This window comes from Tepidicaulis sp. (assembly GCF_965222285.1).
Lineage (GTDB): Bacteria > Pseudomonadota > Alphaproteobacteria > Parvibaculales > Parvibaculaceae > Tepidicaulis.
Window position 1 is genome coordinate 1,515,839 of sequence record NZ_OZ244942.1, and the last position, 55,632, is coordinate 1,571,470.

At 60.5% G+C, this 55,632-nt stretch carries 54 protein-coding genes and 1 tRNA gene (1 of these 55 running past the window's edge); 26 read left to right on the plus strand and 29 right to left on the minus strand.

The features are described 5' to 3' along the window. Positions 1 to 90: 90 nt before the first annotated feature. From dusB to hflX, 10 genes are all read left to right on the plus strand, one after another. Entirely contained in the window at positions 91 to 1,092 is a 1,002-nt protein-coding gene (gene dusB / locus ACOQOT_RS07110; protein ID WP_420561639.1) for a tRNA dihydrouridine synthase DusB, read from the plus strand. Further along, positions 1,089 to 2,261, plus strand: coding sequence for a two-component system sensor histidine kinase NtrB (locus ACOQOT_RS07115; protein WP_420561640.1), 1,173 nt, complete (start codon positions 1,089 to 1,091; stop codon positions 2,259 to 2,261). The genes dusB and ACOQOT_RS07115 overlap by 4 nt, the downstream gene beginning before the upstream one ends. 9 nt (positions 2,262 to 2,270) lie before the next feature. After that, entirely contained in the window at positions 2,271 to 3,713 is a 1,443-nt protein-coding gene (ntrC, locus tag ACOQOT_RS07120) for a nitrogen regulation protein NR(I) (protein WP_420561641.1), read from the plus strand. A gap of 206 nt (positions 3,714 to 3,919) precedes the next feature. Beyond that, positions 3,920 to 6,265, plus strand: coding sequence for an ATP-binding protein (locus ACOQOT_RS07125; protein ID WP_420561642.1), 2,346 nt, complete (start codon positions 3,920 to 3,922; stop codon positions 6,263 to 6,265). After that, positions 6,255 to 7,649 carry a sigma-54-dependent transcriptional regulator gene (locus ACOQOT_RS07130; RefSeq protein ID WP_420561643.1) on the plus strand — a complete coding sequence of 465 codons (1,395 nt, stop codon included), beginning with the start codon at positions 6,255 to 6,257 and terminating at the stop codon, positions 7,647 to 7,649. The genes ACOQOT_RS07125 and ACOQOT_RS07130 overlap by 11 nt, the downstream gene beginning before the upstream one ends. A 30-nt stretch (positions 7,650 to 7,679) precedes the next feature. Further along, the gene (gene trkA / locus ACOQOT_RS07135; RefSeq protein ID WP_420561644.1) at positions 7,680 to 9,056 is read left to right on the plus strand and encodes a Trk system potassium transporter TrkA; all 1,377 of its coding nucleotides are present in this window, start codon (positions 7,680 to 7,682) and stop codon (positions 9,054 to 9,056) included. A gap of 6 nt (positions 9,057 to 9,062) precedes the next feature. Next, positions 9,063 to 10,517, plus strand: a complete 1,455-nt coding sequence (locus ACOQOT_RS07140; RefSeq protein WP_420561645.1) for a TrkH family potassium uptake protein — start codon at positions 9,063 to 9,065, stop codon at positions 10,515 to 10,517. Positions 10,518 to 10,532: 15 nt separating this feature from the next. Next, a complete protein-coding gene (locus tag ACOQOT_RS07145; RefSeq protein ID WP_420561646.1) occupies positions 10,533 to 11,387 on the plus strand; it encodes a D-amino-acid transaminase in 855 nt (284 codons plus the stop codon). Between the two features lie 177 nt (positions 11,388 to 11,564). Further along, complete coding sequence (gene hfq / locus ACOQOT_RS07150; protein ID WP_420561647.1) at positions 11,565 to 11,804, plus strand: RNA chaperone Hfq; 240 nt, start codon at positions 11,565 to 11,567, stop codon at positions 11,802 to 11,804. Positions 11,805 to 11,830: 26 nt separating this feature from the next. After that, the gene (hflX, locus tag ACOQOT_RS07155; protein WP_420561648.1) at positions 11,831 to 13,255 is read left to right on the plus strand and encodes a GTPase HflX; all 1,425 of its coding nucleotides are present in this window, start codon (positions 11,831 to 11,833) and stop codon (positions 13,253 to 13,255) included. A 13-nt stretch (positions 13,256 to 13,268) separates the two neighbouring features. Here hflX and ACOQOT_RS07160 read toward each other — a convergent pair whose 3' ends face one another. From ACOQOT_RS07160 to ACOQOT_RS07195, 8 genes are all read right to left on the minus strand, one after another. After that, positions 13,269 to 13,571 (minus strand): ArsR/SmtB family transcription factor, encoded by a 303-nt coding sequence (locus ACOQOT_RS07160; RefSeq protein WP_420561649.1) that lies wholly within the window; start codon positions 13,569 to 13,571, stop codon positions 13,269 to 13,271. Between the two features lie 9 nt (positions 13,572 to 13,580). Beyond that, positions 13,581 to 14,357, minus strand: coding sequence for a phosphate ABC transporter ATP-binding protein (locus ACOQOT_RS07165; protein WP_420561650.1), 777 nt, complete (start codon positions 14,355 to 14,357; stop codon positions 13,581 to 13,583). Next, complete coding sequence (gene pstA, locus ACOQOT_RS07170) at positions 14,357 to 15,202, minus strand: phosphate ABC transporter permease PstA (protein WP_420561651.1); 846 nt, start codon at positions 15,200 to 15,202, stop codon at positions 14,357 to 14,359. Before pstA ends, ACOQOT_RS07165 begins: the two co-directional genes overlap by 1 nt. Continuing rightward, on the minus strand, positions 15,199 to 16,056 hold the full coding sequence (gene pstC / locus ACOQOT_RS07175) for a phosphate ABC transporter permease subunit PstC (RefSeq protein ID WP_420561652.1): 858 nt from the start codon (positions 16,054 to 16,056) through the stop codon (positions 15,199 to 15,201). Before pstC ends, pstA begins: the two co-directional genes overlap by 4 nt. Next, complete coding sequence (locus tag ACOQOT_RS07180) at positions 16,037 to 16,873, minus strand: phosphate ABC transporter substrate-binding protein (RefSeq protein WP_420561653.1); 837 nt, start codon at positions 16,871 to 16,873, stop codon at positions 16,037 to 16,039. Before ACOQOT_RS07180 ends, pstC begins: the two co-directional genes overlap by 20 nt. A 118-nt stretch (positions 16,874 to 16,991) precedes the next feature. After that, positions 16,992 to 17,819 (minus strand): nucleoside triphosphate pyrophosphohydrolase, encoded by an 828-nt coding sequence (gene mazG / locus ACOQOT_RS07185; protein WP_420561654.1) that lies wholly within the window; start codon positions 17,817 to 17,819, stop codon positions 16,992 to 16,994. 5 nt (positions 17,820 to 17,824) lie between these two features. Next, complete coding sequence (locus ACOQOT_RS07190; protein ID WP_420561655.1) at positions 17,825 to 19,288, minus strand: MFS transporter; 1,464 nt, start codon at positions 19,286 to 19,288, stop codon at positions 17,825 to 17,827. 131 nt (positions 19,289 to 19,419) lie between these two features. After that, positions 19,420 to 20,076: an MBL fold metallo-hydrolase gene (locus ACOQOT_RS07195; RefSeq protein ID WP_420561656.1), complete on the minus strand. Its 657-nt coding sequence runs from the start codon at positions 20,074 to 20,076 to the stop codon at positions 19,420 to 19,422. A 317-nt stretch (positions 20,077 to 20,393) separates the two neighbouring features. On the opposite strand from ACOQOT_RS07195, the gene ACOQOT_RS07200 reads away from it, so the two are divergent. Next, entirely contained in the window at positions 20,394 to 21,734 is a 1,341-nt protein-coding gene (locus ACOQOT_RS07200; protein WP_420561657.1) for a DEAD/DEAH box helicase, read from the plus strand. Between the two features lie 63 nt (positions 21,735 to 21,797). Here the strand turns inward: ACOQOT_RS07200 and ACOQOT_RS07205 are convergent, their stop codons facing one another. Both ACOQOT_RS07205 and ACOQOT_RS07210 read right to left on the minus strand, forming a co-directional pair. After that, positions 21,798 to 23,294 carry a methyl-accepting chemotaxis protein gene (locus ACOQOT_RS07205; protein ID WP_420561658.1) on the minus strand — a complete coding sequence of 499 codons (1,497 nt, stop codon included), beginning with the start codon at positions 23,292 to 23,294 and terminating at the stop codon, positions 21,798 to 21,800. Between the two features lie 95 nt (positions 23,295 to 23,389). Then, positions 23,390 to 23,602 carry a hypothetical protein gene (locus ACOQOT_RS07210; RefSeq protein WP_420561659.1) on the minus strand — a complete coding sequence of 71 codons (213 nt, stop codon included), beginning with the start codon at positions 23,600 to 23,602 and terminating at the stop codon, positions 23,390 to 23,392. 188 nt (positions 23,603 to 23,790) lie between these two features. Here ACOQOT_RS07210 and ACOQOT_RS07215 point away from each other — a divergent pair, with 188 nt between their 5' ends. The 4 genes from ACOQOT_RS07215 to ACOQOT_RS07230 all read left to right on the plus strand — a co-directional run bounded on the left by ACOQOT_RS07215 (position 23,791) and on the right by ACOQOT_RS07230 (position 31,884). Then, a complete protein-coding gene (locus ACOQOT_RS07215; RefSeq protein ID WP_420561660.1) occupies positions 23,791 to 25,122 on the plus strand; it encodes an OmpP1/FadL family transporter in 1,332 nt (443 codons plus the stop codon). Between the two features lie 66 nt (positions 25,123 to 25,188). Beyond that, positions 25,189 to 27,468, plus strand: a complete 2,280-nt coding sequence (locus ACOQOT_RS07220) for an acyl-CoA dehydrogenase (RefSeq protein WP_420561661.1) — start codon at positions 25,189 to 25,191, stop codon at positions 27,466 to 27,468. Positions 27,469 to 27,525: 57 nt separating this feature from the next. Next, entirely contained in the window at positions 27,526 to 29,388 is a 1,863-nt protein-coding gene (locus tag ACOQOT_RS07225; protein WP_420561662.1) for an acetyl-CoA hydrolase/transferase C-terminal domain-containing protein, read from the plus strand. A gap of 21 nt (positions 29,389 to 29,409) precedes the next feature. Then, on the plus strand, positions 29,410 to 31,884 hold the full coding sequence (locus ACOQOT_RS07230; RefSeq protein ID WP_420561663.1) for a vitamin K epoxide reductase family protein: 2,475 nt from the start codon (positions 29,410 to 29,412) through the stop codon (positions 31,882 to 31,884). A gap of 72 nt (positions 31,885 to 31,956) precedes the next feature. Here the strand turns inward: ACOQOT_RS07230 and ACOQOT_RS07235 are convergent, their stop codons facing one another. Together ACOQOT_RS07235 and ACOQOT_RS07240 are read right to left on the minus strand one after the other, a co-directional pair. After that, on the minus strand, positions 31,957 to 32,373 hold the full coding sequence (locus tag ACOQOT_RS07235) for a CBS domain-containing protein (RefSeq protein ID WP_420561664.1): 417 nt from the start codon (positions 32,371 to 32,373) through the stop codon (positions 31,957 to 31,959). Between the two features lie 68 nt (positions 32,374 to 32,441). Next, a complete protein-coding gene (locus ACOQOT_RS07240; RefSeq protein WP_420561665.1) occupies positions 32,442 to 32,942 on the minus strand; it encodes a CBS domain-containing protein in 501 nt (166 codons plus the stop codon). Between the two features lie 187 nt (positions 32,943 to 33,129). On the opposite strand from ACOQOT_RS07240, the gene ACOQOT_RS07245 reads away from it, so the two are divergent. From ACOQOT_RS07245 to msrB, 5 genes are all read left to right on the plus strand, one after another. Next, positions 33,130 to 34,266, plus strand: coding sequence for a hypothetical protein (locus ACOQOT_RS07245; protein WP_420561666.1), 1,137 nt, complete (start codon positions 33,130 to 33,132; stop codon positions 34,264 to 34,266). A gap of 278 nt (positions 34,267 to 34,544) precedes the next feature. Beyond that, positions 34,545 to 35,555 (plus strand): ectoine hydroxylase, encoded by a 1,011-nt coding sequence (thpD, locus tag ACOQOT_RS07250; RefSeq protein ID WP_420561667.1) that lies wholly within the window; start codon positions 34,545 to 34,547, stop codon positions 35,553 to 35,555. A 107-nt stretch (positions 35,556 to 35,662) separates the two neighbouring features. After that, a complete protein-coding gene (locus ACOQOT_RS07255) occupies positions 35,663 to 36,184 on the plus strand; it encodes a hypothetical protein (RefSeq protein ID WP_420561668.1) in 522 nt (173 codons plus the stop codon). Positions 36,185 to 36,256: 72 nt separating this feature from the next. Then, the gene (locus ACOQOT_RS07260; protein ID WP_420561669.1) at positions 36,257 to 36,907 is read left to right on the plus strand and encodes a hypothetical protein; all 651 of its coding nucleotides are present in this window, start codon (positions 36,257 to 36,259) and stop codon (positions 36,905 to 36,907) included. 138 nt (positions 36,908 to 37,045) lie between these two features. After that, positions 37,046 to 37,495 (plus strand): peptide-methionine (R)-S-oxide reductase MsrB, encoded by a 450-nt coding sequence (gene msrB / locus ACOQOT_RS07265; RefSeq protein ID WP_420561670.1) that lies wholly within the window; start codon positions 37,046 to 37,048, stop codon positions 37,493 to 37,495. A 139-nt stretch (positions 37,496 to 37,634) separates the two neighbouring features. Here msrB and ACOQOT_RS07270 read toward each other — a convergent pair whose 3' ends face one another. From ACOQOT_RS07270 to ACOQOT_RS07285, 4 genes are all read right to left on the minus strand, one after another. Beyond that, positions 37,635 to 38,456, minus strand: a complete 822-nt coding sequence (locus ACOQOT_RS07270; protein WP_420561671.1) for an SDR family NAD(P)-dependent oxidoreductase — start codon at positions 38,454 to 38,456, stop codon at positions 37,635 to 37,637. Then, a complete protein-coding gene (locus ACOQOT_RS07275; protein WP_420561672.1) occupies positions 38,444 to 38,989 on the minus strand; it encodes a carboxymuconolactone decarboxylase family protein in 546 nt (181 codons plus the stop codon). The genes ACOQOT_RS07270 and ACOQOT_RS07275 overlap by 13 nt, the downstream gene beginning before the upstream one ends. A 141-nt stretch (positions 38,990 to 39,130) precedes the next feature. Further along, positions 39,131 to 39,442 (minus strand): hypothetical protein, encoded by a 312-nt coding sequence (locus ACOQOT_RS07280; protein WP_420561673.1) that lies wholly within the window; start codon positions 39,440 to 39,442, stop codon positions 39,131 to 39,133. A 53-nt stretch (positions 39,443 to 39,495) separates the two neighbouring features. Beyond that, complete coding sequence (locus ACOQOT_RS07285; protein ID WP_420561674.1) at positions 39,496 to 39,936, minus strand: response regulator; 441 nt, start codon at positions 39,934 to 39,936, stop codon at positions 39,496 to 39,498. Between the two features lie 237 nt (positions 39,937 to 40,173). On the opposite strand from ACOQOT_RS07285, the gene ACOQOT_RS07290 reads away from it, so the two are divergent. Then, positions 40,174 to 40,413 (plus strand): CDGSH iron-sulfur domain-containing protein, encoded by a 240-nt coding sequence (locus tag ACOQOT_RS07290; RefSeq protein WP_420561675.1) that lies wholly within the window; start codon positions 40,174 to 40,176, stop codon positions 40,411 to 40,413. A 16-nt stretch (positions 40,414 to 40,429) separates the two neighbouring features. On the opposite strand, the gene ACOQOT_RS07295 is transcribed toward ACOQOT_RS07290, so the two are convergent. The 8 genes from ACOQOT_RS07295 to ACOQOT_RS07330 all read right to left on the minus strand — a co-directional run bounded on the left by ACOQOT_RS07295 (position 40,430) and on the right by ACOQOT_RS07330 (position 48,032). Next, positions 40,430 to 40,873, minus strand: a complete 444-nt coding sequence (locus ACOQOT_RS07295) for a GNAT family N-acetyltransferase (RefSeq protein ID WP_420561676.1) — start codon at positions 40,871 to 40,873, stop codon at positions 40,430 to 40,432. 3 nt (positions 40,874 to 40,876) lie between these two features. Next, on the minus strand, positions 40,877 to 41,689 hold the full coding sequence (locus ACOQOT_RS07300; protein ID WP_420561677.1) for an MBL fold metallo-hydrolase: 813 nt from the start codon (positions 41,687 to 41,689) through the stop codon (positions 40,877 to 40,879). Beyond that, positions 41,686 to 42,483 (minus strand): TatD family hydrolase, encoded by a 798-nt coding sequence (locus ACOQOT_RS07305; protein ID WP_420561678.1) that lies wholly within the window; start codon positions 42,481 to 42,483, stop codon positions 41,686 to 41,688. The genes ACOQOT_RS07300 and ACOQOT_RS07305 overlap by 4 nt, the downstream gene beginning before the upstream one ends. Continuing rightward, positions 42,480 to 44,033 (minus strand): methionine--tRNA ligase, encoded by a 1,554-nt coding sequence (metG, locus tag ACOQOT_RS07310; RefSeq protein WP_420561679.1) that lies wholly within the window; start codon positions 44,031 to 44,033, stop codon positions 42,480 to 42,482. Before metG ends, ACOQOT_RS07305 begins: the two co-directional genes overlap by 4 nt. 28 nt (positions 44,034 to 44,061) lie before the next feature. After that, positions 44,062 to 45,174: a DNA polymerase III subunit delta' gene (locus ACOQOT_RS07315; RefSeq protein WP_420561680.1), complete on the minus strand. Its 1,113-nt coding sequence runs from the start codon at positions 45,172 to 45,174 to the stop codon at positions 44,062 to 44,064. Then, positions 45,171 to 45,818: a dTMP kinase gene (gene tmk / locus ACOQOT_RS07320; RefSeq protein WP_420561681.1), complete on the minus strand. Its 648-nt coding sequence runs from the start codon at positions 45,816 to 45,818 to the stop codon at positions 45,171 to 45,173. The genes ACOQOT_RS07315 and tmk overlap by 4 nt, the downstream gene beginning before the upstream one ends. Before the next feature lie 22 nt (positions 45,819 to 45,840). Beyond that, the gene (locus tag ACOQOT_RS07325) at positions 45,841 to 47,013 is read right to left on the minus strand and encodes a D-alanyl-D-alanine carboxypeptidase family protein (RefSeq protein WP_420561682.1); all 1,173 of its coding nucleotides are present in this window, start codon (positions 47,011 to 47,013) and stop codon (positions 45,841 to 45,843) included. A gap of 71 nt (positions 47,014 to 47,084) precedes the next feature. After that, the gene (locus tag ACOQOT_RS07330) at positions 47,085 to 48,032 is read right to left on the minus strand and encodes a septal ring lytic transglycosylase RlpA family protein (protein WP_420561683.1); all 948 of its coding nucleotides are present in this window, start codon (positions 48,030 to 48,032) and stop codon (positions 47,085 to 47,087) included. A gap of 317 nt (positions 48,033 to 48,349) precedes the next feature. Here ACOQOT_RS07330 and ACOQOT_RS07335 point away from each other — a divergent pair, with 317 nt between their 5' ends. After that, positions 48,350 to 49,705 carry an MmgE/PrpD family protein gene (locus tag ACOQOT_RS07335; RefSeq protein WP_420561684.1) on the plus strand — a complete coding sequence of 452 codons (1,356 nt, stop codon included), beginning with the start codon at positions 48,350 to 48,352 and terminating at the stop codon, positions 49,703 to 49,705. Positions 49,706 to 49,726: 21 nt separating this feature from the next. Here ACOQOT_RS07335 and ACOQOT_RS07340 read toward each other — a convergent pair whose 3' ends face one another. Beyond that, positions 49,727 to 50,050 carry a hypothetical protein gene (locus ACOQOT_RS07340; protein WP_420561685.1) on the minus strand — a complete coding sequence of 108 codons (324 nt, stop codon included), beginning with the start codon at positions 50,048 to 50,050 and terminating at the stop codon, positions 49,727 to 49,729. A gap of 247 nt (positions 50,051 to 50,297) precedes the next feature. On the opposite strand from ACOQOT_RS07340, the gene ACOQOT_RS07345 reads away from it, so the two are divergent. Beyond that, positions 50,298 to 50,387, plus strand: a tRNA-Ser gene (locus tag ACOQOT_RS07345). A gap of 88 nt (positions 50,388 to 50,475) precedes the next feature. After that, a complete protein-coding gene (locus ACOQOT_RS07350) occupies positions 50,476 to 50,925 on the plus strand; it encodes a hypothetical protein (protein ID WP_420561686.1) in 450 nt (149 codons plus the stop codon). Positions 50,926 to 51,050: 125 nt separating this feature from the next. On the opposite strand, the gene ACOQOT_RS07355 is transcribed toward ACOQOT_RS07350, so the two are convergent. Continuing rightward, a complete protein-coding gene (locus ACOQOT_RS07355; RefSeq protein ID WP_420561687.1) occupies positions 51,051 to 51,470 on the minus strand; it encodes a VOC family protein in 420 nt (139 codons plus the stop codon). A gap of 325 nt (positions 51,471 to 51,795) precedes the next feature. On the opposite strand from ACOQOT_RS07355, the gene ACOQOT_RS07360 reads away from it, so the two are divergent. Next, positions 51,796 to 52,209 (plus strand): VOC family protein, encoded by a 414-nt coding sequence (locus ACOQOT_RS07360; RefSeq protein WP_420561688.1) that lies wholly within the window; start codon positions 51,796 to 51,798, stop codon positions 52,207 to 52,209. Positions 52,210 to 52,229: 20 nt separating this feature from the next. On the opposite strand, the gene ACOQOT_RS07365 is transcribed toward ACOQOT_RS07360, so the two are convergent. Further along, entirely contained in the window at positions 52,230 to 52,919 is a 690-nt protein-coding gene (locus ACOQOT_RS07365) for a class I SAM-dependent methyltransferase (RefSeq protein WP_420561689.1), read from the minus strand. After that, positions 52,909 to 53,373: an Rrf2 family transcriptional regulator gene (locus tag ACOQOT_RS07370; protein WP_420561690.1), complete on the minus strand. Its 465-nt coding sequence runs from the start codon at positions 53,371 to 53,373 to the stop codon at positions 52,909 to 52,911. Before ACOQOT_RS07370 ends, ACOQOT_RS07365 begins: the two co-directional genes overlap by 11 nt. A 122-nt stretch (positions 53,374 to 53,495) precedes the next feature. Here ACOQOT_RS07370 and ACOQOT_RS07375 point away from each other — a divergent pair, with 122 nt between their 5' ends. Beyond that, positions 53,496 to 55,217 (plus strand): N-acyl-D-amino-acid deacylase family protein, encoded by a 1,722-nt coding sequence (locus ACOQOT_RS07375; protein ID WP_420561691.1) that lies wholly within the window; start codon positions 53,496 to 53,498, stop codon positions 55,215 to 55,217. A 72-nt stretch (positions 55,218 to 55,289) separates the two neighbouring features. On the opposite strand, the gene ACOQOT_RS07380 is transcribed toward ACOQOT_RS07375, so the two are convergent. Then, positions 55,290 to 55,632, minus strand: partial view of a crotonase/enoyl-CoA hydratase family protein gene (locus ACOQOT_RS07380; protein WP_420561692.1) — the 3' end only. 488 nt of this gene lie beyond the right edge of the window; only the last 343 of its 831 coding nucleotides appear in the window; its start codon lies beyond the right edge, outside the window — the gene reads right to left on this strand; it ends in the stop codon at positions 55,290 to 55,292.

Here is a 55,632-nt window from a genome sequence, read left to right on the forward strand (position 1 = left end):
CGCAGAAACCCTTGCCAGCTGGGGAAAAGCCCCGTACATTGCATAATAGATAGGCAGTTGATTGATATGCCCAAAAAAGCGGCCCCATCCATGCGTATTCAGATCGGCCCCGTTGAGGCCCGCAATTCAGTCTTCCTCGCGCCCATGTCCGGCGTCACCGATTTGCCTTACCGGCGGCTCGCCGAGCGGCTGGGGGCCGGGCTCGTCGTCTCCGAAATGGTGGCAAGCGAGGAGCTGGTGCGGGCGCGGCCCGATGTGGTGCGCCGCGCGGCGGGCGAGGGGCTGGAGGGCCCGCTCGTCATTCAGCTTGCCGGGCGGGAAGCGGAATGGATGGCCAAGGGCGCGGCGCTTGCCGAAGCGGCCGGTGCCGACATTATCGACATCAATATGGGCTGCCCCTCCAAACAGGTGACAACGGGCCTTTCCGGTTCCGCTCTGATGCGCGATCTCGATCATGCCCAGCAGCTTATCGAAGCTGTGGTGGGCGCGGTCCGCGTGCCGGTGACGCTGAAAATGCGTCTTGGCTGGGATGAAAACTCGCTGAATGCGCCCGAGCTTGCCCGGCGCGCGGAAGCGGCAGGCGTGCAGCTTGTGACCGTGCATGGGCGCACCCGCTGCCAGTTTTATAAAGGCAATGCTGATTGGGCGGCGATCCGCCCGGTGAAAGAGGCGGTCTCCATTCCGCTCATCGCCAATGGCGATATTTTGAGCCTTGAGGATGCCGCGCGCTGCCTCGAGCTTTCCGGCGCCGACGGCGTGATGATCGGGCGCGGGGCGAATGGGCGGCCCTGGCTTCTCTCCCAGGTTGCCGAATTCCTCGAAACGGGCGGCGCGCCCGCCGAACCTTCCCTTGCCGAGCAATGGGAGATGGTGCGCACGCAATATGAAGACACGCTCACCCTTTACGGTACGGCACTCGGCAACCGCATCGCCCGCAAACACCTTGCCTGGTATCTCGACGAGCTGGCGGCGAAAGCCGGTACTGAGAGCGGGGCTATCAAGGCCGCGGTGCTGCGGGAAAACGAGCCGGAAAAAGTTATCGCGGCGCTGGAGCGGCATTACGCGAATGAAATGGAAAGGCTGGCTGCATGAACGTGAAAACGGCGGCAAGACCCGGCAAGGGATGGCCGGGAGCGGGGGGCGCGGGTCCTGAAAGCATTTTGAACGCGCTGCCTCATCCGGTTCTCGTCGTCGCAGCCGATGGCAAATGCCGCTACACGAACGATGCGGCGCAGCAGTTTTTCCAATCTTCCGATGCGGTGCTCACCCGCCGCCCGCTTTCCGAATTCGTGCCCTTTGGCAGCCCGCTTCTCACCCTGATCGATCAGGTGATGGACAACGCGGCCTCGGTCAATGAATACGGGGTCGATCTGGCCTCGCCGCGCTTCGGAGAAAAATCCGTCGATATTCAAGTCACGCCGATCAGCGAGACGGATGAAGGCGAGCGGCAGGTGCTCGTCATCCTGCAAGAGCGCACCATGGCGCATAAGATGGACCGCCAGCTCACCCATCGCGGCGCGGCGCGCTCCGTCGTCGGCATGGCGGCGGTTCTGGCCCATGAGATCAAGAACCCGCTGTCGGGTATTCGCGGCGCGGCTCAGCTTTTGGAGCTGACGGCGGAACCGGACGAGCGCACGCTCACCACGCTGATTTGCGATGAGGTGGACCGCATCCGCCAGCTTGTGGACCGGATGGAGATTTTCTCCGACGAGCGGCCCGTGCCGCGCGAGGCGGTGAACATTCACGCCGTGCTCGGCTATGTGCGCCAGCTTGCCGAGAAAGGCTTTGCCCGCAATCTTAAGATCACTGAGGAGTACGACCCCTCGCTGCCGCCGGTGCTGGGGGACAGGAACCAGCTCGTGCAGGTCTTCCTCAATCTCGTGAAAAACGCAGCCGAGGCGATCGGCGCGCAGGACGGCGAAATCATTCTGACGACCGCTTACCGGCCCGGCGTGCGCATTTCCGTTCCCGGCACGAAGGAGCGCGTCGGCCTGCCGCTTGAGATTTGCGTCATCGATAATGGTCCTGGCGTTTCCGAAGACATCAAGGCGCATCTCTTCGATCCCTTCGTGACGACGAAGTCTTCCGGGACGGGCCTTGGCCTGGCGCTGGTCGCAAAAATCGTCGGCGATCATGGCGGGATCATCGAATGCGACAGCGGCCCGCGCCGCACGGTTTTCCGCGTGCTGCTCCCCATGCATTCAGGCCCCGCGCCCGAAGACAAAGCCGCACCTGCCCCCCAGTTCGAGCTCAACCGATAAGAGGTCCCCATGCCCAGCGGAACAATTCTCATTGCCGATGACGATACCGCGATACGCACCGTGCTCAGCCAGGCGCTGGGCCGTGTGGGCTATGATGTGCGCGCGACGAGCAATGCCGCGACGCTCTGGCGCTGGGCAAGCCAGGGAGAAGGGGATCTTATCGTCACGGATGTGGTGATGCCGGATGAAAACGCCTTCGACATGATCCCGCGCATCAAGCGGGCGCGGCCCGATTTGCCGATCGTCGTGATGAGCGCGCAGAACACGCTGATGACGGCGATCACCGCGGCCGAGCGCGGGGCCTATGAATATCTGCCCAAGCCCTTCGATCTCAACGAGCTGATCCGCGTCGTCGACCGGGCGATGTCTGAGCCCAAAGAATCCGCGCTCCCGCGCGCCAAATCCGAAGATGAAGACAAGATGCCGCTGATCGGCCGCTCGGCGGCGATGCAGGAAATCTACCGCGTGCTGGCGCGGCTCATGCAGACCGATCTGACGGTGATGATTTCCGGGGAAAGCGGTACGGGCAAGGAGCTTGTCGCCCGCGCGCTGCACGATTACGGCAAGCGGCGCCATGGGCCTTTCGTTGCCATCAACATGGCCGCCATTCCGCGCGAGTTGATCGAGAGCGAGCTGTTCGGCCATGAGAAAGGCGCTTTCACCGGCGCCAGCCAGCGCAATGCGGGCCGTTTCGAGCAGGCCGAAGGGGGCACGCTTTTCCTCGATGAGATCGGCGACATGCCGATGGAGGCGCAGACCCGGCTTTTGCGCGTGCTGCAGGAAGGCGAATACACGACCGTGGGCGGGCGCACCTCGATCAAGACGGATGTGCGGATCGTTGCCGCGACAAACCGCGATTTGCGCCAGCTCATCAATCAGGGGCTTTTCCGCGAAGACCTGTATTACCGCCTGAACGTAGTGCCGATCCGCCTGCCGCCGCTGCGCGAGCGGGCCGAAGACATTCCCGATCTCGTGCGCCATTTCCTCAAGCAGGGCGAAGCGCAGGGCCTGCCGCACAAGACCATCGACGCCGAAGGCATGGAATATCTCAAGCGCTACCGCTGGCCGGGCAATGTGCGCGAGCTGGAAAATCTGGTGCGCCGTCTTGCCGCTCTTTATACGGAAGAAACCATCGGCTCGCAGGTCATCGAAATGGAGCTGGCCGAACCGTCCGTCGGGCCGGCCGTGGAAATCGAGCTCGGCGAGGAAACCTTGAGTTCGGCGGTCGAGCGAATCATCGGGCGGGAATTTGCCAAATTCGGGGGCGACCTGCCGCCCGCCGGTCTTTACGAGCGTATCCTGCGGGATGTGGAGCGCCCTCTTTTGTCGCTGTCTCTTGCCGCAACCAAGGGGAACCAGATCAAGGCGGCGCATCTTCTCGGCATTAACCGTAATACACTGCGCAAGAAGATCCGCGAGCTCGACGTGCATGTCATGCGGGGGCTCGGATGACGCCGGCCCGCGCCCTGTGGGTTAAGACCCCACAAAGCCTCTGATGTAAACTTGCAACATTGTTGTTGATGTGTACCTTCCCAAGGGTCAGAATATGGCCAATCCGGCCTCAGCCGTGACCGGTAGAGCACACTTGCCATTGGGGGGTAGGAGAGCTTGGCAGTCCGGTTTCGGGGGGCATGAGTTGGGAGCAGGACAGATAGACTATGTCGGCGACTGATCGGCTCACCGGTATCCGCTGGGATCGACGGGTTTTCAGTTTCATCCAGCGGCGCAATATCTCGGCAATTCTGGCTGTCGCCATTGTCGTTGCCGGGGTGTTTCTGGGCTCTTTCACCTATCTGATCCTGACGGGCGCCACTCCCTTCACGCCGGATGACGGCGTGGTCCTGATCCTGCTGATTCTCAATCTCGCGGTCGTTCTGACCCTCTGCGCGTTGATTTTCTGGCGCGTCGGGCGGATCATTCTGGCAAGGCGCAGCGGGATTGCCGGGGCGAAGCTCCATGCGCGCCTGGTGACGATGTTCTCCGTCGTTGCTGTGATGCCCGCCATTATTGTTGCGGTCTTCGCCACGGTCACGCTTAACCGCGGGCTCGACATCTGGTTCGGCGAGCGCACGCGGGAAATCATTGGCAATTCGCTGGAAGTGGCCGAAAGCTATCTGGAAGAACACAGCCAGGTGCTGCGCTCCGAAGTCACCTTGATGGCGAACGACCTGAGCCGCGAAGCCACGTCGATTTCGACGAGCCCGCAGCGCTTTCAAAAGCTGCTCGCCACGCAGGCGGCGCTCCGCGCCCTCAATGCGGCCTATATCATCTCACGGGACGGGAAAATTCTCTCCCGCGCCACCGCAAGCGTCGCCCCCTCTTTGAACCTGCCGACGGATGAACAGTTCGAGCAGGCAGAAGAAGGGCAGGTCGTGCTCTTTACCGTGCGCGACGGCAACCAGATCCGCGCGCTTTTGGAATTGCCGGGCGTCAACGGCGCCTATCTCTATGCGGCCCGTTTTATCGATTCCCGCGTCCTCGACCATTTGACGCGCACGCAGGCCGCAGTGAGCGAATATAAAAGCCTGCAGGGCCGCCAGAAGGGCGTGCAGGTGACCTTCGCCCTGATCTATATCGCCGTAGCTCTTGTCGTGCTGCTCGCTGCCATCTGGCTCGGCCTTTGGGCGGCGAACCGCATCGTCGAACCCCTGGGCCGTCTGATGGGCGCTGCCGAGCGGGTGCGCACCGGCGATCTTTCCACCCGCGTGGAAGAGGCGGGGGATGATGATGAGATCGACCGGCTTTCGCGCGCCTTCAACCGCATGACCTCGCAGATCGAGGAACAGCGCAACGATCTTATTTCTGCAAACCACGAGATGGATGAGCGCCGCCGCTTTACCGAAGCGGTGCTGGCCGGTGTGAGCGCCGGTGTGATCGGGCTTGATGCGGAAGGGCGCATCAATCACGCCAACAGGGCCGCTCAGCGCTTTCTCGGCGGCTCTTTCGAGGCATTTTACGGCAAGCCGCTGGTCGAAGTTCTGCCCGCCATGGCGCAGGTCGTGGCGGCGGCCTCCGGCGCGAAAAAGAAATCCGCGCAGGAACAGCTTTCTCTTTCCGTCAGCGGTCAGGACCGCACGCTCAATGTGCGTGTGGCGGGCGAACTGTCGGGCGATGATATCGAAGGCTATGTCATTACGTTCGATGACATTACCGAGCTCGTGCTGGCGCAGCGCAACGCCGCCTGGGCGGATGTCGCGCGCCGCATCGCCCATGAGATCAAGAACCCGCTGACCCCTATCCAGCTTTCTGCCGAGCGGCTGCGCCGCAAATATGCCAAGGAAATCACCTCCGACCCCGATGTCTTCGAGCAATGCACGGAAACCATCGTGCGCCAGGTGAACGACATCGGCCGGATGGTGGATGAGTTTTCGTCGTTCGCGCGCATGCCGACCGCCGTTATGCGGGAAACGGATCTCGGCGAAGTGGTACGCCAATCGGTGTTCCTGCAGCGTGTCGCGCATACGGAAATTCAATATGAGTTCGAGCCGCCGGCCGAAACCGTGGTGGTGGAAGCCGATGGCCGGCTTATCAGCCAGGCGCTCACGAATATTCTGAAGAACGCATTCGAGGCGGTGCGTGCGCGCCATGAGCAGGAAACGGGACGCAGCGATGTGGAACCGGGAGAAAAAGTCGGCACGATTTCGGCCAGCGTCACACTTGCCGGTCAGGAAGCGGTCGTCACGATTACCGATAACGGTTGCGGTTTGCCGAAGGAAAGCCGCCAGCGTCTGACGGAGCCTTATGTCACGACGCGCGAAAAAGGAACGGGGCTCGGCCTTGCCATTGTCAAAAAGGTCATGGAAGACCATAACGGGGTTTTGGAAATGAAGGACGCGCCGGAAGGTGCGGACGGCAAGACGGGTGCGCAGGTCATGCTGCGCTTTCCTTTGCCATCTCATGGCCAGCGCCCGGGTCTGGTGTCAAACGTTGGGGAGAGCCGCGCAGCAGATGAAGACGCGCGGGTTTTGACGACAGAGGAGAAAGAGGCCGCACATGGCGTCTGATATTCTGATAGTTGATGACGAAGCCGACATCCGGGAACTCATTTCCGGTATTCTGGCCGATGAGGGGTATGACACACGCACGGCCCGGTGCAGCGACAGCGCGCTGGCATCCATCGAAGAGCGTGTACCGACACTCGTTGTGCTCGATATTTGGCTGCAGGGCAGCCGTCTCGATGGGCTCGAACTGCTCGAGCTTTTGCAGGAGCGGTTCCCGAACCTGCCGGTGATCATCATTTCCGGCCACGGCAATGTCGAAACGGCGGTCAGCGCCATCAAGATCGGCGCCTATGACTATATCGAAAAGCCGTTCAAGGCCGACCGGCTCATTCTCGTCGTGCGCCGGGCGATCGAGGCCTTCCGGCTGCGCCGCGAAAACGAAGAACTGAAGATCAAGGCAGGCGTCGATAGCCAGATGATCGGCGCTTCGAGTGCCATGGTGCAGGTGCGCCAGACCATCGAGAAAGTGGCGCCGACGGGCAGCCGCGTGATGATCACGGGTCCTGCAGGCTCGGGCAAGGAAGTGGCTGCCCGGCTGCTGCACGCCCAGTCGCGCCGCGCGGCAAATCCCTTTGTCGTTATCAATGCCGCTTCCATGTCGCCGGACCGGGTCGAAGAAGAGCTTTTCGGCACGGAAGAGGGCAGCGACGGCCCGCGCAAGGTCGGTGTTTTCGAGCAGGCTCATGGCGGGACACTCTTCCTCGATGAAGTGGCCGATATGCCGGTTGAGACTCAGGGTAAGATTTTGCGCGTGCTGGTGGATCAGACATTCACCCGCGTCGGCGGCGCGGCGAAGGTCAGCGTCGATGTGCGCGTCGTCTCCTCCTCGAGCAAGGATCTGCGCAAAGAGATTGCCGATGGGCATTTCCGCGAAGACCTTTTCCACCGGCTGAATGTGGTGCCGATCACCATTCCGCCGATCGCCCAGCGCCGGGACGACATTCCCTCTCTCGTGAACCATTTCATCGAGCAGATTGCCCGCTCCACGGGCCTGCCGCGCCGGCGTATCTCGGACGATGCCATGGCCGCGCTTCAGGCCCATGATTGGCCGGGAAATGTGCGCCAGCTGCGCAACAATATCGAACGGGTGATGATCCTCACATCCGGCGGGCCGGATACGCTCATTTCCGCGGATATGCTGCCGTCGGAGGTGAGCAATTCCTCTTCAGTGAATATGAACGGGTCGGGCGGCGAACACATCATGGCCATGTCGCTGCGCGAGGCGCGGGAAACATTCGAGCGGGAATATCTGATGGCGCAGATCAGCCGGTTCGGCGGAAACATCTCGCGTACGGCGGCATTTATTGGTATGGAGCGCTCGGCGCTGCACAGGAAGCTCAAGTCGCTTGGCGTTTCAGCGCCGACACGCATGGACATGACACAATAAGGTTGCGCTCCGGCGTATGAGGTCTTTCTTATGAAAGTCATTATTTGCGGTGCAGGCCAAGTCGGCTTCGGCATTGCCAAGCAGCTTGCTGCTGAAAAAAACGACGTCACTGTCGTCGACCAGTCGCCCAATCTCGTTCAGTCGATCAGTGACAGCCTGGATGTGCGCGCCATTGTGGGCCACGGCGCGCATCCGGATGTGCTGGACCGGGCAGGCGCGCGCGATGCCGATATGCTCATCGCCGTGACGTTCCATGACGAAGTGAACATGGTTGCCTGCCAGGTGGCGCATTCCGTTTTTAACGTGCCGACCAAGATCGCCCGTATCCGTGCGCAAAGCTATTTGCAGCCGGTCTGGCAGGATCTTTTCGCGCGCGATCACATGCCCATCGACGTGATCATTTCGCCGGAGCTGGAAGTCGGGCGCACGGTGCTGCGCCGTCTGGCCATGCCCGGCGCTTTCGAGACAGTGGATTTTGCCGAAGGGCGCGTCAATGTCGTAGGCATCAACATCGAAGACGATTGCCCCATCGTCAACACACCCCTCAAACAGCTGACCGAGCTTTTCCCTGACCTGCGTGCGCGTGTCGTTGGTATCGTGCGCAACGGCTCGCTTTTCGTGCCGCACCGGGACGATCAGATGCTGGTGGGGGACGAAGTTTATCTTGCCTCCGATGCCCGCGACGTCAAACGCTCGCTTGCCATTTTCGGTCATGAGGAAAAACAGGCCCGCAAGGTGCTGATCGTCGGCGGCGGCAATATCGGTCTTTATGTGGCCCGTCAATTGGAGAAAAAAGAATCCGGCGTACGCGTCAAAGTGGTCGAGCGGGACCGCCAGCGCGCCGTCTATGCCGCCGACCATTTGAAACGCACGATCGTGCTGAATGGTGACGGGCTCGATCCGCAATTGCTGCGGGAGGCGGGCATTGGCGATACCGAAACCATCGTCACGCTCACCAATGACGATCAGGCCAATATTCTGACCTGCGTACTGGCGAAGCGGGAAGGCTGCAGCCGGGCAATGAGCCTCATCAACAACCGCACCTATTCGCCTCTGATGCGCTCGCTCGGTATCGACGCCTTCCTCAATCCGCGCGCCACCACGGTCTCGCATGTGCTGCAGCATGTGCGCCGGGGCCGTATCCGCGGGCTGCATTCGGTGCATGACGGGGCGGCCGAAGTGATCGAGGCCGAGGCGCTGGAAACCTCGCCGCTGGTCGGTAAGCCCCTGCGTGACGTGCAACTGCCCGACGGTATTCTCATCGGCGCCATCGTGCGCGGTAAGGAAATCGTCATTCCGCGCGGGGATACGGAGGTGGCGGCGAAAGACCGCGTGATTATTTTTGCCCGTGCGGATCAGGTTCCGACTGTGGAGCAGATGTTCCGGGTCAGCCTGGAATTCTTCTGACGCGCAATGGTTTATTCCAACATCCTGCATGCGCTGGGCTGGCTGATCCTCGTGATCGCCGTCGCCATGGTCGTGCCGCTCATTTTCGCCTTCGGCACGGCGGATGCCAAAGCCTTCTCCGCGTTCAGTCTTAGTTTTCTCTTCACGCTCTTTTCAGGCGGGGCGCTCATCATGGCGTTCCGCGATACGGGCGCGTCCCTGACGAAGCGCGATCTTCTGCCTTTCGTGGCGGCGGGATGGACCGTGATGTCCTTCTTCGGGGCCTTGCCGTTTTTCACCATCCATCCGGATGCGAGTTTTACCGGCGCGGTGTTCGAATCCGTTTCCGGCATCACGACGACGGGCGCCACGGTGTTCGAGACGCTGGATGATAAATCCCGCGCGCTTATTCTCTGGCGCGCCCTTCTGCAATGGCTGGGCGGCTGGGGGAGTGTATTTCTCGGTGCGGCGGTTTTTGCCTCGTTCGGCATTGGCGGCATGTCGCTGCGCCTCTCCCCCCTGACGCGGGGGGAGACGACCAATCCCTTGCAGCGCCTGCGCTCGACGGCAACCGAAATCGGGCGGATTTATACGACACTCACCCTGGTCGGGCTGCTGGTTGTCTGGGCAAGCGGGGTTCCCGCCTTCGATGCGATCTGTCTGACCCTGTCCGCCGTTTCGACCGGCGGCTTTGTACCCACCGATGCGGGGCTTTCGGCTTATGAGGGGATTGCGCCGAAATTCTGGTTAATGGTGCTCATGTGCCTTGGCGCAATCAGCTTTGCCACCCACCGCCAGGTGGTGCGCACGGGCCTGCGCGCCGTGCGGGAAGACCCGGAGGTACTCTATTTCTTCAACCTGGTGCTCGCGGCAAGCCTCGTCATCTGGTTCGTGACGCTCATCGCCGCGCCGGGGCACGGGGATATCTTCTCGACGCTTTTCGCCGTCATCTCACTCGTCTCCACCACCGGCTGGCTTCCCCATGAAGCGGCCTGGATCGAGCGCACCTCGCCGGTGCTGCTTCTCGGCCTGGCGGTGATCGGGGGGAGCACGCTTTCCACCGCAGGCGGGCTCAAGCTGCTGCGTGCCGGGCTTCTCGTCAAGCAGAGCGGCAAAGAGTTGCAGCGCCTCGTTTATCCGCACGGCATCATCCAAAGCCGGTTCGGCGATAGGACCTTCGGCATTCAGCTCATGAAAAGCGTCTGGGCCTTTTTCGTGGTTTTCGTCACGGCGCTGGGGTTCGGCGGCATTGTCTTCGCCGCCATGGGCATCGATATGGAGCCGGCCTTTGCCGCCGCGCTTTCACTGCTTGCCAATGTCGGCCCGGCCTACGATATGGCCCGGCTGGCGGGCATGGACGGGCCGAGCATTCATGACTTTTCCACTCTCGCCAAATGGTGGGGCATCATTATCATGCTGGCAGGCCGGCTTGAGCTCGTGCTCGTGCTGGCGTTGACGAACCGCGCATTCTGGCGCGGCTGATTTTAGAAGGACACCATGCCCCGCACCGCTTATGTCAATGGACGCTATGTGCCGCATGCCAGAGCCAGCGTTCATATTGAAGACCGCGGCTACCAGTTCGCCGACGGCGTTTATGAAGTGGCGGGACTGCGCGGCGGGCTTTTCATGGATATGGGGCTGCATATGGCCCGCCTCGAGCGCTCGCTCGGCGAGCTGGACATTACCCCGCCCATGTCCATGGAGGCACTGAAGGCGGTCCTGCGCGAGACCGTGCGCCGCAACCGGCTGACCGACGGCTATGTCTATTTTCAGATCACCCGCGGCGTCGCCCCGCGCGACCACGCCTTTCCAGCACACGCACGAAGCGCATTGGTGGTGACCGCGAAGCGCATCCCGCCCGGCCGTTTCGACGCGGCGATGGAGAGCGGCATCAAAGTCATTTGCGTGCCGGACCGGCGCTGGCAGCGGCGTGATATAAAATCCATCGCGCTCCTGCCCAATATTCTTGCAAAACAGGAGGCACGCGCTGCCGGGGCTTATGAAGCCTGGCAGGTCGAGGACGGTGTCGTCACAGAAGGCTCATCCACCAATGCCTGGATCGTGACTAGGGCAAACACCCTTGTAACCCATCCGGCAGGCCCCGCCATTTTGAACGGGGTGACCCGCCAGGTCCTGCTGCAGGCGGCAAAACAGGCGGATATGAAGGTCGAGGAAAGGCCTTTTACACCGGAAGAAACCTATGAGGCGGCTGAGGCGTTCATATCTTCTTCATCGGCAGTCCTCTTGCCGGTCGTCGAAGTCGATGGCAAAAAGATCGGGCAGGGCATTCCCGGCCCGGTGGCACGAAAACTGCGTGAGCTTTACGAGGCAGTGGCCGAATTCTCGCCTTAACTTCGCCCGCATGAACCACTAAGGTGAAAGAGCGATACAAGGCGGGCGAAGCTCTTGCCTGGCAAAAACGACGCCCCACCTATTAGGCAGACCGTGCAAGAGTTCGCCTATCAATTTGAACAACCGTTCTCTCTCATTGTGGCGTTGGGGGGAAGAGCGGAAAAAATGGGTCAACCCATGTCAGACAAAACACAAAATCTGCAGGACACGTTTCTCAACAATGTCCGTAAAAATAAGATCAACCTGACCGTCTTTCTGGTAAACGGCGTCAAGCTACAGGGCGTGATTACCTGGTTCGACAATTTCTGCGTTCTGTTGCGCCGCGACGGTCACTCGCAATTGGTCTACAAGCACGCAATTTCCACCATTATGCCCGGCCAGCCCGTTCAATTGTTCGACGGGGAAGAGGGCGAGTAAGTTTCCGGTGTGAGGCCGGCTTAAGATTGACAGACCATCGTAAACTTCCGTCTTCCGGTAAGAAGGCGGCCGTCGGCGCACAGGAAAAGGCGCGCGGCCCGGCAGAATTCCAGATCGGCCCGAAAGAGCCGACCCGCGCGTTCGTCATCGTCCCCTGGTTCAAGGCGCAGAAAGATGCGCGCCGTAAGCCGGAAAACCGGCTGGAAGAAGCGGTCGGACTGGCTGCGGCTATCGATCTGGACATCGTGGGCCGGGAAGTCGTGATGATTACGCAGGCGCGCCCTGCGACCTTGATCGGTACCGGCAAGCTCGAAGAACTGGGCGAGCTTATGTCCGCGCTGCATGTCGAGCTTGTGGTGGTGGACGGCACGCTGACGCCCGGCCAGCAGCGCAATCTGGAAAAAGCCTGGAAGGTGAAGGTGCTGGACCGCACCGGCCTCATCCTTGAAATTTTCGGGGCCCGCGCCGCCACCCGTGAAGGTGCCTTGCAGGTAGAGCTTGCCCATCTAACCTATCAGAAAAGCCGGCTTGTGCGCTCCTGGACCCACCTTGAGCGCCAGCGCGGCGGCACCGGCTTTCTCGGCGGGCCGGGTGAAACCCAGATCGAGGCGGACAGGCGCGCCATTCAGGATAAGATCAACCGGCTGGAAAAGCAGCTCGACAAGGTCAAGCGTACGCGCGAGTTGCACCGCAAGGGCCGCCGGGAGGCGCCTTATCCCGTCATCGCGCTGGTGGGCTATACCAACGCAGGCAAATCCACGCTCTTCAACCGGCTGACCAAGGCGAGCGTCTTTGCCAAAGACCTGCTCTTTGCCACGCTTGACCCGACCATGCGGCTTGTCGACTTGCCAAGCGGGCGCAAGGTCGTGCTATCGGACACGGTGGGCTTCATCTCCGACCTGCCGACTCATCTCGTTGCCGCTTTCCGTGCGACACTGGAAGAAGTGCTGGAAGCGGAAATCATTCTGCATGTGCGCGATATCTCCCATGAGGAAACGGACGCTCAGCGGGCCGATGTGCTCGATGTGCTCAAAACCCTCGGCATCGAGCAGGACGGCGAGCGCCCCATTATCGAAGTGCTGAATAAAGCCGATCTGATGGAACCGGAACGGCGTGCGGCGCTGCTCAATCAGACGGACCGGCAAAAGGAAGTGACGCTGATTTCCGCGCTGACGGGAGAGGGGGTGGACCACCTGCTGGCCGACCTCGATGCGCTCCTGGCAGAACAGGCGCTGGTGGTTGAGGCGGCGCTGGGGCCGGAGGAGGCCGAGGCCTTGGCCTGGTTGCACCAGCAGGGCGTTGTGTCGGGGCAGGAAATGGATGAGGACGGCACGAACCATCTCGTGCTCAAGCTTGATGACGTGACGCTTGGCCGGTTCCGCAAACGTTTTGCCGCCACCGCAGCGCGGGTACTGACCGGCATACCCGAGCGCGAAGCGGAAGAAGGCTGAGGTTTCTGCGTGCCTAGCGGGCGAAGGTCAGTTTGCAGCAGCCCAGTTCCAGTGCATCGCGCCTCTTGTCATAGATGCCGGGCGCAAGGCTGTAGGCGATGGATTTGCCGCGCCGTTCGCTCAAAAGAAAGCCGCTCTCTTTCAAGGTTTTAAGGTGATGGGAGAGGAGATTCTGGCCGATGGCAAGGCCTGCATTGATCTCCTTCACCACCTTCGGACCGGCGGCGAGAAGCCGCAAAATGTAAAGCCGCGTCGGGTCGGCCACGAGTTTCAGGATATCGGCGCAAGCCGCCTCGGGTGTAGATACTTTCATCATCTTGCCTCCCTAGCCGATATGACCGGCGAAATAGGCCCGGGACACCTCTTCCCGGGGATTATTGAACATGGTGTCGGCAGATCCGCTCTCGGCGACATAGCCTTGTCCGTCTTTCATCCAGAAAAACGTCACCGTATCGGCAAGACGCCGGGCCTGGGCTAAATTATGCGTGACGAGCACCAGGCTCATCTGGGATTTGAGCTCGCCGAGCAGTTCTTCGATGAGGCCTGCCGCTATAGGGTCGAGCGCGCTTGTCGGCTCGTCCAGGAGCAGGATACGCGGCTCGAGCGCCAGCGCGCGGGCGAGGCAGAGCCGTTGCTGCTGGCCGCCGGAAAGCTGAGTTGCCGGTAAATCCAGCCGGTTTTCGACTTCCGCCCAAAGCCCGACGCTTTTCAGCGCCGCCTCGCTTCGATCCGCGATCTCGCGCCTGTTGCGTCCGAAATGCTCGGTAAGCGGAATTTCCATATTGCGGCGGATGGAAAGGGGAAAGGGCGCGGGCCGCTGAAAAATCATGGCGACGGAACGGCGCAGCTCTTCGAGGCTCGTGGCGAACCGGTCGAGGCGCGCCCCGAAAAGCTCGATCGTCCCGCCAACTTTGCAGCCCGGCAGGCTCTCATTGAGGCAGTTAAGCGCAGACAGGAAACTCGATTTACCGCAGCCGGAAGGCCCGACAATGGCGTTGACGGCACAATCGAGAAAGGAAGCGGAAATCCCTGTGACGACGGGCTTACCGTCGAAGGCGACCGTGACGTTATGGGTCAGGATGGCAGGAGGAGCGTGCCGCATTATCGGTAGTCCCGGTAAGAAGGAGAAAAGCGTGTCAGCGCCATCAGGGCGGCGTTGATCGCAAAAAGCAGAACGACCAGCACAAGCGCCGTGCGGTACGCGTTCTCGCCGCCGCCCGGCACATTGAGCGCCAGATCGAGAATGTGAATGGAAAGCGTGCGCCCGGAATCGAGCAGGCTTTCCGGCAGCCGCGTGACATAGCCGCTGGTGAAGATGAGGGCCGCCGTTTCTGCGAGCGCCCGGCCGAGGCCGAGCACCAGCCCGATCATGAGGCCCGGCAGGGCGGCGGGCAGGGCGATCTTTCCGTAAAAGGTCAGCCGGGAAAGGCCGAGGGCATCCGCCGCCTGGCTGAAGGAGGCAGGCAGGCTGCGCAGGCTTTCCTCGGCGCTGCGGATGAAGAAGGGCAGCACCATGATGGCAAGCGTCAGCCCGCCCGTGAGAATAGAGATGCGCAGGCCGAGGAGATGCGCGAAGACCGCATTGCCGAACAGGCCGAAAACGATGGAAGGCACGCCGGCCAGCGTGTCGAGGGAGCGGCGGACCAGCGGCGCAAAGCGCCCGCCGCCCGCCGTATATTCGGCAAGGAAAATCCCTGTGAGAAGCCCGACGGGCAGCGTCGCGGCAAGGCAGACGAGCAGAATGAGTGCCGTTGCCGCGAGCACTGAGCGGATACCGCCCGCCCTGCCTGCATCCGCCGGATCTTCGGTTAGAAAGCTGAGCTCGAAACCGGAAAACCCGCGCCAGACGATATCCCCGACAATGAGTGCGAATGCGCCAAGGATTACGAGGCCTGCGGTCCAGATGAAAAAGGCGGCCAGCCTATTTTGTGTCTGAGGGCGTGTCATGTGCGCCCCTCCTGCCGCTCGCTGCGCCCGGCCAGGGTGACGAGAAGCAGGGTGACCGCCATGACGAGAAAGCCGCTGAAGAAAAGCGCATGCCGGTGCGCGCCTGTCGCATACGCCATTTCAAGGGCGATATTGGCGGTGAGGGTGCGCACGGGGTCTAGAAGGCTCGAGGGAAGCTGCGGCACATTGCCGGCGACCATGAGCACCGCCATGGTTTCCCCCAGCGCGCGGGCGAAGGCGAGAAACAACCCCGTCACAATGCCGCGCCAGGCCGCGGGTAACAGAACGCTGCGCAGTGCCGTCCATTTCGACAGCCCGAGGGCTGTGGCCGCGCGGTGCTGCTCGGCGGGGATCGCGGCAAGTGCGGCGCTGGAAAAAAGCGCCATGGTCGGCAGGATCATGATGGCAAGTACAAGCCCGGCGGCAAGGATGCTCGTGCCGGGCGCGGCCAGATGCTTGGCGATGAGCGGCACCAATATGACGAGACCCCAGAGCCCGTAAACGACGCTCGGAATACCGGCGAGCAATTCCACCGCCCGCTGGAAAAACCCGCGCAGGAGCGGCGGTGAATAAAAATTCTCGAACAGCGCCGCGCCAAGCCCGAGCGGCGCGGCCAGTACGAGCGCGAGCAAAGAAACGGCAAGGGAGCCCAGCACCATGGGCAGCAGGCCGAAAGCGCCGCTTACCGGGTGCCAGCTCGCGTCCGTCAGGAAAGCAGCAATGCCTGCTTCCTGCAGTGCGGGGAGTGCCTCATAGCCGACAAAGAAGGTCACGAAAACGAGCGCGAGCGCTGCGGCAAGCGCGGCGCTCCTCAGGCTGAAAAGAAAAACACGGTCAGCGGCGCGGCGGGACAAAGGACTGGCCCTTGATGAGATCGTCCACCTCGGCGGATTGCGCAAAGGCAAGGAAGGCGGCGGCCTTTTCCGAAATATCTCCATGCGTGACGAGGTTCAGCTCGCGGGCCATCGGGAAGGAGCCATCGGCCACGGTCGCCGTGCTTGCTTCGACCCCGTCAAGTTTGACGAGCTTGATCGCCGCGCCGTTTTCAATCGCAACTTCCGCCGTGCCGATGGAAACGTAGCCGATACCGCTCGGGTTGGCCGCGACGGTTTTTATGCCTTGCTCATTGTCGCCGACAATGACGTCTGGCGTGATGGAGGGATTGTCGAGCTTGAAATGGTCGAGAAAGACTTCCAGGGTCGAGCGGCCTTCGGCTTTGTGAATGAGAATGATCCCTGCATCCGGCCCGCCCAGCACCTCCCAGCTCGTAATTTCGCGCTTATAGATTGAGACGACCTCAGCGCCGGTAATCGCCTCGATCGGATTGCTGGCATGAACGATGATGCCCACCCCGTCCCGGGCGAGAAGGTGCCCGGTCAGATCAGCTTCATCCGCTTTTAGACTGCGGGAGACCATGCCGATATCGGCAAGTCCCTTGCGCGCATCGGCCATGCCGCGCGAGGAACCGCCTGTTTCAACGTCGATCCGAACAGTGCCGTTCTGCTCCTCGTAGCGCTTGGCGATTTCGAGCGCGAGCGGCGCAATAGTGCTCGATCCCGTCAAGGTAAGGCGGGTTTTTTCCCCGTCTTCGGAGGAAGAGCTCTGAAAGAAGAAGATCGCTGCAGCAGCGGCGGCGAGGATCGCCAGAAGGGTGAGCGTTCGCGCGGTCATGGCTGATTCCGGTTTTTGATATCCGGGCACCAGCTAGCCGCGCGCAAAGATCAAAGCCAAATGAAATCAATGTGAATGGATATGTTGAGCAAGGCCGGCTGCCCAATTTTTCATCACATCATGGTTTGGACGTTGCGTTCTTCTGGGCCGCTTTGTCGATGGCTTTGGCCTCATTCCAGAGCTTGTCCATCTCTTCAAGGCCGGCATCCGCCAGTTTTTCGCCCAGCTTGCTCTCGACATAGCCGAAGCGGCGGCGGAATTTTTGGTTCGTCCGGCGCAGCGCTGCTTCCGGGTCGATATTGAGATGCCGGGCAAGATTGGCCATGACGAAGAGAAGATCGCCGAATTCTTCTTCCTGTTCTGCGTGGGAAAGCCCGCCGCGCGCCGCTTCCAGAAGCTCGCCTGCTTCTTCCTGGATTTTGTCGAGCACGTTTTCCGTTTGCGGCCAGTCGAAACCGACCTTTGCTGCTTTGTGCTGCAGTTTCACGGCCTGGGACAGGCCGGGCAGGTTGGCCGGCACATCATCGAGCAGGGCGGCACGCCTTTTGTTCTTGGCGGCTTTTTCCGCCGCCTTGATCTCGTCCCAGCGGCCTTTGACGGCGCCTGCCGAGCGCGCCTCTTCATCGCCGAAGACATGGGGGTGGCGGCGGATCATTTTCTCGCAAATCCCCTCCACCACATCGGCAAAGGTGAAGCTTTCTTCCTCGCGCGCCATTTGAGCGTGGAAGACGACTTGCAGGAGAAGATCGCCGAGTTCTTCTTTCAGGTCTTGCCTGTCGCCGCGCTCGATGGCGTCCGCCACCTCATAGGCCTCTTCCAGCGTATAAGGCGCGATCGTGCGGAAATCCTGCTCAAGGTCCCAAGGACAGCCACCTTGCGGGTTACGCAGGGCCGCCATAATGGCGAGAAGGGCATCGATCTGGTGCAGGTTCTCCGGTGTGCTCATGGCCCCTAGTCTGCCGGGCGATCGGCGATTCCGCCAGAACTTCCATATTGCACGATGGCTGCTTCCGCATCAGAGACATAATGCTCGCTATGGCCGGCTTCCTTCGCCTCGATCCGGCGGCGCAGTTCGGCCTGCGCGGCGCGTCCGAGCGGGAAGCGCCAGATGACATAAGCGGCCAGAAGCATAAAGAGCGCGGGAAAGCCCACATAGATGTAGAGAAGCTGGTTCAGTGTCTCCGGGCTGTTGGCCCCGGCTTTGGGCGTGAAGCCGATCACGTCGAGCAGCGGATAGGTAATGCCGACGGCAAGCGCGGCAGCGACTTTCTGCGTCATGGTGAGAAGCGAATAATAAAGCCCAGTGCGGCGCTCGCCTGTTTCCAGGTAATCATGGTCCGTCACATCCGCCATCATGGAGCGCAGAAGGAACGAGCTTGCCCCATAGGCAATGCCGTAAAGCGAATTGCCGATAAAGAGCCACCAGAACTCGCCGCGCGGAAAGAAGACCACGAGCGGCAGGGAGAGCGCGCCGTAAATGCTGGCATAGGCAAGCGCCCGGTGCTTGCCGGACCAATGGGAAATCTTGATCCAGAAGGGCACGCCCAAAAAGCCGGTGACGAAATAGACCAGCAGCAACAGGCTTGCCGCTGTCGGCAGCTCCATCACATAGACCGCGAAATAGATGTAGAGCGCGCCGGTAATGGCGGGTGCGCCGCTGGCCAGAATGTCGGCAATGAGCAAATGGCGGATCAGGCGGTTCTTGTAGATCGTCACCCAGATCTCGCGGAAGGTTGCGCCGATCTTGCGGGCAAGCTGGCGCAGGGAGGTGTTTTGCGTCTGGGGTTTCTCCGTGTATTGCGGTTCACCCACGAAGGAGCAGGCGGCCCAGATAGTGAGCGGCAGCATCACAATGATGAACCAGCCCATGGATTCCACTTTAAGGGCGCTGCCCACGTCATCGCCCAGCATTTCGATCAGCGCGGGCAGGGCAAGCACCGTCAGCATCCCGAAAATCAGCGCCGCCTCACGGCTGCCTTGAATGGCCGAGCGCTCGTCATAATCGAGAGAAAGTTCGGCCCCCCAGCTCATGTGGCAGATGGTGATGAGCGTCCAGCCGACATAAAGAAAGAACAGCCAGAAGAGCACATAACCGGCCGTGACCGGTGCGCTCGGCATGAAAAGCATCCAGGCGGAGAGCATGAGGATCGGCGCGGAAAGCACGATCCAGTGCCGCCGACGGCCCCAGCGGCTCGACACTTCATCGGAGACGGCGCCGAGCACAGGGTCTGTGAAGACATCCCAGAAGCGGGCGAGCATGAAGATCCAGCCGACCGTGGCAAGGCTGAGCCCCATATCCGCTTCGCCGTAGAAAGGCGGGAGGTAAACCGTGAGCGGCAGGCCCATCGCCGCGATGGGGATGGCGGGCAAGGAGAACATGGCCACGCGCCAGCGCGGCAGGCGATCTGCGCTCATAATCCGGTTTTCCTCCAGAAAACGTCTGTTTTCATTGGTGACGTTTTGTCAGTTTTGCGCACTAAACCGGATTTGCGCAGGGAAGTCCAGACTTGCCCGGGTCAAACTGCCTTATCTACAGGCCTGTAAGCTCAATCGGCCCCTACGGCAAGGTCGGAGCAGAAGGGGTTGGTCTTGCGTTCCCGCTCGAAACTCGACATCGGTCCGTGGCCGGGCACAAAGGCGATTTCATCGCCGAGCGAAAAGAGCCGCTCGCGGATCGAGGAAATGAGCTGGTCGTAATTGCCGCCGGGAAAGTCCGTGCGCCCGATGGAGCCTTGGAAGAGCACATCGCCCACCAGCGCGATCTTGGAGGGCTCATGGATAAAGACCACATGGCCCGGCGTGTGGCCGGGGCAGTGGCGCACCCGCAAAGTATAGCCTGCAAGCTCCACCGTATCCTCATCGTCCAGCCAGCGATCGGGCTCGAAGGCGTCATAGACGGGAAAGCCGTATTGCTTGCCTTGCGCGGGCAGCGACTCGATCAGGAATTTGTCGCCGATATGAGGGCCCTCGATTTTGACGCCATGCTTCCTGGCAAGCTCGCCCGCCGCCGAGGCATGGTCGAGATGGCCATGGGTCAGCAGCACTTTTTCGAGCGTCATGCCGACTTCCTGCATCGCTTCTTCGATGCGCTCCAGATCGCCGCCCGGATCGACCGCCGCGCCCTTGCCGGTCTCATCATCCCAAATGAGCGAGCAATTCTGCTGGAAAGGCGTAACGGGAAGGATTGCGACTTTCAAAGCCATGGGGGCCTCTTTCGTGACAATTTCAGTAGCTTTTAGGTAGAGGTTCGGGCCGGGCCTGTCCAGTGCAGGGGGCAGGGCCCGGCGGGCGCTGCGGAAAATCCTCCTTTACTTTGCCCGGAAGCTGTGCGCATTGTCCTGCCACATCTCAAGCGTTCCAGCCGCGTAAGGGGACCTCCCGGTCCTTGCCTGTTGAGCGCCTTGTGCGAAAAAGCACCGGCCAAGCCCAGTACGCGGGGCTTTTCCTGAAAAATTGGCAATCGAGCCAGGGCGCCGCCATATGGGGCGCTGCCCCGCTGTGATTGCTTGAAAGAGTTAGATTGACTGAATTTACGACCCTCGGCCTCGCCGAGCCCATCCTTCGCGCCCTCGGGGAAGAAGGATATAGCGAAGCCACGCCCATTCAGGCGCGCACCATTCCCGCGCTGATGGAAGGCCGCGACGTGCTGGGCATCGCCCAGACCGGCACCGGCAAGACCGCGGCCTTCTCGCTGCCCATCCTCCAGCACATTTTCGAAACGGGCGGGCGGCCCGCGCCGAAAACCTGCCGCACGCTCATTCTGGCGCCGACGCGCGAGCTTGCCATCCAGATCGGTGAAAGCGTGCGTGCCTATGGCCGCCATATGCGCATTTCGAGCACCGTGGTGGTAGGCGGCGCCAAGCACGGGCCGCAGATCAAAAGCATGGCGCGCGGCGTCGATGTGGTAATCGCGACGCCCGGCCGCCTGATCGACCATCTGGACAGCCGCAATCTGTCCCTGCGCGCGACGGAAATCGTGGTGCTGGATGAGGCCGACCACATGCTCGACCTCGGCTTCCTTGTTGCGATCCGCCGGATCGTCAAGGAACTGCCGAAAGAGCGCCAGAACGTCTTCTTCTCCGCCACCATGCCCAAACAGATCGGTGAGCTTGCAAGCGACATGCTGCATGATCCGGTGCGCGTCTCCGTTACCCCGGTGGCGACGACGGCGGAGCGTGTGGCGCAGAAGGTTTACTTCATCGAGCGCACGCGCAAGCGCGATCTTCTGGCCGATCTTTTGAAAGAGCCCGAGTTCAGCCGCACCCTGGTCTTCACCCGCACTAAGCGCGGCGCTGACCGGGTGGCCAAAGGCCTCGGCCATGCCGGCATTGCCTCGGACGCAATCCATGGCGACAAGTCCCAGAGCCAGCGCCAGCGCGCCCTTGCCAATTTCAAATCCGGCAAGATCGAAGTCCTGATCGCAACGGATATCGCCGCCCGCGGCATCGATGTCGATGCGGTCAGCCATGTGATCAATTTCGAGCTGCCGGAAGTGGCCGAAAGCTATGTGCACCGGATCGGCCGTACGGCGCGCGCCGGGGCCTCCGGCATCGCTATTTCCTTCTGCGACAATGAAGAGCGCGGCCTCTTGCGCGACATTGAAAAGGCCACGCGCCAGACCATCGAGATCGAAGATCTGCGCGAGGACAAGAGCGAGCCCGTACGCGCCGAAGCGCCGAAACGGGGCAGGGGCGGGCGCCCCGGCGCAGGCGGCCCGAAATTCGGCAAGACCAAAAAAGCCCCCTGGGCGAAATCTGGCAAGAAGAATACCGGTGAAAAACGGGCCGATGCCGGAAAGCAGGCGGCAGGTAAAAAGCGGCCGGCGAGAAATCCTGCCGCAGCCCGCCGGAACGCGGCATAAGCGAAATCAAGAAAGCCGGAGACTTCAGTCTCCGGCTTCTTTCTTGGAGGCGGCAAGGACCGTTTAAGCCAGCTCCCCCGACACTTTTTTTACATTCGCGCTTGCTTCATCGACAAAGGCAATGGCTTCGGCGATTTTCCGCAAGCCTTCGGAAATGTCGTGCACGCTTCCGGCGGAATTCTGCATGTTGGAAGACATTTCCTTCGTCACCGTCGATTGTTCTTCGACGGCGGCGGAAATCGTGGAGGAAATTTCATGGATGCTGCCGATGGTCGTGCTGATCGCCTGAATGGCATCGGCTGCGGTCGTCGAAGCGTTCTGGATGCCGGAAATCTGCGCGCTGATTTCCTCCGTCGCTTTTGCCGTCTGGCTCGCCAGCGTTTTCACCTCGGAGGCGACAACGGCAAAGCCTTTACCCGCATCACCAGCCCGTGCCGCCTCGATCGTGGCGTTGAGGGCAAGAAGGTTCGTCTGCTCGGCGATATCCGAAATCAGGCGTACGACATCGCCGATCTGCTGCGCGGAGGCGGCAAGCCCGCCCACAATGTCGTTCGAGGAACTGGCCTGATCGACGGCTTCGCGTGAAATGGCAAGCGCATCGGTGAGCTGGCGGTTGATTTCCTCCACCGAGTTCGACAATTCCTCAATCCCGGCTGCGACAAGCTGCGTCGTGGCGGAAGTTTCTTCGGAGGCATGGGCGGCATGGGAGGCCATTTCATTGGCCTTGCCCGTTGCCTGGGTAATGCCGGCCAGATCATTATCGATGCTTTTCTGAGCGGCGGCACGCTGCTTGCGTACCAACACTTCCGGCGTTCTATCGGTGGCGTATTTTACCACCTTGAACGGCTCGCCGTTCATATCGAAAATCGGATTGTAACTTGCCTGCAACCAAAGCTCGCTGCCATCGCGGCGCAGCCGGCGGAACTCACCCGCCCTGAACTCGCCCCGGCGCAGTGCCGCCCAAAACTCTTTGTACGCCTGGCTGTCGCGGTCTTCCGGCGGCATGAACATGCGGTGATGCTCGCCCTGAATGTCTTCGAGTTTATAGCCAGAGGCATTCAGGAAATTGTCGTTGGCATCGATGATCGTGCCGTCGAGATTGAATGAAATAACGGCCTGCGACTTACTAATGGCAGCGATCTGGCCTTCATAATCGGCATTGCGCAATTTCTGCTCGGTGATGTTCGTCGCGAATTTCACCACTTTATAAGGGCGGCCCAGCCGGTCGAAGATCGGGTTATAGGTGGCCTGGATCCAGACGCGGTTGCCGCCTTTTGCGACCCGGCAATATTCTGCCGACTGAAATTTTCCTTGCCGGAGGCTTTCCCAGAACTGCTCGTAAGCATGGCTATCGCGTTCCCGCGCATCGACGAAAATCCGGTGATGCTTTCCCATAATCTCGCTGAGCTCGTAACCGAGAGTAGTAAGGAAATTCTCGTTCGCATGGAGGATGGTGCCGTCCATGTCGAATTCGATAATGGCTTGAGAGCGGTCCAGAGCGTCGAGCTTGGCGCGTTGTTCGCGGCCTGTGCCGGCTTGCCGGCGGAAAGAAAATTTCATTGTCACGGGCTCCCCTAAGAGTGTCTTTGGATAAACCAACAGCACTCACCCGGGTAAAACGTTAAACTCATCAAGCTAAAGATGAGTTAATCGTGTCAGAAAAAACCCAATAAAAAGACAATGAGAACGGGAAAAATGACAATAAAAGCGAGCGTTCCTAAGAATATTTTCTTGGAACTGGAAGACTGGAGAACCACCTCCGCTTGACGGGCATCCTGACTGGAAATTTCCACGCCTATATTTTCATCATTATACGAATCGGTCGCTCGTTGACGGCTTGCTTCATCGTGATCCGGTCTATCGGTCATGACATGCTGTCCTTGACGCTTCTTGGAAAGTTCTTTGGCCAGAATGCAAACTTGTTACTTAGCATACGAACGTTGAAGACCCGCAGGTGTTCATCCGGAATGCCGATAGCGACTTTCGGAATTTTTGAGAAACATTCGGCGCAACCGTGACGTTGGGGCAGTAGACTGATTCCGAACGAGGGGGCAACATGACTGCATCCTGCACATCGAGCCGCGTTATCTCAGGCCTTCTCGCGTTGTCGGCCGGGGCCGGTTTTGGCCTTTTGGCATCTTCCGCATCCGCAGGCGGTTTTTATCTCAAGGAACAATCGGCTGAAGGGGTGGGCCGGGCTTTCGCCGGGGAAACGGCACTCGCCTCCGACGCCAGCACCGTCTATTTCAATCCGGCCGGCATGACCCGCTTTTCGCGGCCGGTCGCCACCGCCGGCGCCTATGCGCTTTTTATCGATTCCGAGCAGACCGATCAAGGCACCACGCGGACGGCGGCAGGGCCGCTTGGCAGCTTTCCGGCAGGCGGCAATGACGGCGGCAATCCCTTCGATACGCTGACACCGACAGGAAATTTTTACGCCGTTGCCCCTATCGACAATGACCGTTGGTGGGCAGGCATCGGTATCAACACACCCTACGGTTTTCAGAGCGACTATGATCCCGGATTCTTCGGGCGCTATGACTCCCTTAAATCCGATCTTATGACGGTCAATATCCAGCCGAGCATCGCCTATAAGCTGAATGAGATCTTTTCCGTCGGCGGCGGCATTAATTTTCAATATGTGGATGTGGAGCTCACCAACGCGCTGCCCAATGCCACACCCGGCACACCGGACGGGCTCTTCAAAGTGGAAGGCGACGACTGGTCCGTCGGCTGGAATATCGGCCTGCAGGCCGAGTTTGAGCGGCTGGATCTCGGTATTCAGTACCGCTCGCAGGTTGAGCACGACCTGGACGGTAACTTGAACATCAGCGGTTTGACCGGGCCGCTTGCAGTGCAAAACGGAACATTTGGTGCGACGGCGCCGTTAACATTGCCAGATATTGCCTCGGCCGGCGCGGTCTACCATCTGCCGGATGGCAAGACGCGTCTGATGGGTGATGTGAGCTGGTTCAACTGGGCCGATTTCGAGCAGATCGCGATTTCCGCCTCGAATGGCGCACAGTTCAACAGCCCGCAGAACTACGAAGATACTTGGGCCGTGGCGCTGGGCGGCGAGCACGATTTCAGCGAGCGGCTGACTTTGCGCACCGGCGTACAATTTGACGAAACGCCGACGCGGGATAGTTTTAGAACGACACGGGTTCCCGACGGGGACCGCTGGTGGCTGACGGGCGGGGCGACATATGACTTGTCGGAGACGTACAGCGTTGCCTTGTCATATGCGCATATTTTCGTCAGCGAAGAGAGTTTGAACCGCACGGACAGTTTCTATGAGGGAACGCCCGCGCAGGTTAATTCGACGCTGCGCTCCCGCAATACGGGCGACGCCGACATTTTGGCCGTGGGGCTGACGGCAACGTTCTAAACCGGCGTGACCGCCGCCCCATCTCACGGGTTTTCAAAGGCCCGCCGATGCATGAGGGACGAGATCATGGACACGCAAGACCTTCGCCAGAAATATTTCTCCAATCCGCTTTTCGGCTGGGCCAAGAAGGCGCTGCCCAGCATGTCCGACACCGAGCGCGAGGCAATGGAAGCGGGCGATGTCTGGTGGGAAGGCGAGCTTTTCAGCGGCCAGCCGGATTATGCGCGCCTCGGTGACATTCACTTTTCCGAGCTGAGCGAAGAAGAGCGCGCTTTTCTGGACGGCCCGGTCGAAGAGCTTTGCGCCATGCTGGATGACTGGCAGATCACCTCCCAGCTCATGGACCTGCCGGAACCGGTCTGGGAATTCATGAAGAAGAAAAAGTTCTTCGGCATGATCATCCCGAAATCCTATGGCGGGCTCGGTTTCAGCGCGACGGCCCATTCCGAAGTCGTCAAACGCATCTCCACCCGCTCCGTCACCGCCGCCGTTACCGTCATGGTGCCGAACTCGCTCGGGCCCGGCGAGCTTCTCATGCAGTTCGGCACGGACGAACAGAAGGATCATTACCTCCCGCGCCTGGCCGATGGGCGCGAGGTGCCGTGTTTTGCGCTCACAAGCGATGAAGCAGGCTCCGACGCCGCCGCGATGAAAGACAGCGGCACCGTTTGCCGCCGTATGGTGGACGGGGAAGAAGTGCTGGGCATCAGTCTTACTTTCTCCAAGCGCTATATCACCCTTGCCCCGGTTGCGACGCTGCTCGGCCTGGCTTTCAAGCTTTACGATCCGGACGGTCTTCTCGGCGGAGAAAAAGAGCGCGGCATTACCGTGGCGCTCGTTCCGGCGGATACGGCAGGGGTGGAGCAGGGAAAGCGGCACCTGCCAGCGCTGCAGCCCTTCCAGAACGGACCTGTCAGCGGCAATGATGTTTTCGTGCCGCTGAGCGCCATTATCGGCGGGGAAGAACAGATCGGGCAGGGCTGGAAAATGCTCATGGCGGCCCTTGCCGCCGGCCGCGGCATATCGCTTCCCTCGCTTGCAACGGCAGCGGCCTGTCTTTCCGCCCGCACCACGGGCGCTTATGCGCGCATCCGCCGCCAGTTCGGCATTCCGATCGGCAAATTTGAAGGTGTGCAGGAACGGCTCGGGCGTATTGCGGGGATTGCTTATGAGCTGGAAGCGGCGCGTCGTTTTACCTGCGCCGGACTCGACCTCGGTCATCATCCGGCCATCGTTTCGGCCATCATGAAGGCCCATGCGACCTATAGGATGCGCGATGCGGTGAACGATGCGATGGATGTGCATGGCGGCAAAACGATCATCGACGGGCCGCTCAATTATCTCGGCAATGTCTACCGCTCCATTCCCGTCGGCATCACCGTGGAAGGGGCGAATATCGTCACCCGAAGCCTGATTATTTTCGGTCAGGGGGTGACGCGCGCGCATCCTTATCTTGCCGATGAGATGCTGGCGCTCGGTGAGGAAGACGAAGACAGCGCCCGGCAGAAATTCGACAAGCTGCTCGCCGGTCATACTTGGCACATTCTGGCGAACACGGGCCGGGCCGTCTTGCGCGGCTGGTCTGCCGGGCTTCTCGCTCCTGCGGGCGGGCCGCGGCAGCTGCGCAAATATTACCGGCAAGTCTCGCGCTATTCCGCCGCGCTCGCCTTTGCCAGCGAAATGGCGCTTGTCTCCCTGGGCGGGGATTTGAAACGCAAAGAGATGATTTCCGCCCGTTTCGGTGATGTACTCTCCGAGCTTTATCTTGTCTCGGCGGTGCTGAAGCGCTGGCAGGAAGATGGCCGCCACCGGGAAGACCTGGTGCTGGTCGAATGGTGCTGCCGCTCCGCTTTCCAGCGCATCGAAGCGGCGCTGAAAAGCATTGCCGCGAATTTCCCAAACCGCCCCTTGGGCTGGCTGCTGCGTGCCATCGCGCTGCCCTATGGCACCTATACGACCGGTCCCTCCGACAAAGTGGTAAGCGCCGCCGCCGAGGCGATTTCCGCCCCGGGCGAACAGCGCGACCGGATTGCCACCGGCGTTTACGAGGGCGGGGAGGGTGAACCCATCGCCCTTCTGGAAAGAGCGCTGACGCTTACCCTCAAAGCCGAAGAACTGGAAGAACGCCTGCGCAAGGCCGGGTATGAAGACAAGTGGGAAGAGGCTAAAGAAGCGGATGTCCTGAGCGCCAGCGAGCTCGCACTTCTTAACGAAGCCGCCGAAGCGGTGCACCGGGCCGTCGTGGTCGATGAATTCGAGCCGGAGCGTTTCGGCGCGCTCTTGAGCCCGGACAAAGAAGATGATCCTCTTCATATCCCGCCCTTAAGGGCCGCCGGGTCTTCGTGATCCGGCCAGGGCTGGCTTCGGGGCGGCGGGCCGGACGGCTTATCGATAGAGGGTTTCATGCGGATATATCAGGACCCGCGCGTGCTGGCGCGGGACATCTTCGCCGATCTCGGGCCTGCGCTTGAAGTAGGGCTGCCGCTCGGCATCGGCAAGGCGACCCACATCATCAATGCGCTTTTCGAGGAAGCTGAAAAGGATCACGCGCTTTCGCTCGATATTCTGACCGCGTTGACGCTGGAGCGGCCGCACGCGTCTTCCGAGCTGGAGGCGCGTTTTCTCGATCCCTTTGTCGAACGGCACTTTGAGGGCTATGTCGATCTTGCTTATGCCACGGCGGCAAGACGCGGACGGTTGCCGGAGAATGTGCGCGTTTCCGAGTTCTTCTTGAATTCCGGCGCTTGGCTTTCCGATGCTACCGCGCAGCAGAACTATGTCAGCGCGAATTACACCGCGGCGGGCAAGGCTCTGCTCGACAAGCATATCAATCTGCTTGCTCAGCTCATTGCCGTCGATGAAAGCGGGCCGGAGCCCCGCTACAGCCTTGCCTGCAACCCGGATGTGACGCTCGACATTTTGCCTGAGCTGAAACGGCGCAAGGCGGCAGGCGAAAAGATTTGGATTGTCGGGCAGGTCAACCGCTCCTTGCCCTTCATGCCGGGCACGGCCGAAGTGCCGGCCGACACATTCGATGCCATTCTCGATACACCGGATGTGGAATTTCCCGTTTTCGCCGCGCCGAAACGGCCGGTCGCGACGGAGGATTATGTGGCAGGGCTCCATGCGGCAAGCCTCATCAAGGATGGCGGCACGCTGCAGATCGGTATCGGCTCGCTCGGCGATGCCGTGACCTACGGGCTTATCCTCCGCCACAAACATAACGCGCTTTTCAAGGAGCTGATTGCGCGCATCACGCCGGAGCCCGATGAAGCGGGGCCACGCGAGACGGAGCCTTTCTCGGAAGGGCTCTATGCGTCGTCTGAAATGTTCGTCGAAGGGTTCCTCGATCTCTATGAAGCAGGCATTCTGAAACGCGAAGTGCCAGGCGGGCATGTGCTTCATGGCGGGTTCTTTGTCGGCTCGCACAGCTTTTACCGGCGTTTGCGGGGAATGAGCGAGGCAGAATTGCGCAAATTCGACATGGTGCCTGTTTCCTTCACAAACTCCCTTTACGGGGATGAGGAACGCAAACGCGCCGAGCGCAAGAATGCCCGCTTCGTCAATAACACGATGATCGCAACGCTTCTGGGCGCCGCCGCTTCCGATACGCTGGATAGCGGCAAGGTGGTAAGCGGCGTAGGGGGGCAGCATGATTTTGTCGAGCAGGCTCACGCCATGACCGATGCGCGCTCGTTCCTGATGTTGAACGCGGTGCGCCGGAGCGGCGGCGCGGTAAAATCGAACGTGGTTTGGACGTATGGGGCAACCACCATCCCGCGCCATCAGCGCGATGTCTTTATCACCGAATATGGGGTTGCCGATCTTTGGAGTTGTTCCGACAGGGAATGCATCCTGCGCATGCTGGCCATTGCCGATGAGCGGTTTCAGAACGACCTGCGTGAGAAGGCGCTGAAAGCCGGTAAAATCAAAAAATCTGATCCTTTGCCGCCGCCCGGCAACAGGCCGGAGAAAAACGAGGCGCTTCTAGCGGAGGCCCGCGCGCAAGGCTTTTTTCCGGCGTTCCCCTTCGGCTCCGACTTCACTGAAGAAGAGCAATGCGCCCTTCGCGCTCTTGGCGAGCTGAAGGCGGCGGGAAAGGGCAAGGCGGCGATGGCAAGGCTCTTCTGGGAAGGGCTGCGTGCCCCCGCGCCAAATTCGCAAGAGCGCGCCACGCTCGCCCGGCTGAAACTTTCCGGCGGCGGATGGAAGGAATTTCTCTATCGCACGTTAATGAAAGGAGCATGGCGCCGCGCGGGCGCGTAACGTTGAAAGCAGGGAGGTCCAGTGACTGACAAACCGGTTGTATTGATCACCGGGGCGGCGGGCGATGTCGGAACAGCCCTGGCGGAAACACTCTCGAAAGATTACGAACCCGTCGGCATAGACTTGGATTGCGCGGGCGCCGCATACGCCTGTTTCGAATGTGATATTACCGATGAAAAATCGCTGAAGAGTGCCCTGAAAAAGGTCGAAGAACGGTTCGGCACAAAACTCGCCGGGGTCATTCATCTTGCCGCCTATTTCGACTTTACGAACGAAGACTCGCCCGCCTACCGCGCCGTCAATATCGAGGGCACAAGCAACCTTCTGAAAGGCCTGAGCGCTTTCGATGTGGCGCAGTTCATCTACTCCGGCACCATGCTCGTTCACGCGCCTGCCGTGCCGGGCGGTTTCATCGATGAGGAAACGCCGCTCGAGCCCAAATGGGCTTATCCGCAATGGAAAGCGAAAACCGAAGCGCTGATCGAGAAGGAGCGCGGCGATATGCCGGTGCTCTTTCTACATCTGGCGGGTATGTATGACGATGAAAGTGCTGTGCCCACACTGTCCCAGCAGATTGCCCGGATATATGAGCGGGGCATAAAAAGCCATCTTTACGCAGGCGATCCGAATGCAGGCCAGGCGATGGTGCATAAGGCGGATCTGGCCGAGGCCTTCCGCTGCGCGCTCGACAAGCGCGGCAACTTCGCGGAGGTGGAAACGATCCTGATCGGCGAGCCGCATCCACTGAGCTATCAGACACTGCAGAACGAGCTTGGCTATCTCATCCACGGGGAGGAGGAATGGCCGACTTACACACTGCCCAAAACGGCGGCGAAAGCCGGCGCCTGGGCCGAGGAGAAGTTCGAGCCTGCCATTCCCGATGCCATCGACAGGGGCGAAAAGCCGTTCATCCGGCCCTTCATGGTGGATATGGGCGCGGATCATTATGCGCTCGATATATCGAAAGCCGAGCGTCTTCTAGGCTGGCATCCGCGCCGCTTTATCCGCGACTATCTGCCCTCCATCGTCGATGCTCTGAAAAAGGACCCGCTCGGCTGGTACGAGAAAAACGGCATTACGCCGCCTGAATGGCTGCGCCTTGCCGGCGGAAAGCCTGATGCGCCGGAAATCGCCCGGGTTCATCATGACGAGAAATTCAAACGCCAGCACCGCGCGTTTCTATGGGCACCGTTTTGCAACCTGGCGCTTGCCAGCTGGCTCGTTACCTTGCCGCCATTGCTCGGTACGGTTTCGGGCTGGATAACACTCAGCGACGTTGTCAGCGGGGCGCTTCTGGCGGTTTTCGCTCTGCTTTCGCTTTCCTGGCGCATGAGCTGGGCGCGCTGGGTCTGCGGCGCGATCGGCGTTTGGGTCATGAGCGCGCCGCTGATTTTCTGGGCGCCCACGGCAGCCGCTTATCTGAACGGCACACTGGTTGGTGCACTGATCTTTGCCTGCGCGCTTCTCGTGCGGCCGGTCCCGCATCTCTCCGTTCTAGCCGCGGAGGCCGGTCAGGTGCGCCCGCCCGGCTGGTCGCTCAACCCGTCGAGCTGGCTGCAGCGCCTGCCGATTATCATCCTCGCCTTTATCGGCCTTTATATCTCGCGCTATCTCGCGGCCTATCAGCTCGGCCATATCGACGGGGTGTGGGAACCGTTTTTTGCCGGCAGCCTTGCCGCCAAAAACGGCACCGAACAGATCATCACGTCTTCCGTCTCCAAGGCCTGGCCGGTGCCGGATGCGGGGCTTGGGGCATTGACCTATCTGCTGGAAATTCTGACCGGTATCATGGGCTCGCAGCGGCGCTGGCGCACCATGCCCTGGCTGGTCATCATCTTCGGCATCATGATCGTACCGCTCGGGACCGTGTCGATCACCTTCATCATCATTCAGCCCATCGTCATCGGCACCTGGTGTACGCTCTGCCTCATCGCGGCAGCCGCCATGATCCTGCAAATCCCCTATTCGCTGGATGAACTGGTTGCAACGTTCCAGTTTCTCGGCCGGCGCAGGAAAGCGGGGGAAAGCGTGCTTCGGGTGTTCTGCTTCGGCAGCCGGGACGATCCGGCCCTCGTCAAAGAGGAAGATTGCGTGGAAGAAGACCCCTTCCAAAATGCGCCGGGAACCATTCTGAAAGAAACCTGGACGGGAGGTGTCCGGCCAAGTCTGGGGCTTGCGCTGTGCTGCGGCGTGGGGGTCTGGCTCATGTTCACCCCGCTGACGCTTGCAAGCTCTGGCATCATGGCCGATGCCAATCATCTGATCGGCGCCTTGACCGTCACGATAAGCGTTGCCGCCTTTGCCGAAGTTGCGCGCCTGCTGCGCTTTTTCAACGTGCTTTTCGGCGGCGCGCTCATCATCGTGCCTTTCGTGGCGGAGGCGGATGCCGTCAATATGGGCGCAGCTGTTTTGAGCGGCTTCGTTCTCATTGCCGCCTCGCTGCGGCGCGGCCCTGTCACCAATCGTTACGGTGCCTGGCAAAGCCGCATTCTCTGACTTTCTTGTGGCACAAAAAATCCCGCTGCCCGGAAAGGCAGCGGGATCTGTGAGGCGGGAAGGGGATGCCTGTCAGGCTGCCTTGGCAATTTCCTCCAAGGCGCGGCCGGCACAATCCTGCTCGCCGCAGGCAGCGATATCCCCAAGCGAAACGACGCCGACAAGACGCTTATCCCTGTTCAACACGGGCATGCGCCGCACCTTGTTCCGGGCCATATTGTCCGCCGCTTCTTCAACGCTCTGATCCTCTAAGAGGTAACACACGCCTTCATGCATAGCTTCTTTCGCCGTCAATTGAGCGGGGTTTTTACCCTCGGCAATACAGTTCAGCACGATGTCCCGGTCGGTGAGCATACCGATCAGCTTGTCGTCTTCACCGATGGGCAGAAAACCCACATCGTCTTCCTTCATTTTCTGAGCGGCGTCCTTGAGCACCATGTCCGGTGCAATCCAATCGACGGTCTTTGTCATGATGTCTTGAATCTTCATAACAGACCTCCTTGTTTTGTAAGTGAATGACGGGAAGCCGCGGCCTCCCACAGGCGGCATATCGGCATCTATTTCCGGATATGCCGCTTTTCGATATGCGGCAGGTCGGTATAGACCTTGAGCTGGCCGGGCCGTGCAGGCAGAGCGTGGCCGCCCATCGGGTCCGGCGAGATGGACTTGTCGGGCGTTCCCCGTATTTGGCGCGCGCCGATACCTGAAACGGCTTCGCTGGGAATGATGCCCTGTAAACACTGCCTTCCATCAATAACGAGTATGATGGAGAGGTGTTTGTCCTCCTGGAAAATTTTTCTTATTTGCGCAATACCTGTGTCGGGCGCGCAGGTTGCGGCAACGGGGCTGACATAGTCGCACACGGGATGATCGTCCGCTTTCCGGCCGCTTGCTGCATCAAGCTGGTGCCGGTTCAGCGTGCCGATGACCTCGTCACCATCAAGGACAATCAATGTTTCGGCGCCGAAGCGCTCGAGCCGGGCACGCGCCTCGCTCAGCGGGTGCTCCGTGTGAACGGTCGCCCGTGCCGGCTGCATTATGTCTTCGGCTCTCGGCATCGCTTGTTTCTCGGAAGGTTTTCTAAGAAACGATCCGTATGCCCGCCTGTTCCAGACGCTTGCGTTCCGCAATCGTGAATGCGCGCCGCCCGCGTGGAACGGCACTTGCCGCCTATCGTTCTATAGGAAAGGGCACCGCTCCCGGACGAGCCGATTGCAGGCTCAGGAGTACCGAAGGGAGATTTCCATGGTTCTGAAACACGAATTGAAAAAACTCGCCGCTCTCGAATTCAATCTTGCGGTTTCTCTTTTTCTTCCCGTCCGCACCTTGCCGGATGAAAAAGAAAAGAACCGCATCCGTTTGAAGAAACTCATGCGGCTGGCGGAGGAAAAAGCGAAAGAGAGCGGGGCGTACCGCGCGGGCGTGTTTGAAAACGCCTGGGCACAGCTTGAAAAAGCGCGGCTCTTCGAAGGGCCGGAAACGAAAGGCGCGGCGATCTTCTTTTCCGAAGAGGGGTTCCAACTCTTTCAGTTACCGCTGAATGTTGGAGAAGAAGTAGCGGTCGGCGGCCGCTATCACATCGCGCCGCTTCTCCCGGCGCTCGAGCCGCACGGCACCTTCTATACGGTCGCGCTCAGCCTCAAGGAAAGCCATCTCTTCCGCTGTGATAAATCCGGCTGCACCTGTATCGATCAACTCAACATGCCGAATTTCGGTGCGATCAGAGGGCAAACGCAATTGCCTGCCGATGTCGGGTTTCACTCCTCCAGCCGGGGCAGTGCGGGCACGCCCGGGGTTCAGCATCACAGCCAGGGAGATAGTCCCGAGGACTATCATCAGGTGCAGATCGAGCAATATGTGCACGGCGCGGCGAATGCCGTGGATGAGTATCTCTCCGGCATTCATGCGCCGCTCATCGCACTAGGCGATCCCAATCTGCTCGGCTATTACCGCAAATTCACCCGGCATCCGGGGCTGATGCAGGAAGGCGTGGATAAGGCCTATCACGGCATGAACGAAGCGGATGTTTTCTCGCATGTCTGGCCGCTCGCTGAACCAGTTCTGGTGCGCCCGATCGACGAAGCATTGGACCGTCTTGCCGCCGGGCACGAGCGGGGCGATGAGAGCGTATGTCTTCTGGAATCGGATATTGTCGATATGGCCCGCAATGGGCGCATCGATACATTGCTTCTTGCCGAGGACGAGCGCGCCTCGCCCGGCACGCGCGGGCCGAACAACAAAGAAAACGCGGAAGAAGAAGCCGTCTCGCTATTGCGCAATGTCATGGCGCGCCAGACCCTTGCTCATGGCGGCGACATTTTTGTCGTGCCGCAAGAGCGGCTCCCGGAAGAGGGGATGGCCGGCGCGATTCTGCGCTACTAAGCGACGGCTGCTTGACAGTAATTTGCAAGGCGCATATTGAATCCCGGCTGGCCGGGCCCACCTGCGGCCCATAAGACCAGCCCCGGCAGGCACCACCTGCTCAGCTCTTGACCGGCAGTTGCCGGTACCAAAGACACTGCCACCGAGAACGAGTGACCAAGGAACACCGGATGATCCGGTGCGTTCTCACGGCAGGGTTGGGTGTCATCAGATGCGCGGCCCGGTTCTTCCTTCATGCGTGATGCCGAGGCCCGCCATAATCCGATGGAGGAGTTATCTTGACGTATTTCAAAGATCTATATCCAACCAGAACGAAGGAACGGATCGAACCTTTCGCGCGGCCGGACCCGGTTGTGTACGGGCATCCGGCATTTTATGGGAAGGGGCCACTGCGGCCGGATGAAGTGCATTCGTTCAAGGAAAACGGCTTTCTCTTTCTCGAAAGCTTTCTGACCGAGAGCGAGGTGAACGGTTTTCTCAAAGACCTCGATGGCTATACGAAAGACCCGGCCATCAAGCAGAGAGAAGAAACCGTCACGGAGAAATACACCGGCGAAATCCGGTCCATCTTCGCCATTCACAAGTTGTCGGAACGTTTCGACCGGCTGAGCCGAGATCCTCGTTTGCTGGATATCGCGCACCAGTTGCTCGGTTCCGACGTTTATATCCATCAATCGCGGATCAACGATAAACCGGCTTTCCGCGGCAGCGGGTTCAACTGGCATTCGGATTTCGAAACCTGGCACGCGGAAGACGGCATGCCGCGCCCGCGCTGCGTCAGTTTTTCGATCACGCTGACGGAGAATAATGTTTTCAACGGGCCTTTGATGCTGATCCCCGGTTCGCACAAAACCTTCGTTCCGTGCACCGGCATCACGCCGCCGAAGAACTGGGAAGAATCGCTGAAGTCTCAGACCTTGGGCGTGCCGGCGGAACGGGACTTACGGGCACTCACGCAGAAGGGAGGCATTGTAGCACCGCGCGGACCGGCGGGCTCGCTGGTGATTTTCGAAAGCAATACGCTTCACGCCTCGGCGAACAATCTCTCGCCTTATCCGCGCCGCAACCTCTTCTTCGTTTGCAACAGCGTGGAAAATAAGCCCGTCGCACCGTTCTGCGGAAACGCACCGCGGCCCGAATATCTGGCCACACGCAAAAACATCGAACCGCTGCGCCCCGTCATCGAAACGCCCGGCGTCGCGGCTCATCAGAGGCAGGCCTATCAGCAGCGCCAAGGGCAGGGGCACTTCATGAAAGAGCCCGCCGCCGCCCAAATGTCGCGGCAATAGGGCCTTTGAAACAGGGCCCGGCGCCCAGCCGGGTCCACCCGCCTTACTTTCCTGTTGCCCGCTAAAACGGAAACCTTATGATGGGGTGAGGGCTTCAGGGGATTATTATGAAATCACTCAAATCCGTTTTGACCGTGCTTGTCTGCGCGGTATTTTTGGCCGCTTGCGCGCAGCGCCAGAGCCAGAATGTTTATAATCACAGCGAAGTCGGCAAAAGCAGCGCAGTGTCCTTCGGCACTGTCGTGGCAAGCCGGGTGGTCGATGTGACAGGCGAAAATTCCGGTGCCGGGGCGCTTGTCGGTGCGGCAGCCGGGGCCGGGGCCGGTTCCTATATCGGCAGCGGCTCGGGTGAAGCTTGGGCTGTAGGGGCGGGGCTGCTTGTCGGCGCCGTGGCCGGCGCCATGGCAGAGCAGGCAATGAACGACCGCCAGGGCATCGAATATGTCGTCACGCTTGAAAGTGGTGTGACGCTAACCATCGTCCAGGAGATCGGCGAGGGTGAAAGCCAGCTGCCGCCGGGCGCCCGCGTTATGGTGCAAAATTCCGGCGGGTATCAGCGGGTGTTGCCCGCCGACCATTTGCCGACCCAGATCAACCGCCCGCAAGGCATCCAGGTTGTCGATCCTTAAGCACAGCGGCGGGCCTGCCATCTCCGGCCCGCAAGCCTTGCTGACTGAATGAATTATCTGAAAGGACAGGTTATGCGTTTCTGGCTACGCGCGCTTGGCGCTGGCGCCATGCTGTTTGCAGCGGCATGCACCAGCAATGTCACGGTATCGGCGCCGAACATTTCTCCCACCCAATTCGCCTCGCAGACGAAAACGCCCGGTAATTACGCGGTTTATTTGCAAACCGGCGGCTGGAATAAGGAAATCAAGACTACGGGCTGGACGTGCAATGCCTGGTCGTTCCCGACGAATTTCGACGGCGCTTATGTCTCGGCCGCTCAATCTGCCTTTTCTCAATCCTTCCAGAATGTGAAATTCGTGCCTGCCGTGCTGCCGCCCGAAGAGCTGCGTAAGCAGAATTTCGATGCGCAGATTATCGTTTATCAGGGCAATATGGGCGCCAAATTCGGCGTGGTGCAGGGGCTCTTTACCGGCGCCATCACAGTCGATGTGGAAGTTGAGGGGATTGTTGCGGTTTCCGGCCATGGCGGTCTGGCAAGCCAAGGCCAGGCAAGGGGCGCGGCGCATGGCGTTAATGACGGAGTTCTGGGCTGCGACAGTGCCGGGCCCGCGATCCAGCAGGCAGGCGGCAAAGCCATTTCGGATTTCGTGATCGAATCCGTCAATGCCGCCAAATTGAATATTCTGGAGATGAAGACGAAGACCGCTGCCGCTTCTAGCTGAGCGCACGTCATGTTTTCGGCAATGGCGCCGGAGCCGGAGACCTCCTCCGGCTTCGGCGTTTTGTTATCGGCTGTGACTTGCCGGGGCGGCCTTTGCGGCACTAGCATCCGGGAAAAGCAGAGCTGAAGGAGAGCCCCCATGAGCCCTTACAAAAAAACCGACGAGGCCCTTCGCCGCCTGACGCCCGAGCAATACCGGGTGACGCAGGAAAACGGAACCGAGCGCCCCTTTTCCAATGAATATTGGAATCACAAGGGGGAAGGGATCTATGTCGATATCGTCTCCGGCGAGCCGCTTTTCTCTTCCAAGGACAAATTCGATTCCGGCTGCGGCTGGCCGAGCTTCATGCGCCCGCTGGACACGGCGGAAATCAATGAGCTGAAAGATACGAGCCATGGCATGGTCCGGGTCGAAGTGCGTTCGGGCGGCGCCGACAGCCATCTCGGCCACGTCTTTCCCGACGGGCCGCCGGAAACGGGCCTGCGCTATTGCATCAATTCCGCCTCGATCCGTTTCATTCCCGTCGAAGAAATGGCCGCCGAAGGCTATGGCGACCTTCTAGTGCTGTTTGGCAAGGCAGCGGAATAAGGCGACGGCTAGCAGTCAAGGGCCTTCAAAACCGGCCATGATCCAGAGAACTTCCAACATCTATTTGGCGCATAATATATATTATGGAAAATAAATAATACCGGAACCGGCAGAAACCGGAACCGGCAGAAAAGCGCCCTTAACCGGTCCGGGCCGACTGGCCCCCGTCCACGGGCAAAAGCACGCCGGTGATGAAGCGCGCCTCGTCCGAAGCGAGAAACAGCGATGCGTTGGCAATGTCCCAGGCGTTGCCCATCTGGCGGCCGAGCGGCACCGCCTTGTTGCGCATCTCGTTGCGCTTTTGCCGTTCCTCGCCGCTGACATGCTGCTCCGTTGCCATGGGCGTTTCGATCAGCCCAGGCATGATCACGTTGGCGCGGATGTTCTTTGAGGCGTATTTCAGCGCCATGGCCTGTGTGAAGGCATTCAGCGCGGCTTTCGAGGATTTATAGGCGAAAAGCTGCGGCGGCGTGCAAATGGCGGCGATCGAGGAAATATTGGTGATGACGCCGGATCGCGCCTCGATCATTGCCGGCAGCACGTGTTTGCAGACCAGCATGATCCCTTTCATGTTCACCCGGAAGATGCGCTCCCAGATTTCCTCGTCCATGGAGACCGCATCCTGGTCCGCTACATGGCCGATACCGACATTGTTATGCAGAATATCGATGCGGCCATAGGTTTTCAGGCACGCTTCGGCAATCGCCCGGCAATCGTCTTCAACCGAGATATCAGCTTCCAGCGCCGCGCCTTTGCCGCCTGATTTCTCAATCAAATCAAGTGTTTCCTCGGCAGATTTAAAATTACGGTCGACCAGAAGGACCTCTGCGCCCTCCTCTGCAAAGCGCATGGCGGTCGCCCGGCCATTGCCGAGCCCTTCGCCCGGCGCCTGGCCGGCGCCGACGACGATGGCGATTTTCCCGGCCAGCCGCCCGCCGTCGCTGGGCTTCACACGTTCCATTGCACCTCACCTTCCTCAAGCTGCACGCCGAAGGAATTAAGCGCCATGGAGACCATCGTGTACTGGCCGGCCGTCATCACCATGTCCATCATCTGCTGCTCGCTGAAATGCTTGGCAAGCTCGGCCCAGGTCGCGTCGCTGATATGCTGGTCGTGATGCAGCTCGTCCGTTGCCTGCAAAAGCGCCTTGTCGGCGGCGCTGAGATCCGGCGTTTGCGGCCCGCTCACACAGGAGCGGATTTCCTCATCGCTCATCCCGGCCTCGCGGGCGATCCGCACATGCTGTGTCCATTCATAGCCCGCCTGGCAGAGATAGCCGATACGCAGGATGACGAGCTCGCGCTCGCGTGCCGGCAAGGTCGAGCCTGCCAGGATATAGCCCCCGTAAACGAGGAACTTCTTCAGCATTTTCGGGTGGTTGGCCATGGTGCGGAAGATATTGAGGTCTTTGCCGGCCTTGGCGGCGATCTCCCGCGTGTCCTCGCTCATATCCTTCGGGTCGAGCGGTTGGATCCGCGCTTTATTCACTCTCATTTCGTCTTCTCCCTGATTTAGGCTTTGGGCGCAGCTTGGCAGAGAGAAACGGAAGAGAATAGAGAGAATGAGGGCGTTCTGCCCCAGGGCTTACACATTAAGGCACGCGGCGGGCACCGCCGCCTGAGGCAGAAATGCCCCTCACCCGGCTTTTTTCAAAAGTGCGTCGACGAATTCCGTCTTGTCGGGGTCGGCTTCCGGCGCATAAGGCAGTACCAAATAGCCGCGGTCGCCGCGCTGCGTTTCGATGAGATAGAGCGTGGCCTCATCGCCCGGATCCGTGCCGCAATCGACGCTTTGGCTGTCGATCAGCTTCAGTTCGGGCAATGCGAAGGTGCAGCGGCCTTCATCGCAGGTCAGCTTGTCTTTTTTCACGGCGAAATTGGTGGTGAAGCCCCTTTCCCGGGCATCGTCGATCAGTTCTGCGAGGTCCATATCTTCCTCCAGCGTCATGTCGTTCTCTTTAGAAAACGAAAGAGCCGGGGAATTGTTCGCCGAAACTGGCTCTAAAGGCCGGAATCCGGGGCTCTTTTGCGGCGCTCCTCGCCTTTGCGCGGCAGGCCGAGGCGGCGGCGGTCCGGGCCCGCATAGCTGCCCGTCGCCACAAACTCGCGCGGATGGGCGATCGAATGGGCGATGCGCGTCATCAGCATTTCGGAGGAAACCGGCAGGGTCAGGAACTCCGTCACGCCTGCATCGCGCGCTGCGACAATGTCTTCGACCACGGCGGAAGTGCTCACCATGATGATGGGCAGGCGGCGGATTTCTTCGGTGGAGGATTTACGGATGGCCCGGGCAAGCTTCAACCCCGTATCCACATGGGTGAGCGGCCCGCAAATCACCACATCCACGGGTTTTTCGTCGATCAGCATGGTCCGGAACGCGTCCTTGGCGGTTTCCGTCTCATAGACGTGATCGAAATCGCTCGCGCGGCAAATTGCGCGCATCAGCGGGCGCACCGTAAGATCGCCGAGACATAGCAGGACGTTCCACTGCCCGGCGGCAGTATAACCGGATGACTGCGATGTTTTTGGACGGCTTCCGGGCACGGCGTTGCACCACTCACTGTGACAGATCAGTGATGCGCCAGGACCGGTAAAGAGCTGGTTTCCGGGCGTGGTAAATTTTGCTTTTTCAGCGCTCTGGCAGCCGGTGCTAAGTCGCATTCTCAAGGGAGGACATTCATGGAACCGCAAGTGGCCGCACGCGAACCGGCAGAGATGGAACTTCAGGCCGGCAAGACCTATTTCTGGTGCCAATGCGGGCTTTCCAAGAAGCAGCCGCTCTGCGACGGCTCCCACAAAGGCAGCGGCATCGAGCCCCTCGCCTATAAGGCCGAGAAGGATCAGAAGGTCTGGCTATGCCAGTGCAAGCAGACCTCCCGTGCACCCTTCTGTGACGGCGCTCATAAGAGACTGCCGTAAAATCTGAGCGGAACTCCTAGGCGAGCGGCCGGCGCCGCTGCATCACTTTTGCCGCGTCCGCCGCCTCCAGCGCTTCGAACCCGTGCTGGCGGTAAAGCCCGTGCGCGTCATCTGTCGCCAGCATCCAGCGGTTGACGGTGGCAAGCTGGGGGTCGGCGAGGATGCAGGTCATCAGCCATTTGCCGAGCCCCCGCCCCTTATACGCCTCCTCGATATAGATATCCGAGATCCAGGCAAAGCGCGCATAGTCCGTCACCGCGCGGCCGAAGCCTACTTGGCCTTCGGATCTATGGTAAACGCCATAAACTCTGGAATTACAGATGCTTAGCCAAAGATTTTCAGGTGAGCTTTTCGCTGCCCAGTAAGTGGCGCGAAGATTGGTGAGAATCCGGTCTTTATCGAGCCTTTCGGGATTGGTGGAAATTTCAAAATCACCCTGTTCCCAAAAGCTTATGCTCATCTGTTAACCATAATTCTCAAACTCGAGCACCATCCCGTCATAGGCCGGCTCGATGCCTTCCGGCAGTTCCCGCTTCAAGGTCTGGTAGTCGAGATCGACATGCAGATTGGTGAGCACACCGTGCGGCACCGCCAGCCGTTTCAGCCAGCCCACCGCCGTCTCGACATTGGAATGGGTCGGATGCGGCGTGTAGCGCAGCGCGTCCACCACCCAGCACGACACGCCTTCCAGCATCTCGAAACTTTCTTCCGGCAAGTCCACCAGATCGCTGGAATAAGCGAAAGGGCCGATCCGGAAGCCGAGAGAGCGAATGGCCCCATGATCCTGATCGAAGGGCAGCGCGGTGATCGGCCCGCCCTCGCCCACGATCGTCACCGGCTGACCCACCTTGATGAGATGGCCGTGCAGGATCGGCGGATAGGAAGACCCTTCCGGCGACTGGAAGCAATAGCCGAAGCGGCTCGTGAGCACGTCCGAGGTGGGCCCGTCCATATAGACATCGACCCGCCGGCGCCTGTTGATCGCCACCATTCTCAGATCGTCGATGCCGTGCGCCTGGTCGGCATGTTCATGGGTGTACAGCACCCCGTCCAGCCATTCGACGCCCGTATCGAGCAATTGCTCGCGCATATCCGGCGAGGTATCGACCAGCACCACCGTCTTCTTGGCCGGATCATCTTCCCAGCGTTCCAGAAGGATGGAGCAGCGGCGGCGGCGGTTCTTCGGTTCATTGGGGTCGCACGCGCCCCAATGGCCGCCAATGCGCGGCACACCGCCCGAGGAGCCGGAGCCCAGGATCGTTACTTTCAGCGTCATGCGGCCAGTGCCTCGCGCGGCACTTTCGTGAAGAGCCGGAAGAAATTATCGGTCGTCACCCCGGCAAGCTCGCCCTCGCCCAGGCCTTTGATTTCGGCGAGCTTGGCTGCGGTATGGACGACAAAGGAAGGTTCGTTGCGTTTACCGCGCTTGGGCACGGGGGCCAGATAAGGCGAATCCGTTTCGACCAGCAGCCGCTCGAGCGGTACATCCGCCGCCGTCTGGCGGATATCCTCGGCTGATTTGAAGGTCAGAATGCCGGAGAGGGAAATATAAAGCCCGAGATCGACCGCCTTCATGGCCAGCGCCCGCCCGGAGGAGAAACAGTGCAAAAGCCCCGGAAAGGCGCCTTCGGCCATTTCTTCGGAAAGAATGCGATCCGTGTCCGCATCCGCCTCGCGGGTATGGACGATGAGCGGCAGTCCCGTTTCCCGCGCCGCCCAGATATGGGAGCGGAAATTCTTCTGCTGCGCCTCGCGCGGGCTGTGCTCGTAATAATAATCGAGCCCGGTTTCCCCGATGCCGACGACTTTCGGGTGGCGGGAAAGCTCGATCAGCCGCGCCGCATCTACTTCCGGCTCGCTTTCCGCTTCATGGGGGTGAATGCCCACGGTGCAGAAGATGTTGTCATAGCGCTCGGCCACGGCGAGTACCTTGTCGAATTCCGTCACCTTGGTGCCGATCGTCACCATCAGGCCGACGCCGGCCGCGCCCGCCCGCTTGACGATGGCGTCGGTCTCGCCGTCGAAATCCTTGAAATCGAGATGACAATGGCTGTCGACGAGAAGGTTCATGCCTGCCCCTTTTCCTCATCCACAAAACGCGGGAAAACGCCGCTCGGCGCGGGCAGCGCCGTGCCCGGCACAAGCTCAGCATCGAGGCTGGCAAAGCTGCGCGCTTCCGGCAGCACGGCCAAAAGGTCGAGTAGCTTCGCCGCCCCGCTCGGCACCACCGGCTGGGCCAGAATGGCGACGCGGCGGATCACCTCGGCGGTGACATAGAGCACCGTGCCCATGCGCGCCGGATCGGTTTTCTTCAGCGCCCAAGGCTCCTGGCCAGCGAAATAGCGGTTGGCCTCGGCCACCGTGTCCCAGATGACGCCAAGCGCCTGATGGATCTGCTGGCCGTCCATATGAACGCGCGCGGCGTCCAGCATGGCGCCGGCCTGGTCCAGAATGGCTTTGTCTTCCGCCGTCAGTGCGCCCGGCTCCGGCACCTTGCCCTCCAGGTTCTTGGCGATCATCGACAAGGAGCGCTGCGCCAGATTGCCCAGATCGTTGGCAAGGTCCGCATTGATGCGGTTCACCACCGTCTCATGGCTGTAGCTGCCGTCCTGGCCGAACGGCACTTCACGGGCGAAGAAATAGCGGATCTGATCGGTGCCATAAGTCTGCGTGATCGTGAAAGGATCGATCACATTGCCCACCGACTTCGACATTTTCTCGCCGCGGTTGAAAAGGAAACCGTGGCCGTAAATGCGTTTCGGCAGATCGATCTCGGCGGCCATCAAAAGCGCCGGCCAGATCATCGCGTGGAAGCGCACGATATCCTTGCCGATAATATGCACATCGGCCGGCCAGTAATGTTTGAAACTTTCCGATTCCACATTCGGATAGCCGACGCCTGTGATGTAATTCGTCAGCGCGTCCACCCACACATACATGACGTGTTTGGGATCGCCCGGCACCGGCACGCCCCAATCGATCTTGGTGCGCGAGATGGACAGATCGTTGAGCCCTCGCTTCACGAAGGCAACGACTTCATTGCGCCGCGTTTCGGGCAGAATGAAATCCGGGTGCTTTTCGTAAAGCTCCAGCAGCCGGTCCGCATAGGCGGAGAGACGGAAGAAATAGCTTTCCTCCTCGATCCATTCGACCGGCGTGCCCGTCGGCGCATATTTCTTGCCGTCGTCCCCGTCGCTCAGCTCGTCTTCGCCGTAATAGGCTTCGTCGCGCACCGAGTACCAGCCGGCATATTTATCGAGATAGATATCGCCCTTCGCGGCCAGCTTTTCCCACAGCGTCTGCGCCGCTAGAATATGGCGCGGCTCGCTCGTGCGGATGAAATCGTCGTTGGAGATGTTCAGAACGGCGCACATTTTTTTGAAGAGCGGCGCCATTTCATCGGCCAGCTCTTGCGGGCTCACGCCGCGCTCCTTGGCGGTCTGCACCATCTTCTGCCCGTGGTCGTCCACACCGGTCAAGAAATAGGTATCGACCCCGTCCAGCCGCTTGAAGCGCGCCAGAATATCCGTGGCAATCGCTTCATAGGCATGGCCGATATGGGGCGGGCCATTGGGATAGGAAATCGCCGTCGTGATGTAAAAGGCTTTGGGAGCCGTCATATCTGAACTTTACTTGCTGTGGCCGGGCTCAGGCCCGGACCGTCAATCCACGCGAGGCCGCCTCGATCAGCGAAAAAGCGTTCAAAATCACCAGCTTGCGGTCGGTGTTGAGCGCGTTCGCCCGGGCGGCCATAGCGCCGATCTTTTCCCATACCTCAACCCAGCGATCAAGGCCGCCGCTTTGCCCGATCCGCGCGGCAAGTTCGCCCTCGCGGGGCAGCGTCGTGCTGTCCGGCCCTTGGGAGAGCGTGCGCACCAGCCGGGCCGCCCAGTCGCCGAGGAGTTCCAGCGCCATATCGAATTTGTCGTCCTGCCCGCGCCTCGCAGCCATATCGGCAAAAGCATGGAGCGCCTTAATGTCGAGCCGCGGCAGGCTGGCAAGCACCGTCATCATTTGCGTGTAAAGCTCGATGCCCCCTGCAGCGGCAATGGAAAGCGCCCGGCCCGCGCTGCCTTCCGATAGCGCGGCAACAAGGGCGGCCTGTTCCGGGGCAAGATCGGGCGCGTGTTGCGCCAGAATGCGGTCAATCGCTTCGGGCGCGAGCGGCGTCAACGGCAGTTTGCGGCAGCGCGAGCGGATGGTTGGTAGCAAGCGCCCCGGCTGATGGGAAATCAGAATGAAAAGGCTTTTGGCGGGCGGCTCTTCCAGCACTTTCAAAAGCGCGTTCGCTGCATTGGCGTTCATCTCGTCGGCGCTATCGACGATTGCCACACGCCAGCCCCCGCCCCCGGCGCTCTTGCCGAAGAACCCGGCCGTGCGGCGGACTTCTTCTACCGGGATAACGGTTTTCAGCTTCTTGGTTTTCTCGTCTGCCGGGCGGCGCAGCAGCAGAAGGTCCATATGGCCGAGCCCGGCGATTTGCCGGAAAGTCGGATCGGCCTCATCCATCTGCAGGCTCGATACGCCCATTGCTTTCGCCGTTTCCGGGTCGCCGTATTTCAAGACGAAGCGCGCCATGCGGTAGGCAAGCGTCGCTTTGCCGACGCCCTTAGGCCCCGTCAGCAGCCAGGCGTGATGCATGCGCCCGCTCATATAGGCATCGAGAAAAGCAGCTTCAGCTTTTTCCTGGCCGATCAACTCGCTTGTCTCGCGCGGTGCGGGAAGATCGCCCTGCCGGTCGGCTTCCGGTAGCTCGCTCATGCCGTCTCCTTCAGACCGAAATGGCGCGTGACCGCGGCAATCATCGCCGCTGTCACCGCATCCATGTCTTGTCCCGCATCGATCACCACACAGCGCTCCGGCGCCTTGGCGGCAATGTCGAGAAAGGCGGCGCGCAGGCGTTCGTGAAAGGCTTTGTCCATGCCTTCATAGCGGTCCTCGCCGCCAGCGCGCGACGCGGCCCGCTTCAGGCCCTCTTCGACCGGCAGATCGAAGATCAGCGTGAGTTCCGGTCCCTCATCCCCCACCACAAGATCATAGAGGGTTTGAATGAAAGCGGGGCCGAGCCCATGCCCATAACCTTGATAGGCCATGGATGAGTCCGCGAAACGGTCGCAGAGTACCCAGCGGCCTTCTTTCAGCGCCGGGCGGATGGTACGCGCCAGATGGTCGGCCCGGGCGGCGAAATGCAAAAGCGCTTCGGTTTTGCCGTCCCAGCGGTCCGCATCGCCCTCCACCAGGAGTTTGCGGATCACCTCACCGCCGGGAGAGCCGCCGGGCTCGCGGGTTTTGATAACATCGATGCCGCGTTCGGAAAGCCACTCGGCAAGGCGCGCGATTTGCGTCGACTTGCCGGCGCCTTCGCCGCCTTCGAAGCTGATGAAATGCCCGCGCGTTCCGCTCACTGGCCCCCGCTCGCTGGACCCTTTATTGGCCCATGATCATTTGTTTGAGGGAAGCGACAGCGCGCCCGAAAAGGCCCTGCTGCTCGACATCGGCTCCCGCCACAAGCGGAATGCGCCGTGTCGGCATGTCGGGCGCGGTGACGACGAGTGTGCCCGCTTGCTCACCTGCGGTGATCGGCGCCTGCAGAGGGCCGTTCCACTCGGCGGTGACTTTCATGTCTTTGCGCGCGTCGCGCGTCATGATGATCGTCACGTCCTCGGTGACGACGAGCGGCACCTTGTCGTAGACGCCCTGCCAGACATCGGCGTTTTCAACCACCGAGCCTGCGGCATAAAGATCGTATTCCTTGAACTCGCGGAAGCCCCATTCCATCAGCTTCTGGCTTTCTTCCGAGCGCTCGCGCTCCGAGCCGAGCCCGTTCACCACCATAATGAGCCGCCGGTCGCCCCGCTCGGCGGAGGCGACAAGGCCATAGCCGCTATCTTCTGTGTGGCCGGTTTTGAGCCCGTCCACATTCATGCCGAGATAGAGAAGCGGGTTGCGGTTGTGCTGCGTGATACCGTTCCAGGTGAACTCGGTTTCCGCGAAATAGGGATAATATGCAGGCAGATCGTAAATGATGTGGCGGGCAAGGATCGCGAGTTCCCGCGCGGTCATTTTCTGGTCCGGGTCGGGCCAGCCGGTAGAATTGGCGAAGGTCGCTTTCTCCATGCCCAGTTCCCGTGCGCGGTCGGTCATCGCTTCGGCAAACGCGGCCTCGGAGCCTTTCAGCCCTTCGGCAATGGCGATGCAGGCATCATTGCCCGATTGCACGATGACACCCTGGATCAGGTCCTTCACGGGAATACGCGAATGCACTTTCGCGAACATGGTCGAGGAACCGGACGCCGCCCCGCCCTTGCGCCAGGCATTTTCGGAGATCGTGAATTCATCCTCAAGGCTGATCCGGTCTTCCTTCAGCGCCTCGAACAGCATGGTCATGGTCATGAGCTTGGACATGCTGGCCGGGCTCATCAGCTCGTCGCCTTTTTTCTCGTAGAGAATGGCGCCGGTTTCCCCATCCATGAGAACGGCATATTCCGCCTTGGTTTCAAAGGAGGCGTAGGCGCCAGTAGCGCCTGCGGCCATGGCGAAAGCCGCAACGGTGAATGCGAGAAACGAAATGCGTGCCGCCTGAATGTAGGAACGGATCATAATACTCCTGCCCGATAGCTGTCCGGTGCCGTGAGCCCGGCTTGCAAGCCGGGAGTTTAGAAAGTCGGCGCTTATTCCACAATGATGCGGGCGCCGTGATGTCCTTTATCGACCACGCTATTGAGCAGCGTGTCGGCCATCTCCACGTTATTGGCCGGAACCCGCACGCGGTAAAGCGTGCGCCCCGAGACATTGACCGGTGTGACGGTCACATCACCGAGCGCGGCAAGCTCGCTTTTCACGAGCTGCGCATTCTCGATGCTGGAGAACGCGCCGGCCTGAACGTAGAGCTGGTTGGGCCCTGCCACCGGCACGACATCGACGCCTGGCTGCGGGGAAACGGGATCGTCCCGGATGGGCTGCATCCCGTCGGTGGGCGCGGACGAGATCGGCGCCATCGTGGCTTTCGGTGTTACGGCCTGGCTGCCTGCAAGGGCCGCCGTCTGCACATTGCCGGTAGGTACGGGTTTCAGTGCCTCAGCCGGTGTCTCGGGCGCCGGCATGACGAATGTTTCTTTCGCCGAGACCACTCTTACCGGCGGCTCGCCCGGCAGCGGCGCGCGGCTGAGATATTGTACCCGCACTTTTGCGGTGCCCTGTTTCAGATAGCCGAGAAGTTCGGCGGCCCGGCGCGAGAGATCGATCTCGCGCCCCTTGGCGAAGGGGCCGCGGTCATTGACCCGCACGACGAGCGAGCGCCCGTTTTCCAAATTCGTCACCCGCGCCAGCACCGGCATGGGCAAAGTGGGGTGCGCGGCGCTGATCGCGTTCATGTCGAAGATTTCGCCATTCGCGGTCGGCTTGCCGTGAAATTGCGGCCCGTACCAGGAGGCGATACCCGTGGAATCGTAAGTCTCGTCTTCGGCGGGATAATACCAGACGCCGAAAATCTGATAGGGCGAGCCGACCTTGTAAACGCCGCCTGCGCCCGAGGGCTGGCCGTCCCGCATCACCGACTTGGCGACATGGGTGCCAAGCTGTGTTTCGGCGCAGCCGCTTAGGAAAAGCGCTGCTGCCACAATCAAAACCGGGAAAAATACCCATCGGCTCTGGAAGAGGCGTGCCGCCCCCCCCGAGCCGGATAACGCCGCCGAACCCGCCTTGCCAGATAAGCTCATGATCGCGCTCTTGTCTCCTGCTTGGCCCCCGTCAGGCCGCCTGAAAGCGGCCCGGCCCGCATGAACACTCGAATCATACAGAAAGAAAGTCACCACGTCCTTACTCTATCTCAAAACCGGTGGGCGGGGAAAAGTCGGCTTCTCCGCGCATTCGGGGGAAAATCCACCGTTCAAAGAGCCCGGATGACGCCCTGCTCCTTTGCCCCTATAAGAACCGCATGAGTAAGACAGCCAAACCCGCAGAAAACCTGCCGGATAGCCTAACCGCAGGCCTGACCCGCCTTGTCCGGCAAAAGCCCGTCGGCCCGCGCGATCTCGATATGGCCGCGCTTTTCGTCCTCGACGCGGTGGCCAACATTCTGGGCGGGCGAAACTCAGAGCCCGGCCGCACGCTCCTTGCCTGGTGGAATGAGGCTCTCTCCGGCAATAGCGGGGCGGATGCCGGGCGCTGGGCTTTTCTCATGGGCGCGCTCTGCCACATTCTGGAAACCGACGATCTTCACCGCACTTCCGTGGTTCATCCGGGCTGTGTCGTGGTGCCTGCTGCCTGGGCGCTTACCGCCCGCCCCGGCGCTGCGGCGGAGGGCCCGGCGTTTCTGACCGCCGTTCTGCACGGCTTTGAAGCGGCAACCAGGGTCGGCATGGCCGTGGGCGCTGCCCATTATAAAATCTGGCACAACACGGCGACCTGCGGGCCCTTCGGCTCGGCCATGGCGGGCGCGCATCTTCTGGGCCTCAGCGAAGCGCAAACCGTGCATGCGCTCGGCAATGCGGGCAGCCAGTCCTCGGGCCTGTGGCAGTTTCTGGAAACCGGCGCCATGACGAAGCATCTTCATGCAGGCCATGCGGCGGAAGTGGGCCTGCGCGCCGCAGAACTTGCAAAAGTCGGCTTTACCGGCCCGCCGAAAATCCTGGAAGGCGAGAAAGGTTTTTTCCGCGCCGCTTGCCCGGATGCAAAACCCGGCGCGGTGCTTGCCGACGCCGGTGCGCCCTGGCAATTGACGCTCACCTCGATCAAGCCCTGGCCCTCCTGCCGTCACACCCATCCGGCCATCGATGCGGCGGGCGGGCTGCGCGCGCGGCTGAAAGCGGCCGGCGCGGCGGCAGAAGACATCGTGAAAGTCGAGGCGGATGTCTATCAGGCGGCCATCGATGTTTGCGACCGCCCTTCCCCGGATACCGATTACGACGCGAAATTCTCGCTCCAGCACGCGGTGGCCGTGGCGCTTTTGCGGGACAAGGTGGATTTCGAAGCCTTCGGACCCGAAGAGCGCGATCATGCCCGCGCGCTGGCCGCCCGCGTGGAACTGCGCGCCGCCCAGCCTTATGACGGCGCCTACCCCATTTCCTGGGGCAGCGCGGTGCGCGTGCATCTGAAATCCGGCGAGGTGCTGGAAGAGACCCGCAAAAGCGCAAAGGGCGACCCGGAAGCCCCGCTCGAGCGGGATGAAATGATCGAGAAAGCCGCCATGCTCATGCGCCATGGCGGCATTGCGGAGCCGGACCGGCTGATCGAAGATATTCTCGCCCTCGCCCAGCCGGGCAGCGCGCTGCCGGTTCTCGATATCGTCTGAAGCAGCCGGGCCTGAAACGCCTTAGCCGCTGATGCCCGCAATATGCGTCAGATAGAGCTGGGCTGCCGCGCCGATGAGGAGCGGACCCCAGAGCCAGCTCGTGCGCCAGAGGAAGCTGCGCTTCTTCTTGGCCTTTGCTTTCTTACCGCCGCTCTCTTCGCTGCCGCTTTCCTGTGCCGCATCACTTTCGGCAGCGTCTGCCGCCGCGCTGCTCAGCGAGCGGGTGGCGACCGGCGTCTCCGGTGTGGGCAACCTATATTCGGTAATAAAGGAACGGGCGATGTACAGCCCCAGCACCATCATCGCGATTGCCGGGACCCACCACTCAGTAAGATTGAACTCCATCGGTACTACTCTTGATCATTTCCCCCCTGAGGGCCGCCTTAACATGGGCGTACCTCTTTGGCTGCATATTGGCAAAAAAGCCTGCCCCCCGCAAAACAACAATGATTTGTTTCCGAAGCCCTTGTTTTTGAGGTGTTTTTTCGCCTGAGAGCGGGCCAAAAGGGGGAGGACAAGCCCGCTTTGCCTGTGATATAGCCTGCCGCACCGCCGGGGCGCGCAACCAGCCCCGCATCCGTGGCGGGCCTTTGGAGGGGTGGCCGAGTGGTTGAAGGCACCGGTCTTGAAAACCGGCAGGCGGGGAACCGTCTCGTGGGTTCGAATCCCACCCCCTCCGCCAATGTGCTGTAACACCGATTCCGCCAAGTTGTTATCAAGTTGTGGAGATATGGGTAGTCGGAATCCCTCCTCAAATCGCGTGCGGTAGCATGGACCAGATCGAGCATCCGTCTGTTGAAATTTGGGAAGAACGACGTGCTTGGTTTGAGACCGAGTTTGATGTCGAACAGCGAGGCGGTGGATATGTTGTTGGTGAGCATGCGACGGGCCTGTTGATCGACCTACAGGCGGCCTTTTGTGCTGGCGCATTTGTAGCCACAATAATTTTGGCTTGTACAATCATTGATGCGCATCTACGTGAAGTAGAGCTAGACGACCGCTTCGAGGGAGGCATGAAAGCGGCCTTTAAGTATTCGGGCCGCGTATCGGATCTAGAATGGTTACGTTTGCGGCGGAATGCGCTGGTGCATTTTAATTTGTCGAAAGGCCCGGCCGTTACTGTGGATGGTCATTACTGTTCGCGAGAAGTCCATGAAAGGGATGCGCGACGAGCCATTAATTTGGTAGCGGAAGTGTTTTTTGAAACACCCTGGGTGTAGAAGCAGCTTGACGATATCGATATGCTCCCCTGCCCATTCTGCCAGATTACACGGACGGGTTTTTGGGCTGTATTGGCGCTGCCCGGCAGAGCCCTCAAAAGGCTCCGCCGGCGCAAATATCAGAGTTAAATCGTCACGAAGCCTTCCGGCGACATTGTCCAGTAAGGGTTCCAGGCGACTTCCCAGGCATGGCCGTCCGGGTCTTCGAAATAGCCGGAATAACCGCCCCACTCCCGTTTCACCGGCTCACTGAGAATGGCGCCGCCTTTCAGTTTGCGGATCTCGCTTAAGAGTGCATCGACCGCCTCCGGGCTTTCGACGTTATGCGCAAGCGCAATGCCGCCGCGCCGCACGGCGATGTCACGGCCGAGTTCCTTTGCCATCTCGTCCTGTTTGAAAAGCGAAAAGGCAAAGCCGTTCATCTGAAAGAAAGCGATATTGTCGGCGGTGAAGCTCGGCGTCCAGCCGAGCCCGTCCCTGTAAAAGGCGAGCGCGCGGGGAAGGTCTTCCACCGCAAGGGTGATAAGTGTCAGTGCTTGTTTCATGTGTTTTCTTGTCCCGTTGTCAGGGGCGTGAGACGCCCGGTTGATCTGAGCGCGCCGGGCAGCAGGGAATGGGGAGGAAGTTTCCACGCGCCATCCCCGCCCGCCCGTGCGGCCAGCGGCAATGTCGCGGGACTGAACGAAGGCACGCCTTCGAGCGCCAGTGCATTGTCCGGAGAGAGCGAGTTGCGCAACCGGAACAACGGGACGGATCAACCAGACCGGCCTGACTTTTTCGACAGAGTGAGTATGCTGGCCGGCGCAGCGGGGCGTCAAGTTTCGGTAGGCAGCCGGAACCTGGGAGGGGAGCTACAGGAGGCCCAGGATTATGACCGTTACACTCAACCACACGATCATCCACGCGCGCGACCAAGTTGAAACCGCCGAGTTCATGACAAGCATCCTTGGGCTCGAGCCCCATGTCATGCTGCCTCCCTTTGCGGTGGTGCAGGTGGACGATACATCGCTCGACGTGATGGAAACGTCAGATCCCATCTCCTCACGCCATTTCGCGTTTCTGGTAAGCGAAACGGAGTTCGACGAGATTTTCTCGCGGCTGAAGGCGCGCGGTCTCAGCTATTGGGCCGATCCCTTTCAGAAACAGCCGGGCGAGATCAATCATTGGGACGATGGGCGCGGTGTTTACTTCAAAGACCCGAACGGCCATTTGCTCGAGATCCTTACCCGCCCCTATGGGAGCGGCGGGCTGGAGGCAAAACACCCCAACCCGCTTTTGTCCTGATCAGCGCCAGTATCCGGCCATTATGCGGCGGCAAGCCAGCCGCGCCAGGTAAAGGCGGCATAGAAAAGCTCGATATCAGAAAAACCGGCAGCTTCGAGTAGCGCCTCGTCCTCTTCGGGCGTCAGCGTGTTGAGGGAACGTTCGACCGCGCCGCGCGCCCCTTCCACCTCCTCCGGGTCTGCGCCCGAGGCAACGGCGAAAGCGGCGTAACGGGAGAGCCAGATGGGCCGCTCAGCCTCGCTTTGCGGAAAACTGCTATGCGCGGCGACAAAGGGCGCGCCGGGTTTCAGACGGCGGCGGATTTCCTCCATCGTGCGCCGCCGTTCCTCCGGCGCCAGAAAATGCAGTGTGAGAAGGCATGTCGCCGCATCGAACGGGCCTTCCGGCGCATCGTCGATATAACCTTCATGTAAGCGTACGCGGGAGCTGAGAGGGCCGAGCGTTTGCCGGGCAAGACCGAGCATGTCCGGCGCAGGGTCCACTCCGTCAAAGCTCCAGCCGGGATAAGTCTCCGCAAAAACCTTCAGTTCCAGTCCGCCGCCCGCGCCCAGCACCAGAACCTGCGCGTCTTCGGGTATTTTCTCCGCGAGCAAGACGCCTGTCATGCGCTGCATGTCGGCATAACCCGGCATATAGCGGGGCGGGCCTTGCGTGTAGCGCGCGATCACGTCCGGATTGGAGAAATTGGCGAGCAATTCGTCATTCTGCATGAGCGGTGTCCAGGCGGTAAGGGCCGCCGATTTTGGCAAGCCGTTTGTGAAAGTCGGCACTTAAAGCGGCGAGCGTGACGTCACCGAACCGGGCAAGCAGCAGGGCCTCGGCATCTCTAAAAGCCTGATTGAGAGCAGCGTTCACCACCTGCTCGACAAGACAGCCCGGCGCTTCCGTCCGGTTGCCGATGGCAAGAAGCGAGGCACCGCCGACGGCTTTGTGAATATCCAGCAGCGTGACGGCAGATAGATCGCAGGCGAGCTGCCAGCCGCCGCCATGGCCTTTTTCCGAGCGTACATATCCCCGTTCGCGCAGGCCCGCCATCACCCTCCGGATAACGACCGGGTTGGTTCCCATGGCTTTGGCAAGTGTTTCGGAGGTGACCGGTCCATCGTGCTCCGCCATGTGGAGGAGAACGTGAAGGATGCCGGAGAGTTTGCTGTCTCGTTTCATGTAACTAATAATATTACATGAAACGAGTAGCGTCAATCTTGAGAGGAATGACCTGCTTTCCCTTGGGTGATTTTGTGTAGAATACCCGCCAACAAAAAGATGGATGGCTAAGGGAGAGAGCTGTGGCGGATTACGATCTGATCATCAAAGGCGGCAAGATTGTCGATGGCACGAGCGCGCCCGCCTTTACCGGTGACATTGCGGTGAAGGACGGCAAGATCGCCGCCGTGGGTCAGGTCACGGGCACGGCCACGCGCGAGATCGATGCCGGCGGGCTTTTGGTAACGCCGGGCTTCGTCGACATTCACACGCATTACGATGCGCAGGCGACCTGGGACCCTTATCTCACCCCCTCCTCTCTCCACGGCGTGACCACCGTCGTCATGGGCAATTGCGGCGTCGGTTTTGCGCCGGTGAAGCCGGAGCAGCGGGACGATCTCATCGACCTCATGGAAGCGGTGGAGGACATTCCCGGCGTTGCCATGCATGAGGGCATCAAATGGGAATGGGAGACCTTTCCCGAATATATGGATACGCTCGATAAACGCCGCTTCACCATGGATGTGGGCGTGCAGATGCCGCACTGCGCGCTGCGCGTCTATGTGATGGGAAAGCGCGGCGTCGATAATGAATTCGCGACCGCCGAAGACATGGAAAAAATGAGCAAGCTCACCTATGAGGCGATCAAGGCGGGCGCGCTCGGCTTTTCCACCTCGCGCACGGATTTGCACAACACGCTGGAAGGCAATCCGGTGCCCGGCACCTTCGCGGCGAAGGATGAGCTTTTTGCGATCGGCGATGCGCTGGAAAAAGCGGGAACCGGCGTCTTCCAGATTTCGGCGACGCACCGCGACATGGACCAGGAATTCGAGTGGATGCTGGAAATGGCGCGCAAGACGGGCCGCACCGTGACCTTCAACCTGCAGCAGATCGACGAGCGGCCCGATCTTTACAAGAAGCTGCTGGCGATGCTGGACAAGGCGCGCGCCGAAGGCGTGACCAATCTGCGCGGCCAGCATTCGGGCCGCCCGGTCGGTATCCTGATGGGCTGGCAGACCTCCGTTCATCCCTTCATCGCGCATAAGGAATATGCAAAGCTTGCCAAGCTGCCGATCAAGGAGCGGATCGAAAAGCTGAAAGACCCGGCGGTGAAAGCCGCCATCCTGGCGGACAGCAATCCCAATCTCGGGGATTTCGGCAATTTCGTCACCGGCTCCTTCCACAAGATGTATCCGATGGGCGTCGAGGAAAATTACGAACCGGCCCAGGAAGATTCCATTGCCGCGATTGCGATGCGTGAAGGCAAGAGCGCCAAGGAAATCGCTTACGATGCGATGATGATGAATGGCGGTGAGGCGCTGCTCTATTTCCCGCTCTTCGGCTATTCGGACAATGACTTTTCCGCCATCGAGGAACTGCTCGAACATCCGCAGACGGGCTTGAGCCTCGCGGATGCGGGCGCCCATTGCGGCGCGATTTGCGATGGGGCAACGCCGACCTTCATGCTCACCCACTGGGTGCGGGACAGAAAGCGCGGGCGCAAGCTGCCACTCGAGCAGATCGTGCGCATTCAAACGAAAGACACGGCCGAGCAATATGCGCTGTTTGACCGGGGCGTCATTGCGCCGGGTATGCGGGCCGACATCAACGTCATCGATTTTGACAACCTGAGCTGCCCGCCGCCGGAAATGGTGTTCGACCTGCCGGCCTCGGGCCGCCGTCTCTTCCAGGGTGCGGAAGGTTATGTGGCGACCATCGTCAAAGGCGAGGTCGTGATGGAAAATGGCAAGCCGACAGGCGCCCTGCCCGGCAAATTACTGCGCGGCCCGCAAGCTGCAGCCTGACCGTCAAAGAGGGCGAAACGAAAAAAGGGAGAGGCCGGGCCTCTCCCTTTTCTTTTTCGGTAGGGTCCGGTTTCAGCCCGCGTCTTTGAATTTCGCGGGGCGTTTTTCCAGGTTCGACATGATGGATTCGATCTGGTTCGGCGAGCCGATCAACTTGTCCTGCTCGATGGATTCCATCAAAAGCCCGTCCGCCGCCGTCGCATAAGGCGCGGCATTGTAAATTCGCTTCATGGCGCGGATGGCATCCGGGCTCTTGCCGGCGATTTCCTTTGCCGTCGCCAGCGCCTCGGCGAGCGGGTCTTTTGCGACGCGTGTGGCGAAACCATAGTTGAAGGCTTCCTCACCTGAGAAGATACGGCCCGTATAGCTCAGCTCCCGGACGATATCTTCACGGGCAAGATGGCGCATGAGCTGC

Bases quoted from the DNA above. Each gene is read 5' to 3' on its own strand.
- dusB (WP_420561639.1), top strand. From the start codon at position 91: ATGCGTATTCAGATCGGCCCCGTTGAGGCCCGCAATTCAGTCTTCCTC.
- ACOQOT_RS07115 (WP_420561640.1), top strand. From the start codon at position 1,089: ATGAACGTGAAAACGGCGGCAAGACCCGGCAAGGGATGGCCGGGAGCG.
- ntrC (WP_420561641.1), top strand. From the start codon at position 2,271: ATGCCCAGCGGAACAATTCTCATTGCCGATGACGATACCGCGATACGC.
- ACOQOT_RS07125 (WP_420561642.1), top strand. From the start codon at position 3,920: ATGTCGGCGACTGATCGGCTCACCGGTATCCGCTGGGATCGACGGGTT.
- ACOQOT_RS07130 (WP_420561643.1), top strand. From the start codon at position 6,255: ATGGCGTCTGATATTCTGATAGTTGATGACGAAGCCGACATCCGGGAA.
- trkA (WP_420561644.1), top strand. From the start codon at position 7,680: ATGAAAGTCATTATTTGCGGTGCAGGCCAAGTCGGCTTCGGCATTGCC.
- ACOQOT_RS07140 (WP_420561645.1), top strand. From the start codon at position 9,063: ATGGTTTATTCCAACATCCTGCATGCGCTGGGCTGGCTGATCCTCGTG.
- ACOQOT_RS07145 (WP_420561646.1), top strand. From the start codon at position 10,533: ATGCCCCGCACCGCTTATGTCAATGGACGCTATGTGCCGCATGCCAGA.
- hfq (WP_420561647.1), top strand. From the start codon at position 11,565: ATGTCAGACAAAACACAAAATCTGCAGGACACGTTTCTCAACAATGTC.
- ACOQOT_RS07160 (WP_420561649.1), bottom strand. From the start codon at position 13,571: ATGATGAAAGTATCTACACCCGAGGCGGCTTGCGCCGATATCCTGAAA.
- ACOQOT_RS07165 (WP_420561650.1), bottom strand. From the start codon at position 14,357: ATGCGGCACGCTCCTCCTGCCATCCTGACCCATAACGTCACGGTCGCC.
- pstA (WP_420561651.1), bottom strand. From the start codon at position 15,202: ATGACACGCCCTCAGACACAAAATAGGCTGGCCGCCTTTTTCATCTGG.
- ACOQOT_RS07180 (WP_420561653.1), bottom strand. From the start codon at position 16,873: ATGACCGCGCGAACGCTCACCCTTCTGGCGATCCTCGCCGCCGCTGCT.
- mazG (WP_420561654.1), bottom strand. From the start codon at position 17,819: ATGAGCACACCGGAGAACCTGCACCAGATCGATGCCCTTCTCGCCATT.
- ACOQOT_RS07190 (WP_420561655.1), bottom strand. From the start codon at position 19,288: ATGAGCGCAGATCGCCTGCCGCGCTGGCGCGTGGCCATGTTCTCCTTG.
- ACOQOT_RS07195 (WP_420561656.1), bottom strand. From the start codon at position 20,076: ATGGCTTTGAAAGTCGCAATCCTTCCCGTTACGCCTTTCCAGCAGAAT.
- ACOQOT_RS07205 (WP_420561658.1), bottom strand. From the start codon at position 23,294: ATGAAATTTTCTTTCCGCCGGCAAGCCGGCACAGGCCGCGAACAACGC.
- ACOQOT_RS07210 (WP_420561659.1), bottom strand. From the start codon at position 23,602: ATGACCGATAGACCGGATCACGATGAAGCAAGCCGTCAACGAGCGACC.
- ACOQOT_RS07215 (WP_420561660.1), top strand. From the start codon at position 23,791: ATGACTGCATCCTGCACATCGAGCCGCGTTATCTCAGGCCTTCTCGCG.
- ACOQOT_RS07220 (WP_420561661.1), top strand. From the start codon at position 25,189: ATGGACACGCAAGACCTTCGCCAGAAATATTTCTCCAATCCGCTTTTC.
- ACOQOT_RS07225 (WP_420561662.1), top strand. From the start codon at position 27,526: ATGCGGATATATCAGGACCCGCGCGTGCTGGCGCGGGACATCTTCGCC.
- ACOQOT_RS07235 (WP_420561664.1), bottom strand. From the start codon at position 32,373: ATGAAGATTCAAGACATCATGACAAAGACCGTCGATTGGATTGCACCG.
- ACOQOT_RS07240 (WP_420561665.1), bottom strand. From the start codon at position 32,942: ATGCCGAGAGCCGAAGACATAATGCAGCCGGCACGGGCGACCGTTCAC.
- ACOQOT_RS07245 (WP_420561666.1), top strand. From the start codon at position 33,130: ATGGTTCTGAAACACGAATTGAAAAAACTCGCCGCTCTCGAATTCAAT.
- ACOQOT_RS07255 (WP_420561668.1), top strand. From the start codon at position 35,663: ATGAAATCACTCAAATCCGTTTTGACCGTGCTTGTCTGCGCGGTATTT.
- ACOQOT_RS07260 (WP_420561669.1), top strand. From the start codon at position 36,257: ATGCGTTTCTGGCTACGCGCGCTTGGCGCTGGCGCCATGCTGTTTGCA.
- msrB (WP_420561670.1), top strand. From the start codon at position 37,046: ATGAGCCCTTACAAAAAAACCGACGAGGCCCTTCGCCGCCTGACGCCC.
- ACOQOT_RS07270 (WP_420561671.1), bottom strand. From the start codon at position 38,456: ATGGAACGTGTGAAGCCCAGCGACGGCGGGCGGCTGGCCGGGAAAATC.
- ACOQOT_RS07275 (WP_420561672.1), bottom strand. From the start codon at position 38,989: ATGAGAGTGAATAAAGCGCGGATCCAACCGCTCGACCCGAAGGATATG.
- ACOQOT_RS07280 (WP_420561673.1), bottom strand. From the start codon at position 39,442: ATGACGCTGGAGGAAGATATGGACCTCGCAGAACTGATCGACGATGCC.
- ACOQOT_RS07285 (WP_420561674.1), bottom strand. From the start codon at position 39,936: ATGCGCGCAATTTGCCGCGCGAGCGATTTCGATCACGTCTATGAGACG.
- ACOQOT_RS07290 (WP_420561675.1), top strand. From the start codon at position 40,174: ATGGAACCGCAAGTGGCCGCACGCGAACCGGCAGAGATGGAACTTCAG.
- ACOQOT_RS07295 (WP_420561676.1), bottom strand. From the start codon at position 40,873: ATGAGCATAAGCTTTTGGGAACAGGGTGATTTTGAAATTTCCACCAAT.
- ACOQOT_RS07300 (WP_420561677.1), bottom strand. From the start codon at position 41,689: ATGACGCTGAAAGTAACGATCCTGGGCTCCGGCTCCTCGGGCGGTGTG.
- ACOQOT_RS07305 (WP_420561678.1), bottom strand. From the start codon at position 42,483: ATGAACCTTCTCGTCGACAGCCATTGTCATCTCGATTTCAAGGATTTC.
- metG (WP_420561679.1), bottom strand. From the start codon at position 44,033: ATGACGGCTCCCAAAGCCTTTTACATCACGACGGCGATTTCCTATCCC.
- ACOQOT_RS07315 (WP_420561680.1), bottom strand. From the start codon at position 45,174: ATGAGCGAGCTACCGGAAGCCGACCGGCAGGGCGATCTTCCCGCACCG.
- ACOQOT_RS07325 (WP_420561682.1), bottom strand. From the start codon at position 47,013: ATGATCCGTTCCTACATTCAGGCGGCACGCATTTCGTTTCTCGCATTC.
- ACOQOT_RS07335 (WP_420561684.1), top strand. From the start codon at position 48,350: ATGAGTAAGACAGCCAAACCCGCAGAAAACCTGCCGGATAGCCTAACC.
- ACOQOT_RS07340 (WP_420561685.1), bottom strand. From the start codon at position 50,050: ATGGAGTTCAATCTTACTGAGTGGTGGGTCCCGGCAATCGCGATGATG.
- ACOQOT_RS07350 (WP_420561686.1), top strand. From the start codon at position 50,476: ATGGACCAGATCGAGCATCCGTCTGTTGAAATTTGGGAAGAACGACGT.
- ACOQOT_RS07355 (WP_420561687.1), bottom strand. From the start codon at position 51,470: ATGAAACAAGCACTGACACTTATCACCCTTGCGGTGGAAGACCTTCCC.
- ACOQOT_RS07360 (WP_420561688.1), top strand. From the start codon at position 51,796: ATGACCGTTACACTCAACCACACGATCATCCACGCGCGCGACCAAGTT.
- ACOQOT_RS07365 (WP_420561689.1), bottom strand. From the start codon at position 52,919: ATGCAGAATGACGAATTGCTCGCCAATTTCTCCAATCCGGACGTGATC.
- ACOQOT_RS07370 (WP_420561690.1), bottom strand. From the start codon at position 53,373: ATGAAACGAGACAGCAAACTCTCCGGCATCCTTCACGTTCTCCTCCAC.